This is a genomic window from Paraburkholderia sp. BCC1876, from assembly GCF_902833695.1.
GTDB lineage: Bacteria > Pseudomonadota > Gammaproteobacteria > Burkholderiales > Burkholderiaceae > Paraburkholderia.
The window spans coordinates 743,905-785,957 of record NZ_CADFGI010000004.1; the positions used below are offsets into that span (position 1 = coordinate 743,905).

At 63.0% G+C, this 42,053-nt stretch carries 36 protein-coding genes and 1 pseudogene; 19 read left to right on the forward strand and 18 right to left on the reverse strand.

Translation table 11 applies throughout. The annotated features are described in order from the left end of the window. Nucleotides 1-41: 41 nt before the first annotated feature. The 3 genes from HWY05_RS18750 to uvrA form a co-directional block, all read right to left on the reverse strand. Entirely contained in the window at nucleotides 42-1,277 is a 1,236-nt protein-coding gene (locus HWY05_RS18750) for a PepSY-associated TM helix domain-containing protein (protein ID WP_176059165.1), read from the reverse strand. Between the two features lie 207 nt (nucleotides 1,278-1,484). Beyond that, nucleotides 1,485-2,570 (reverse strand): AI-2E family transporter, encoded by a 1,086-nt coding sequence (locus HWY05_RS18755; RefSeq protein WP_035553533.1) that lies wholly within the window; start codon nucleotides 2,568-2,570, stop codon nucleotides 1,485-1,487. Between the two features lie 34 nt (nucleotides 2,571-2,604). Beyond that, entirely contained in the window at nucleotides 2,605-5,478 is a 2,874-nt protein-coding gene (uvrA, locus tag HWY05_RS18760) for an excinuclease ABC subunit UvrA (RefSeq protein ID WP_035553528.1), read from the reverse strand. Nucleotides 5,479-5,799: 321 nt separating this feature from the next. Between uvrA and HWY05_RS18765 the strand changes: the two genes are divergently transcribed. From HWY05_RS18765 to HWY05_RS18780, 4 genes are all read left to right on the forward strand, one after another. Next, a complete protein-coding gene (locus HWY05_RS18765) occupies nucleotides 5,800-6,987 on the forward strand; it encodes an MFS transporter (protein WP_176059166.1) in 1,188 nt (395 codons plus the stop codon). 122 nt (nucleotides 6,988-7,109) lie between these two features. Next, entirely contained in the window at nucleotides 7,110-7,658 is a 549-nt protein-coding gene (locus HWY05_RS18770; protein WP_035553525.1) for a single-stranded DNA-binding protein, read from the forward strand. Between the two features lie 445 nt (nucleotides 7,659-8,103). Then, nucleotides 8,104-8,460 carry a DUF4148 domain-containing protein gene (locus tag HWY05_RS18775; protein ID WP_035553524.1) on the forward strand — a complete coding sequence of 119 codons (357 nt, stop codon included), beginning with the start codon at nucleotides 8,104-8,106 and terminating at the stop codon, nucleotides 8,458-8,460. 171 nt (nucleotides 8,461-8,631) lie between these two features. After that, nucleotides 8,632-9,426 carry an alpha/beta hydrolase gene (locus HWY05_RS18780; protein ID WP_244146641.1) on the forward strand — a complete coding sequence of 265 codons (795 nt, stop codon included), beginning with the start codon at nucleotides 8,632-8,634 and terminating at the stop codon, nucleotides 9,424-9,426. A gap of 88 nt (nucleotides 9,427-9,514) precedes the next feature. Here the strand turns inward: HWY05_RS18780 and HWY05_RS18785 are convergent, their stop codons facing one another. After that, nucleotides 9,515-9,973 carry an Lrp/AsnC family transcriptional regulator gene (locus HWY05_RS18785; RefSeq protein WP_035553518.1) on the reverse strand — a complete coding sequence of 153 codons (459 nt, stop codon included), beginning with the start codon at nucleotides 9,971-9,973 and terminating at the stop codon, nucleotides 9,515-9,517. Between the two features lie 276 nt (nucleotides 9,974-10,249). On the opposite strand from HWY05_RS18785, the gene HWY05_RS18790 reads away from it, so the two are divergent. Then, on the forward strand, nucleotides 10,250-11,323 hold the full coding sequence (locus tag HWY05_RS18790) for a Glu/Leu/Phe/Val dehydrogenase (RefSeq protein WP_176059168.1): 1,074 nt from the start codon (nucleotides 10,250-10,252) through the stop codon (nucleotides 11,321-11,323). A 152-nt stretch (nucleotides 11,324-11,475) separates the two neighbouring features. Here HWY05_RS18790 and HWY05_RS18795 read toward each other — a convergent pair whose 3' ends face one another. Further along, nucleotides 11,476-12,276 (reverse strand): hypothetical protein, encoded by an 801-nt coding sequence (locus HWY05_RS18795; RefSeq protein WP_176059169.1) that lies wholly within the window; start codon nucleotides 12,274-12,276, stop codon nucleotides 11,476-11,478. 303 nt (nucleotides 12,277-12,579) lie between these two features. Here HWY05_RS18795 and HWY05_RS18800 point away from each other — a divergent pair, with 303 nt between their 5' ends. Then, entirely contained in the window at nucleotides 12,580-14,229 is a 1,650-nt protein-coding gene (locus HWY05_RS18800; protein ID WP_176059170.1) for a methyl-accepting chemotaxis protein, read from the forward strand. 7 nt (nucleotides 14,230-14,236) lie between these two features. On the opposite strand, the gene HWY05_RS18805 is transcribed toward HWY05_RS18800, so the two are convergent. From HWY05_RS18805 to HWY05_RS18840, 8 genes are all read right to left on the reverse strand, one after another. Next, complete coding sequence (locus HWY05_RS18805) at nucleotides 14,237-15,046, reverse strand: c-type cytochrome (RefSeq protein ID WP_176059171.1); 810 nt, start codon at nucleotides 15,044-15,046, stop codon at nucleotides 14,237-14,239. Then, nucleotides 15,043-16,668, reverse strand: coding sequence for a b(o/a)3-type cytochrome-c oxidase subunit 1 (locus HWY05_RS18810; RefSeq protein ID WP_035553508.1), 1,626 nt, complete (start codon nucleotides 16,666-16,668; stop codon nucleotides 15,043-15,045). The genes HWY05_RS18805 and HWY05_RS18810 overlap by 4 nt, the downstream gene beginning before the upstream one ends. After that, complete coding sequence (locus HWY05_RS18815; protein ID WP_035553507.1) at nucleotides 16,655-17,227, reverse strand: cytochrome c oxidase subunit II; 573 nt, start codon at nucleotides 17,225-17,227, stop codon at nucleotides 16,655-16,657. Before HWY05_RS18815 ends, HWY05_RS18810 begins: the two co-directional genes overlap by 14 nt. A gap of 2 nt (nucleotides 17,228-17,229) precedes the next feature. Continuing rightward, the gene (locus HWY05_RS18820; protein WP_176059172.1) at nucleotides 17,230-17,406 is read right to left on the reverse strand and encodes a hypothetical protein; all 177 of its coding nucleotides are present in this window, start codon (nucleotides 17,404-17,406) and stop codon (nucleotides 17,230-17,232) included. Between the two features lie 42 nt (nucleotides 17,407-17,448). Continuing rightward, a complete protein-coding gene (locus HWY05_RS18825; RefSeq protein WP_176059173.1) occupies nucleotides 17,449-18,801 on the reverse strand; it encodes a cytochrome c in 1,353 nt (450 codons plus the stop codon). Beyond that, nucleotides 18,798-19,514, reverse strand: coding sequence for a c-type cytochrome (locus tag HWY05_RS18830; protein WP_176059174.1), 717 nt, complete (start codon nucleotides 19,512-19,514; stop codon nucleotides 18,798-18,800). The genes HWY05_RS18825 and HWY05_RS18830 overlap by 4 nt, the downstream gene beginning before the upstream one ends. 199 nt (nucleotides 19,515-19,713) lie before the next feature. Beyond that, on the reverse strand, nucleotides 19,714-19,947 hold the full coding sequence (locus HWY05_RS18835; RefSeq protein WP_176059175.1) for a hypothetical protein: 234 nt from the start codon (nucleotides 19,945-19,947) through the stop codon (nucleotides 19,714-19,716). 45 nt (nucleotides 19,948-19,992) lie between these two features. Continuing rightward, nucleotides 19,993-20,880, reverse strand: coding sequence for a LysR family transcriptional regulator (locus HWY05_RS18840; protein WP_176059176.1), 888 nt, complete (start codon nucleotides 20,878-20,880; stop codon nucleotides 19,993-19,995). 99 nt (nucleotides 20,881-20,979) lie between these two features. Here HWY05_RS18840 and HWY05_RS18845 point away from each other — a divergent pair, with 99 nt between their 5' ends. From HWY05_RS18845 to HWY05_RS18880, 8 genes are all read left to right on the forward strand, one after another. After that, complete coding sequence (locus tag HWY05_RS18845) at nucleotides 20,980-22,326, forward strand: MFS transporter (protein ID WP_176059177.1); 1,347 nt, start codon at nucleotides 20,980-20,982, stop codon at nucleotides 22,324-22,326. 306 nt (nucleotides 22,327-22,632) lie between these two features. Next, nucleotides 22,633-23,298: a response regulator transcription factor gene (locus tag HWY05_RS18850; protein WP_081935989.1), complete on the forward strand. Its 666-nt coding sequence runs from the start codon at nucleotides 22,633-22,635 to the stop codon at nucleotides 23,296-23,298. A gap of 145 nt (nucleotides 23,299-23,443) precedes the next feature. After that, nucleotides 23,444-24,133, forward strand: a complete 690-nt coding sequence (locus HWY05_RS18855; RefSeq protein WP_176059178.1) for a response regulator transcription factor — start codon at nucleotides 23,444-23,446, stop codon at nucleotides 24,131-24,133. A gap of 111 nt (nucleotides 24,134-24,244) precedes the next feature. Continuing rightward, on the forward strand, nucleotides 24,245-24,889 hold the full coding sequence (locus HWY05_RS18860) for a response regulator transcription factor (protein WP_176059179.1): 645 nt from the start codon (nucleotides 24,245-24,247) through the stop codon (nucleotides 24,887-24,889). A gap of 247 nt (nucleotides 24,890-25,136) precedes the next feature. Continuing rightward, on the forward strand, nucleotides 25,137-25,883 hold the full coding sequence (gene aqpZ / locus HWY05_RS18865; RefSeq protein ID WP_035553499.1) for an aquaporin Z: 747 nt from the start codon (nucleotides 25,137-25,139) through the stop codon (nucleotides 25,881-25,883). Between the two features lie 20 nt (nucleotides 25,884-25,903). After that, a complete protein-coding gene (locus HWY05_RS18870; RefSeq protein ID WP_176059214.1) occupies nucleotides 25,904-30,367 on the forward strand; it encodes a transporter substrate-binding domain-containing protein in 4,464 nt (1,487 codons plus the stop codon). Nucleotides 30,368-30,980: 613 nt separating this feature from the next. Continuing rightward, nucleotides 30,981-31,415 (forward strand): CHRD domain-containing protein, encoded by a 435-nt coding sequence (locus HWY05_RS18875; protein WP_035553494.1) that lies wholly within the window; start codon nucleotides 30,981-30,983, stop codon nucleotides 31,413-31,415. 122 nt (nucleotides 31,416-31,537) lie between these two features. Continuing rightward, the gene (locus tag HWY05_RS18880; protein ID WP_176059180.1) at nucleotides 31,538-32,503 is read left to right on the forward strand and encodes an alpha/beta hydrolase; all 966 of its coding nucleotides are present in this window, start codon (nucleotides 31,538-31,540) and stop codon (nucleotides 32,501-32,503) included. Here the strand turns inward: HWY05_RS18880 and HWY05_RS18885 are convergent. Continuing rightward, a complete protein-coding gene (locus HWY05_RS18885) occupies nucleotides 32,473-33,312 on the reverse strand; it encodes an EcsC family protein (RefSeq protein ID WP_035553491.1) in 840 nt (279 codons plus the stop codon). The genes HWY05_RS18880 and HWY05_RS18885 overlap by 31 nt on opposite strands. 139 nt (nucleotides 33,313-33,451) lie before the next feature. Here HWY05_RS18885 and HWY05_RS18890 point away from each other — a divergent pair, with 139 nt between their 5' ends. Together HWY05_RS18890 and HWY05_RS18895 are read left to right on the forward strand one after the other, a co-directional pair. Continuing rightward, nucleotides 33,452-35,047, forward strand: a complete 1,596-nt coding sequence (locus HWY05_RS18890) for an MDR family MFS transporter (protein WP_035553488.1) — start codon at nucleotides 33,452-33,454, stop codon at nucleotides 35,045-35,047. 30 nt (nucleotides 35,048-35,077) lie between these two features. Continuing rightward, on the forward strand, nucleotides 35,078-35,590 hold the full coding sequence (locus tag HWY05_RS18895) for a MarR family winged helix-turn-helix transcriptional regulator (RefSeq protein ID WP_035553487.1): 513 nt from the start codon (nucleotides 35,078-35,080) through the stop codon (nucleotides 35,588-35,590). Nucleotides 35,591-35,643: 53 nt separating this feature from the next. On the opposite strand, the gene HWY05_RS18900 is transcribed toward HWY05_RS18895, so the two are convergent. After that, nucleotides 35,644-36,921: an amino acid deaminase gene (locus tag HWY05_RS18900; RefSeq protein WP_035553484.1), complete on the reverse strand. Its 1,278-nt coding sequence runs from the start codon at nucleotides 36,919-36,921 to the stop codon at nucleotides 35,644-35,646. A 158-nt stretch (nucleotides 36,922-37,079) separates the two neighbouring features. Between HWY05_RS18900 and HWY05_RS18905 the strand changes: the two genes are divergently transcribed. From HWY05_RS18905 to HWY05_RS18915, 3 genes are all read left to right on the forward strand, one after another. Continuing rightward, nucleotides 37,080-37,970, forward strand: coding sequence for a MurR/RpiR family transcriptional regulator (locus tag HWY05_RS18905; RefSeq protein WP_176059181.1), 891 nt, complete (start codon nucleotides 37,080-37,082; stop codon nucleotides 37,968-37,970). 3 nt (nucleotides 37,971-37,973) lie between these two features. Beyond that, on the forward strand, nucleotides 37,974-39,455 hold the full coding sequence (locus HWY05_RS18910; RefSeq protein ID WP_035553479.1) for a D-aminoacylase: 1,482 nt from the start codon (nucleotides 37,974-37,976) through the stop codon (nucleotides 39,453-39,455). A gap of 101 nt (nucleotides 39,456-39,556) precedes the next feature. Then, complete coding sequence (locus HWY05_RS18915; protein ID WP_035562439.1) at nucleotides 39,557-39,943, forward strand: RidA family protein; 387 nt, start codon at nucleotides 39,557-39,559, stop codon at nucleotides 39,941-39,943. Between the two features lie 180 nt (nucleotides 39,944-40,123). Here the strand turns inward: HWY05_RS18915 and queF are convergent, their stop codons facing one another. From queF to HWY05_RS18930, 3 genes and pseudogenes are all read right to left on the reverse strand, one after another. Then, complete coding sequence (gene queF / locus HWY05_RS18920; protein ID WP_035553478.1) at nucleotides 40,124-40,948, reverse strand: NADPH-dependent 7-cyano-7-deazaguanine reductase QueF; 825 nt, start codon at nucleotides 40,946-40,948, stop codon at nucleotides 40,124-40,126. Continuing rightward, complete coding sequence (locus HWY05_RS18925; RefSeq protein ID WP_176059182.1) at nucleotides 40,945-41,847, reverse strand: 5'-nucleotidase; 903 nt, start codon at nucleotides 41,845-41,847, stop codon at nucleotides 40,945-40,947. The genes queF and HWY05_RS18925 overlap by 4 nt, the downstream gene beginning before the upstream one ends. Nucleotides 41,848-41,870: 23 nt before the next feature. Beyond that, nucleotides 41,871-42,053 (reverse strand): annotated as a pseudogene (locus tag HWY05_RS18930) (threonine ammonia-lyase, biosynthetic); the annotation flags it as partial.

Below are 42,053 nucleotides of genomic sequence, written 5' to 3' on the forward strand. Positions count from 1 at the left end.
GCAAACAAAATGCGCCGGATGATTCCGGCGCATTTTTTGTTTCAGGACTGCGCGGCCGAGCGGCCCGTATCCCGCGCGACATCCGCGTTCCGTGTGTTCTGCGACGAACGCCGCCGCGCATTCAGCTTCTTCAGCCAGATCAGCAGTCCCGTCGCGCTCAGCACGGCGACGGCGATACCGACCGCGCTAATCAGAATCCGTCCACCCAGGCCGAGAATGCGTCCGGAATGTAGCGGGAATTGCACCTGCGTGAAGATATCGCCGGCCGTGCCCTTGCCTGGAATCAGCTTGCCGAGCGGCTTGCCGGTGGCGGCGTCCCAATACATCCACGGGTTGCCCAGGCCGATATCGCCGTGGTCGTTACCCGGCGTATAAAAGCCCACGCCGTATGCGTGCAGGAATTCCGCGTAGTACACGCCGCCCGGCGGCGCCTTCAGGTTCTGCGCTTTGCCGGCCTCTTCAGCCAGTTGCACGATGCGCTCGCGGCTCAACACCGGGTCGCCGGGTTGCGGCGGGCGCAGAATTTCCGGGTTGTCGATCGGATTCGGTGTGAGCTTCGAGAACATCGACACCACCGGCCGCACCACCGGCCCGGACAGATTCATCGACACCGAGGTCAGCGCGACGATCACCAGCAGCCCCCAGATCCAGACGCCGCCGGAGCGGTGCAGGTCGAAGGTGAGCGCATAGCCGCCGCGCTTCAGGCGAAACGCGAACGACTTGCGCCATGCCTTGAAACTCGGAAACGACAGCCACAGCGCAATCACGCTATCGAACAGCCAGATGATGCCGACGATGCCCATCAGCCACGTACCGGTGTCGACGCTGCCGGTGAACGGCAGTTGCAGCGTGTAGTGGAATTTGTAGATGAACGGGATCAGGTTGATCCGCGCGAGCGAGACGACGCCCCATTCGCGGCGGCCCTGGATTTCGCCGGTGGCGGGGTCGACGGCGATCTGGGTGAAGTCGAGCGGGTAGGGCTGTTTAGTCGCGGGATCGATGCGCGGCAGCACCATCATTTGCAGCGTATGGCCGGGCTCGGCGACGAGCGGCAGATACGTGACCTGCAAACGCGGGTCCGCGGCTTCCACACGCCGCGCCAGTTCCAGTCCCGACAGCGCCGGCGCGTCGGTATGAGCCTTGAAGAACGATGGATTCAGCGCCGCATCGAGTTCATGGTCCCACGCGATGATCGCGCCGGTGAGGCCGGCCAGGAATAGAAACAATGCGGTGGCAACGCCGAACCAGCGATGAAGGCGAACGAACTGGCGTCTCATGCGCAAGCCGGCAGGGCGAGGAGAAACGGCGGGCGGAATATCACGACGAAGACTGGGCGTAAATAGGAATTGTTCGCATCTTACGGGAAACTTGCAATGGGCAGCAAGGTTCCCGTCGATACTTCGCCCAAAAAAAGCGGCACCGAAGTGCCGCTCTCTCCTGCATCCTGCGTCTCGCAAGGCGGCCCAGCTGCCCGCGAGCTGGCATCAAACCAGCCGCAAGTAAATCAGTTCCCGCTTGATATACGCGTAGAAAATCGGTGCGGCGACCACGCCGGGAATCCCGAACGCGGCTTCCATCACCAGCATCGCGATCAGCAGTTCCCACGCGCGCGCCTCGATCTGGCCGCCGACAATCCGCGCGTTCAGGAAGTACTCGAGCTTGTGAATCAGGATCAGGAACACGAGCGACATGACCGCCGCCGGAAAGCTCACCGAGAGCGCCACCGCGACGATGATCGTATTCGAGATCAGATTGCCGATCACCGGCAGCAAGCCGACGATGAACGTGACCAGCACCAGCGTTTTCGACAGCGGCAACGTGTCGTGGAAGATCGGCAGGATCACCAGCAGGAAGATGCCGGTGAAGGTCGCATTGATTGCGGAGATCTTCACCTGTGCGAACACGATGCGGCGGAACGCGTCGGCGAACCGCGTGACGCGCGTGACGAACGCCGTGGACAACGGCAGCCGGTTCATATGCTTCTGCGCGCCGACCGCGATGATCGCGCCGATGATCATGCCGATCAGAATATGCGTGAACGCGCGCGCCGCCGTCTTGCCGCTTTGAGACAGCATGTTGGCGTGCGTGGTCATCAGTTCGGTGGCCCGGCTCTTCATCTGCTCGGTGTCGACCGGCAGATAGTTGGCGATGAACTGCGGAATGCGGCCGCGCGCCTCGTCGACGAGCTGCATGGCCTGGTCGAGCAGGTTCTGCACGCTCGGCACGTCGTTCTCGAAATGCGCGATGATGCCGAGCGTGAGCCCGGTCAACGCGCCCACGATCACCACCGACAAAAACACCACCGCGAGCCAGCGTGCCCGCTTGCTCGACATGTGACGCTCGATGCGCGGCGCGATGGTATGCACGAGCTGGAACACCAGCAGCCCGGCGAGCAGCGCGCCGAGCAGCCTGAGTTCGATCACCGCCCACATGCCGAACAGCATCAGCGCATAACTGCCGATTTCGACCGCCGAAAGTTTCGGCAGACTCATGTCGCTAGTCAGCCTGACCGGGCGTGGGCGTAGGTCCTGCACTTGCCCGTCGTCGCGCGCCTGATTTCGCTTGGCCATGGCTTATTCCGTCTCCAACCCGTGAAGTGCAGCGTTACTTTTTGCTGGCAGCCCGTTTCAGCAAGGGCGCCAGATACTTTCCGGTAAAACTTGCTTTCGACTTCGCCACCTGCTCCGGCGTGCCTTGGGCAATGATCTGACCGCCACCCGCACCGCCTTCCGGACCGAGGTCGATGACCCAGTCGGCGGTTTTTATTACATCGAGATTATGCTCGATGATCACGACAGTATTACCCTGGTCGCTTAACCGATGGATCACTTCCAGCAGCAGCGCGATATCGTGAAAGTGCAGGCCGGTGGTCGGCTCGTCGAGAATGTATAGAGTGCGACCCGTGTCGCGCTTGCTCAGTTCCAACGATAGTTTCACCCGCTGCGCCTCGCCGCCCGACAGCGTGGTCGCCGACTGGCCCAGGCGGATATAGCCCAGACCCACGTCCAGCAAGGTTTTCAGCTTGCGCGCGACGACCGGCACCGGCTTGAAGAACTCGTACGCGTTCTCCACCGTCATATCGAGCACTTCGCTGATGTTCTTGCCTTTGTATTGCACGTCCAGCGTTTCGCGGTTGTAGCGCTTGCCGTGGCAGACGTCGCAAGGCACGTACACGTCCGGCAAAAAGTGCATCTCGACCTTCAGCACGCCGTCGCCCTGGCAGGATTCGCAGCGGCCGCCCTTGACGTTGAACGAGAAACGGCCCGGATCGTAGCCGCGTTCTTTTGCCGCAGGCACGCCCGAGAACAGTTCGCGGATCGGTGTGAAGAGGCCCGTGTAGGTGGCCGGGTTCGAGCGCGGCGTGCGGCCGATCGGCGACTGGTCGACATTGATGACCTTGTCGAAGTGCTCGAGGCCCTCGATCGACTCATACGGCGCCGGTTCCGTGGACGACCCGTACAGGTGATGTGAGACCGCGTGATACAGCGTGTCGTTGATCAGCGTCGACTTGCCCGAGCCGGACACGCCGGTCACGCAGGTGAGCAGGCCGACCGGCAGATCGAGCGACACGTGCTTCAGATTGTTGCCGTATGCCTCGACGATGCGCAGACGCCGTTCGTCCGGCGCCTTGCGTTCGTCCGGATACTCGATGTTGAGCGCGCCGGACATGTACTGCCCGGTCATCGACGCCGGGTTCGCCTGCACCTGTTTCGGCGTGCCTTCGGCGATCACCATGCCGCCGTGTTCGCCCGCGCCCGGTCCCATGTCGACCACGTAATCGGCCATGCGGATCATGTCTTCGTCATGCTCGACGACGATCACCGAGTTGCCCAGATCGCGCAGATGCTTGAGCGTGGCGATCAGCCGGTCGTTGTCGCGCTGATGCAGGCCGATGGACGGCTCGTCCAGCACGTACATCACGCCGGTCAGGCCCGAGCCGATCTGCGAGGCGAGGCGAATGCGCTGCGCCTCGCCGCCCGACAGCGTTTCCGCGCTGCGTTCGAGCGACAGGTAATCGAGCCCGACGTTATTCAGGAACATCAGCCGCGCGACGATTTCCTTGACCACCTTGTCGGCGATCTCGCGCTTCGAGCCTTCGAGACGCAGCGTCTGGAAATAGCCGAGCGCGTCGCGCAACGGCCAACCGCTGATTTCGAAGATGCCGCGCGCGTCGCTGTCCGAGCCGATCCGCACGAAGCGCGCTTCGCGGCGCAGCCGCGTGCCGGCGCAAGCGGGGCAGGACTGGTTGTTCTGATACTTGGCGAGTTCTTCACGCACCGCGACCGAATCGGTCTCGCGGTAACGCCGTTCCAGATTCGGAATGATCCCTTCGAACACGTGCTCGCGCACCGACGTGCGCCCGCGTTCGTTGATATACGAGAACGGAATCTCCTGCTTGCCCGAACCGAACAGCAGAATCTTGCGGACCTTCTCCGGCAGATCTTCGACCGCCATGTCGATATCGAACTCGTAGAACGCCGCGAGACTCTGCAGCATCTGGAAGTAGAACTGGTTGCGCCGGTCCCAACCCTTCACCGCGCCGGCCGCGAGCGACAGCGACGGATGCGCGACCACCCGCTTCGGATCGAAGAAGGTGATCTGGCCCAAGCCGTCGCATTCCGGGCACGCGCCCATCGGATTGTTGAACGAGAAAAGCCGCGGTTCCAGTTCCTGCAGCGAATACGAGCAGATCGGGCAGGCGAACTTCGAACTGAACAGCTTCTCTTTGTCGGTGTCCATTTCGAGCGCGATCGCGCGGCCGTCGGCGAGGCGCAGTGCCGTTTCGAACGATTCGGCGAGGCGCTGCTTCATATCCGGCCGCACCTTCAGACGGTCGACCACGACGTCGATAGTGTGCTTGTCGTTCTTTTTCAGTTTCGGCAGCGCGTCGACTTCATAGATCTTCGCGACGCCTTCATTCGCGGTGCCGCCGCCCGAGCGCACGCGGAAACGGATAAAGCCCTGCGCCTGCATTTCCTCGAACAGTTCGACGTGCTCGCCCTTGCGGTCGGCCACGACCGGCGCGAGGATCATCAGCTTCGTTTCTTCCGGCAAGGCGAGTGCCGCGTCGACCATCTGCGAGACGCTTTGCGCCTCCAGCGGGATTTCGTGGTCCGGACAATACGGCGTGCCGACCCGGGCGAACAATAGCCGCAGATAGTCGTGAATTTCGGTCACGGTGCCAACCGTGGAGCGCGGATTGTGCGAGGTCGCTTTCTGCTCGATCGAGATTGCCGGCGAGAGGCCTTCGATCAGATCGACGTCCGGTTTTTCCATCAACTGCAGGAACTGGCGCGCATAGGCCGAAAGACTTTCGACGTAGCGCCGCTGTCCTTCCGCATAAAGCGTGTCGAACGCCAGCGACGATTTGCCCGAGCCCGAAAGGCCCGTGATGACGACGAGCTTGTGACGTGGAAGATCGAGGTTGACGTTCTTCAGGTTGTGGGTGCGAGCCCCACGAATGCGGATTTGTTCCACGGATTTATTCCATGAACTGGCGGAAAGAGGAAGGGGCTAAACCTGCTACTATAACGACTTTTCAAGACCGCCGTTACGGCTTCCTGACAGGCTGAAGAAGCACTGAGGCAAGCTGTAAGGCAGCGGTTCAGCGCCGCGGGGAAGAGGTCTAACTGGGGCCGTTCCTCGTGAGTACAAGGCACCGCGAGGCGTCAGTGGGAGTACTGCAAGGCCGTCGGCTCGAACGCCGCGCCGCATGCTTCCCGCCGTCCGACGGCAAGCCGCCCGCTGGTGGCCGCTCTTCGGCGGTGTGCCGCCCCGCTCATTCAAAGAACGCTCCCGATGTCCAATCCGTCCGCAACATCCTCACGCATGAGCGCGCCTGAACTGCGCGCGACCGTGTCGCTGGCCGCCATCTTCGCGCTGCGCATGCTCGGTCTGTTCATGATCATGCCGGTGTTCTCGATCTACGCGAAGACCATTCCGGGCGGCGACAACGTGCTGCTGGTGGGCATCGCGCTTGGCGCGTACGGCGTCACGCAGTCCATGCTCTACATCTTTTACGGCTGGGTTTCCGACAAGATCGGCCGCAAGCCGGTGATCGCGATCGGCCTGCTGATCTTCGCGCTCGGCAGCTTCGTCGCGGCGGGCGCGCACGACATGACGTGGATCATTGTCGGCCGCGTGATTCAGGGGATGGGCGCGGTGTCGTCGGCGGTGATCGCGTTTATCGCCGACCTCACGTCCGAAGAGCACCGCACCAAGGCGATGGCGATGGTCGGCGCCAGTATCGGCGTGTCGTTCGCGGTGGCGATTATCGGTGCGCCGATCGTGTTCCAGTGGGTGGGCATGAGCGGGTTGTTCACGCTGGTCGGCATCTTCTCGATTCTGGCGATCGGCCTCGTGTTGTGGGTCGTGCCCGACGCGCCGAAGCCGGTGCATGTGCGCGCGCCGTTCGCCGAAGTGCTGCATAACGTCGAACTGCTGCGTTTGAACTTCGGCGTGCTCGTGCTGCACGCCACGCAAACGGCGCTGTTCCTCGTCGTGCCGCGCATTCTCGAAGCCGGCGGCTTGCCGGTCGCGTCGCACTGGAAAGTTTATTTGCCCGTCATGGGGCTGTCGTTCGTGATGATGGTGCCGGCGATCATCGCCGCCGAAAAGCGCGGGAAAATGAAAATCGTGCTGCTGTCGGCGATCGGTCTTATCCTGATCGGACAGTTGTTATTGGGCGTCGCTCCGCATACGATTCTGAGTGTGGCAGGGATCCTTTTTGTGTACTTTCTCGGCTTCAATATCCTTGAGGCGTCACAGCCTTCGCTGGTGTCGAAACTGGCGCCGGGCACCCGCAAGGGCGCGGCGGCCGGCGTGTATAACACCACGCAGTCGATCGGCCTCGCGCTGGGCGGGGTGGTCGGCGGCTGGCTGCTCAAGGTGGATGGGGCGAGCGCAGTATTCTTTACCTGCTCGGGGCTCGTGTTTTGCTGGCTTATAATCGCCGCCAATATGAAACAGCCGCCGCGCAAGGCGTAACTCAACACCCAGAACTCACCCGGCGGCGGGCAGAGGCGCAGTTCTGGTCTCGGGCCTGCCGGCCATGAGACGCGAACCGTGTCGTACCGCGCCGCCCGCAACGGAATCAACAGGAGAAACTCATGGCATCCGTGAACAAGGTCATTCTCGTCGGCAATCTCGGAGCCGATCCGGAAGTCCGTTATCTTCCGAGCGGCGACGCAGTGGCGAACATCCGCCTTGCAACGACGGATCGGTACAAGGACAAGGCGTCCGGCGAAATGAAGGAAGCGACCGAATGGCACCGCGTGTCGTTCTTCGGCCGCCTCGCGGAAATCGTGTCCGAATATCTGAAGAAGGGCTCGTCGGTGTACCTGGAAGGGCGCATCCGGACCCGTAAGTGGCAAGCGCAAGACGGCACCGACCGTTATTCGACGGAAATCGTCGCCGAGCAGATGCAAATGCTGGGCGGCCGCGGCGGCTCAATGGGCGGCGGTGACGAAGGCGGTGGCGGTGGTTATAGCCGTGGCGAGCCGTCGGAACGCAGCGGCGGCGGCGGTGGTGGCGGCCGCGCTGTGTCGGGTGGCGGCGCTTCGCGTGGCGGCAGCGGTGGCGGCGGTGGTGGTGCTAGCCGTCCGAGCGCGCCGGCAGGTGGTGGTTTTGATGAGATGGACGACGATATTCCGTTCTAAACGCAGCCGGCTCACCGGCTGTTGAATACAGGCCGGATAAGCCTTACGTAATCGATCGATTAGGTGAGGCTTATCCGGCCTTTTTCTTTTGTGCCGTCGGCAACGCCGCCGTGCGTTGGGCTCGGTGATCTAACTTGATCACGCCCGTGCAACTTGTCACCGCCGTGCGCAGCGACTCCGCCTCGCGTACCGCGAACTCCCTCTCCCAGCCTTCCCCACCGCTCAACACCAGCGCATTCCGCGCCATCCCTGCTGCATTTCGCGACGCATGGCGTCAACCGGTCGCAAGTGGCTGGAGGCAAACCGTCGATACACCGACTATTCGTCTGTCGCACGAATTGATGTGAGGCGCAGGCCGAAAGGCAAGTCGCGGAAAAGAGGCCTACCCACCTCGCGATCGCCAGAAGCCATCAAGCTATTTTCAATTAATAAAGGAATCTTAATCATGTCCAAGATGCTCGTAGGTATCGCTCTCGCCGTCGCCACCCTGGGTGCACCGGTTCTCAGCTTCGCTCAATCGAATGCGCCGCTCACCCGTGCGGAAGTCCGTGCCGATCTGGTTCGTGTCGAACAGGCTGGCTACAGCCCGAACCGCGGCAACGATCTCGACTACCCGGCCGACATTCAGGCAGCCGAAGCAAAGATCGCATCGCAAGGCGATCGGCAACTGGCCATGCAGGCTGTGGGCGGTGTCGCGCAAAACGGCAGCACGGCTTCAGGATCGATGTCCCACACGTCGATGACGATGCACTCGAATTGCGTCGGCCCGGTCAGCTTCTGCAACGTGTTCTTCGGTAGTTAAGTGGCGTGGTGCGCCGATCCTGCGCCCGCTGTCATGCGCAGGATCGCCAGCACGATGCACAGAAGAAGGTGGCTTGATAGACCAGCGCGTCGCAAGACTTCGCGTGGTGACGAATCAAGTCAGCTTCTTTTCAAATCCAGTTTGTACCCATTCTTTTCAATGGAGTTCGCCGTGAAGATTTTGCCTTTCGCCGCTTCGATTCTGTCTTTGTCCGCCTGCCTGTTCGCTTCGTCGGCCGCTATGGCGCAAGATGCCAAACCGGCCGCCGCGCCGATCAAAAACATCGTCCTCGTGCATGGCGCGTGGGTGGATGGCTCGGGTTGGAAGCCGGTCTATGACATTCTCACCAAAGACGGCTACCACGTCACGATGGTGCAGGAACCGCTGACCTCGCTCGACGACGACGTCGCCGCGACCAAACGCGTCATCGACCTGCAGGACGGCCCGACCATTCTCGTGGCGCACAGCTACGGCGGCTCGATCATCACCGAGGCCGGCGTCGATCCGAAGGTGACCGGGCTGGTGTATGTCGCCGCCCATGCGCCGGCGGTCGGCGAGGACGAATCGGATCTGGGCAAGCAATACCCGAGCTATACGTCGAAGCAGCCGGGCGCCATCAAGAAGACGGACGACGGCTACACGTACCTGAATCCGGCCGACTTCCCGAAGGATTTCGCCGCCGATCTGCCGCTGAAACAAGCTCAATTCGAAGCGCAATCGCAGATCCTGACGGCAGCCAAAGTCTTCTCGCAGCCGATGAGCGTCGCCGCCTGGACCACCAAGCCGAGCTGGGGCATCGTCGCGGCCGACGACAAGATCATCAACCCGGACCTCGAACGTTTCTATTACCAGCGTGCGCATAGCCACACCACGGTGCTGGCCGGCGCGAGCCACTCCGTCTACGAATCGCGTCCGAAGGAAGTCGCGGCAGTGATCGAAGACGCAGCGAAGCACGCCCAGCAGTGATGCACCGAGCGGGCAGCGGGACAAGAGGTGATATCGAAAGACACCTCTGTCTCGCTGCCCGTGACTTGCAGCAATTTACCCGACCGCCTCAAACCTCCACCGACACCCCTCGCTTCAAACACCGCAGCGCGAAAATGGACCGGCTGTTCTGAAACCCCGGCAAGCGGTACAGCTTGCGCCGCAAAAACGCCTCATAGCCTTCCGTACCCGCCACCGCGACCTTGATCAGATAGTCGTACTCGCCGGACACCAGAAACGCTTCGACCACTTCCGGCAGATCGATGAGCGCGTCGCCGAAACGCTCCAGCGTGCGCTCGTCGTGTTTGTCGAGCGTCACTTCGATGATCACCGTATCCGGCATGCCGAGCGCCTTCTGATTCAGCAAGGCCGCATACCCTTCGATCACGCCCGCTTCTTCGAGTGCGCGCACGCGGTTCCAGCAGGGCGTCGCCGACAGGCCGACCCGCTCCGCGAGTTTCGCGTTGGACAGGCGCCCGTCCTGGCGCAGTTCGCGCAGGATGCGCTGGTCGATGGCGTCGAGTGGCATGGAGATCCTGGTGGTTGGCGCATTGCAGCATGTGCCGCTAGACGAACCGTCTGCGAAATAAACAAAAAATAGGCAATCATTCTGCCACGGCCGCCAGATCGCCAGATAAACAAAACGAAACCCTCAAATTGTCCGCCTAAACTCTTGCGACCGAGGCGCTTCTCCCGCGCCTCGCGTTGACTCCGTATGCGGCCGCGATCCGGCCGGCATACGGCATCGCGTGCAGCCACCGCTGCGCGCTCCGTTCAAATTACCTGCCCACAAGGAAGGACCCAGATGGACCGACTGACGACCACTGCCGCCGGCACGCTTTTCGGCATTCACGGCGAACCCGCGCACGAACGCATCGTGCTCGCGACCGACGCCCCCACCGGCCTGCAAGCCGTGATCGCCGTGTACAGCACCGCGCGCGGCCCCGCGTTCGGCGGTTGCCGCTACTGGCAGTACGCGTCGGACCACGAGGCGTATAACGACGCGCTGCGTCTGTCGCAAGGCATGGCGTTCAAGAACGCGCTGGCCGATCTGCCGTTCGGCGGCGGCAAGGCCGTGATTCTGCGCAAGCCCGAGGCGCTCGACCGCACCGCGATGTTCAAGGCCTTTGGCCGTCTCGTGCAATCGCTCGACGGCATCTACCTGACCGCCGAAGACGTCGGCACCACTGCCGACGACATGCGCGCGGTCCAAAGCGAAACCCGCTACGTGAGCGGTATTCCGCGTTCGGGCGACGTGTACGGCGGCAATCCGTCGCCGCGCACCGCGTACGGCGTGTTCATCGGCTTGCAGGCGGCGGTCGATTCGGCACTGGGCCGCAAGTCGCTCGACGGGGTCTCGGTCGCGGTGCAAGGGCTCGGCTCGGTGGGCTGGGATCTGTGCGAGCGTCTGCACCAGGCGGGCGCGCAGTTGATCGTGTCGGACATCGACGCCACCCGGACCGCGCGCGCCGCGCAGTCGTTCGGCGCACGCGTGGTGGAGATCGCGCAGATCGCCGGCGTGGAAGCGGATGTGTTCGCACCGTGCGCGCTCGGCGGCTCGATCACCGCCGAGGTCGCCGCGCATTGCCGCTTCAAGGTGATCGCGGGCGGCGCGAATAATCAGTTGATGTCGCTCGCGGAAGGCGACGTGCTGCATCAACGCGGCATTTTCTACGCACCGGACTTTCTCGTGAACGCGGGCGGCATTATCAGTTGCGTGCGCGAATATCTGGGCGACGCGGAAGAAGCGTCGGTACTCGCCGAAGTCGCGCAGATCGGCCCGCGCGTGTTCGAACTCGCCGGCCGTGTCAGCGCGACGGGCGTTGCGCCAGCGCGCGCGGCGGTCGCATGGGCGCGTGAAAAGATGGTTGCCGCCTGAGGCTGCGTCAAAGTTAGCGCTAGCAACCAGCGTTTACGTCAAATGAAGTAACGCGGCCTTGCGTTCAGCCAGCCGGCGAGAACGCAAGACCGCCACTCCGCCACTTCGCCGCTCCCCGGCCGCGAAATCTTCGCCAGCAAACTCTGCGCCGTTCACTGACTCAGATGCCCCAGCGCATCGCGCATCGGTTGACTCGACACCACGATCGGCCCGGTGAACGGCGTATCCAGATCCACAATCACATACACCGCCGACGCAATCGACACCGCTCCCAGGCAAATCGTGACGAGCGCCAGCGCATTGCGCGGCGCGATCAGGCCGAAGCTCAGAAAAATCACGCCGAGCCAGAATGTCAGCGTGGTGAAAAACGGCTGCGAAATCGAACTGTGCGCTTCTTCGATGATTTTCCAGCGCGCGTCGACGACCCGCCTGTATTGCAACAAACCATCTTCAAGCGTGCGCTGCTGCAGCGGATCGTGCGCGCGCAGTTGCCGCAATTCCCGTCCCACCGCGGTCAGCATGTCGCCGAGCCGCACGTTCTCCAGTTTTTGCGAGTTGTCCTGCGTGCCGACGTCCTTCGGATAGTCGCCGCTCGGCGCCGGCTCGCCGGGCCAGGTCGACGCGATGGCCGCCGCCGTGTACTGGCGCAACAGATCCCGGGCGCGGCTGGTGTCGGCGCCGTATTCGCGCAGGGTCGTGTCGAACTCGATCAGATCGGCCGCATAGGTGCGCAGATCGTTCGACGTGGTATCGAAGCTCGCCTTCGCGGACGCCGTCATCAAGCCGAGTACCAGCGCGGCGAACGTCACCAGCATGCCGATCACCAACTGGATCAGTTGCACGGTTTCGTGCGCTTTATGTTCCTCGGGCAGCAGCGGGCGCACCCACACACCGATACCGGTCGTGCCGAGCAATAAAAGAAAGACCAGTAAAGCCGAGCTTATTTCCGACATGGTCATGCTCCGAAGACACGCGCCTCGTCACTGTCCGTCAACTCCGCTGCGGCGGCTAGCCGGGTAGTCCCGCAAACGCCTTGCGCGAATAGCGCTCCGCTGCCGCCAATAGGTTGATGCATCGCAAACGCTTGCGCTATTCACCATAAAGTTTTTTGTAAACCGGCCGTTGTCCCTTTGTGTGGCATTCGCTTAAATTTAGATAAATAGTTGCGGACCTGGCCGGACGGGCTTGGGCGCAGCACGCGTGGCCGAGGCGATTTACTGAACATTCGGTCAGGCAGCCCAATGGAGACTAGCCCGATGCTGAAAAATCTGTCGATTCGTACCTGCCTTACCCTGATGATCCTGTTTTTCGGCGTGCTGTTGCTGGCCGGCGCCGCCGCCGGTCTGCTGTCGCTGCGTTCGAGCAACGCATCGCTGCAGCAGATGTACACCGTGGACACGCCCGCCGTCGCCGATCTCGAAGGCAGCGCCGGACAACTGCTGCGTCTGCGTCTCGCATTGGCGACTTACGCGTCGCTTAACGACCTCAACGACCAGGACGGCGCGAACGCCGTGCTCAAGCGTTTCGATCAGTACCAGAAAGCATCCAACGACCGTCTTGCCCACTATGTGAGCCGCGCGAGCACGGATGCCGACGAACAGCGCCTGATCAAAGACATGATGGACAAGCGCGACACCTTCCTGCGCGAAGGCGTCGAGCCGGCGCTCGCCGCGCTCAAGTCGGGCGACAAGACCGCGTTCCAGCAATTGCAGGCGCACAAACTGCCGTCGCTCTATAGCGCGTTCGAAAAGTCGATGCTGACGCTCGAACAACTGCAACTCGATCACGGCGCGCAGCGCTATCAGGACGCGCAGGACCTGTTCTACGCGATCTCGATCGCGGTGGCGGTCGGCATGGTGTTGTCGCTGCTGGGTTCGTTGATTGGCCGCGCGGTGCTGGTGCGCGCGATCGTCAGTCCGGTCGACGCCACCATCGCGCAGTTTCAGCGCATTGCCGACGGCGATCTGACGAGCCGGATCGACGTCAGCAGCAACAACGAAATGGGCCGCCTCGCGGCCGCGTTGCGCAAGATGCAGGACTCGCTGATCGCGACCGTGAACACGGTGCGCCAGGGCACGGAATCGATTGACACCGGTGTGAGCGAAATCGCCTCGGGCAACACCGATCTGTCGCAACGCACCGAGGAACAGGCGGCGTCGCTGGAAGAAACGGCGGCGAGTATCGAGCAGCTCACTTCCACCGTCAAGCAAACCGCGGATAACGCGAAGCAGGCGAGCTCGCTCGCGCAGGGCGCGTCGAGCCTGGCCGCGCAGGGTGGCGATCTCACCGAGCAGGTGGTGGGCACGATGCACGGCATCGTCGACGACTCGCGGCGGATTGCCGACATTGTCGGCGTGATCGAAGGGATCGCTTTCCAGACCAATATTCTGGCGCTGAACGCGGCGGTCGAAGCGGCGCGTGCGGGTGAGCAGGGCCGTGGTTTCGCCGTGGTGGCGAGCGAAGTGCGCTCGCTAGCGCAGCGCAGCGCGGCGGCGGCCAAGGAGATCAAGGGCTTGATCGATGCGTCGACGGCGCGGGTACAGGCCGGCTCGCAACTGGTCGAACGCTCGGGTTCGACGATGACCGAAATCGTCAACGCGATTTCCCGCGTGAGTTCGATCATGAGTGAGATCGCATCGGCTGCGCTCGAACAGAGCACCGGAATCGATCAGGTCAATCTCGCGGTCGCGCAGATGGACGAGGTGACCCAGCAGAACGCCGCGCTGGTCGAGCAGGCGGCTGCGGCGGCGAGTTCGCTGGAGGATCAGGCGCGGCGATTGACGTCGGCGGTGGCGGTGTTTCAGACCGGCAGCGGCTCGACGTCGTCGCGGTCTGGTTCTGCGGTGCGGCGTGGCGGTTCGGCCGCTGCGGGAGCCGCTGACAAGCGCTCGTTCGCAACGGCTTGATGCCTGGTTACGGCATCGTGGCGTAGTACTTCGCCACGCTGTCGATCTCCGCGGGTGTCATCTGCCGCGCGACATTACGCATCTGCTCGTTGATGTCGTTGTGTCGCGCGCCGGCAGCAAAGCCATGCAACTGCGCCGCGAGATATACGGACGACTGTCCACCTAGCCACGGCGCGGCGCCTTTGCGATCCAGTTGCCCATGGCATGCCGCGCACGGTGCGATATTGCGCTGCGGATCGCCCTGCATGGCCAGCTTCACCGCGTTAGCATCCGGTTCCGCACCGGACGACGGATTCTCCGCCGCGGGCCCTCTCGAAAGCGACGCATAGTAGACCGCCAGATCGTGCAGATCCTGATCGCTGCGCGTGGCGATAATCGCCTGCATCACGGCGTTCTGGCGCATGCCGCTCTGAAAGTCGCGCAACTCTTTGTAGACCACATCGGCGTACTGGCCGGCTAACGCGGGCGCGGTCACCGGCGGCGTGCCCTGCACGCCGTGGCACATCGAGCAATTCTGCGTGGCGATGGTCGCGCCCCGGCCGATCGACGTCGCGTCGGCGTTCGCGCGCCGCAACGGCGGCAACACCACCACGTCGCTCGGCGCCGGGCCGATGAGATTCGCGCCGCCGTACCAGGTGGACGGCGCGCCCGCGGCGCTGCAGATCGTTGCCCATAAGCTGCGGTCGCCGAATGCATTGTTCGCCGACGGCAGCCAGATAAAGCCGATCAGTATGCCCACGACCGCGATCGCGATCGTGCCGCCCACGCTCAGCGTGAACCACGGGTTGCGCAAGCTGAAGACGCGTTCCTGATTCATCGCTGCGCTCCGACGATCACTGCCGGCACGGACGTCTGCGGCAATCTGAGCAACTGTACGATCGGCACGCTGTAGTTGACGACCGTGAGGCCGATCATCAACGCTACCCACAGGCCGAAGCTATTGAGCGCGGCCGGCACGCGTTCCACCGGCTGCACCGCGCTCGCGAAGCGGAACGTCTGCTGCGGTACGACGGGGCCGAATTGCGACTTCGCGAGGATGTAGATGAACATCACGCCCGACACCACCAGGACCAATCCGCCGACCGCCGACATACCGACCCAGAACGCCTGCTGCTGCATGCCCGGCGCGTTGTAGTCGTAATAGGCCATGCGGCGCGGCGCGCCGAGCAGGCCGACGTAATGCCACGGCAGCGTCACCACCATCATGCCGATGAACCACAGCCACAGTTGCGTGCGCACCAGTTTCGCCGACGCGATCGCGCGGCCGGTCAGTTGCGGCCACAACTCGTACGCGATCGCGAAGTACATGATGACGATCGCGCCGCCGAAGATCAGGTGGAAGTGCCCGGTGACCCACTGCGTGTTATGCACCGTCGAGTTCAACTGGTAGCTCATGTTGATCAGCCCGCCTGCGCCGCCCAGCCCCAGCATCACGAACGAAAACGCGATCACCAGCATCATCGGGTTTTGCCACGGCAGCGCGGTGAGCCAGCCGAACGCGCCCTTGCCGCCGCGCAACCGGCCGGCGATTTCCACCGACGCGCAAATCGTGAACACGGTCAGCAGCGTCGGCACGGACACCATGCCGGTGAACACCGCGTGCAGGAACTTGAAGCCGGAGCCGACCTGCGGATCGGCGAACAGATGGTGAATACCGATCGGCATCGCGAACACGAGGAACATGATGAACGACACGCGCGCCATCGAATCGCTGTAGAGCCGTCCGCCGATCGCGCGCGGCACCAGCGTGTAGTACGCGATATACGCCGGAATCAGCCAGAAGTAGACGATTGCGTGCAGCGTCCATGAGAACAGGATGCGCGACAGGCCGGCGTCGATCGTATTGGTGAGGCCGAAGGCGACCGGCAGAATCTGGAACAGGATTTCGAGCGCCGCGCCGATCGCGGTCCACGCCCACAGATACGCGCCGGCCACGTTGGCGAACATGGCAAGCGGGATCGGCTTGCCGGGATTCGCGCGCTTCCAGATGCGCAGATTGACGTGCATCAGCGCGACCCAGATCCACGAGCCGACCACCACCAGCACCACGCCGAGATAGTAGAAGGGACTGCCGATCATCGGCGGATAGAAGGTGTAGAGCACCGACGCCTGGCCGAGTGCGACCGGCACCACGGCCATGACCGCGCCGACCGCCAGCAGGATGAGCGCGGCCCATGCCCACTTGAGGCCGGCAAGGCGCTGGCCGAGCGCGAGTTCGACGATCGCGTAGCCGAAGCCCATCGACACCAGCGTGGGCAGCACGTAGGCCATTACCGTGCCGTGCGCGGTCACCGAGCGATAGTAGAGCTCCGGGTCGCCGACCCATGGCATGAACGGACTGCGCGCCAGCATCTGCCACGCGCCGAGAAACAGCGCGATCAGAAACGCAATGAAGGCGAGCCAGAAATGGGCGAGTACGAGTCGCTTAGCGTGAAACACAGCTCAGCCTCCGGGATTGTCGGGCTTGCGCGAAGAAGGTGGCTTTGTCGACCACTTTGACGTGCGCCCACATGGTTTGATGGCCGAAGCCGCAGAATTCGTGACACGGCATGGTGTGATCGCCTGGCGTGTCGAAACGTGTGTTCATCGTCGAGACGTAGCCGGGCACGACCATCGTGTTGATGTTGGTGTCGGTCACCAGCAGGCCATGCACGACGTCGGCGCTGGTGGTGCGGATCGTGATCGGCGTGTCGGTGGGCACCAGCAGGCACTGCGGCGTGAACGAGTACTGCTGCGCAATGAAGCGCACCACCACCGAGCCGTCCGGTTCGACCGCGCTGCCGAGGTTGTCCTCGACGAATTCGCCCGAGAGTTGCAGGCGCGACGGGTCGATCGTTTCGACACGCGACGGCGGCATCATCGCCCAATGCAGCCCCGAGTAGACGATGACGGCGAGCATCAGCACGATCAGCGCGACCGCGAAAATTGCCCAGCGCCGTTCGGCGCGCAGCGCGACGGCGTGACCGCCGCCGGATGAATGATTGGTATCGGTCGACATGATCAATGCACAACGCCACGCGGCAGAAAGACGAAAAAGTAAAAGGCGAACCAGATCGCCATGACGATCAGCGTGGCGACTCCGGCTACCGCGATCGCGCCGTGCGGGCCGGCCGCGACGACGCGTTCCACTTCGTCATCCGTCGGCGGGGCGCCGCTGCGGGTATCGTTCGCTTCCATCAAAAGATTCTCCAGTGCGGCTGTTCAGCGCAGCGGTGCGGTTCAGTGCAGCGGTGCCTTGCGCAACTCGTTGACTTCGCGGGACGTCACCGGCTGGCCGTGATTGCCCCACGCGGTGCGGATATACGTGACGACGGCGGCGGCGTCGGTGTCGTTCAGTTCCTGGCCGAACGGCGGCATGCCGTACGGCTCCGGATTGCGCATGGTGCCCGGCGGGAAACCGCCGTTCAGCACGATCCGGATCGGATTGACGGCCGAGTCCATTTCGATCGACTGGTTGCCGGCCAGCGGCGGGTAATGCTGCAACTGGCCTTCGCCCTTGGCGCCGTGGCACAGCGCGCATTTGTCCGCGTAGATCTTCGCGCCGAGCTGGAACACGTTGGTGCTGGTCGGCGCGGACGGGCCCGATTTGCGGCCGCTTTTGTCGGGCAGGGTCTTCAGATAGACGGCCATTGCCTTGACGTCGTCTTCGGTCATGTATTGCAGGCTGTGATAGGTGACTTCGGCCATCGGGCCGTACACGGCGCCGCGATCGGAAATGCCCGCCTGCAGCAGATCGACGATGTCCTTGATGCTCCAGTCGCCAAGGCCGCCGTCTTTGTCGGAGGTCAGCGACGGCGCGTACCAGTTCTGCACCGGAATCAGCCCGCCCGCGAACTGCTCGCTTTGCGACGAGCCGCCGAGCATGTTGATCTTGCTGTGGCACATCGTGCAGTGCCCGAGCCCTTCGACCAGATACGCGCCGCGATTCCACTCGACCGATTTGGTCGGATCGGCCTGGTACTCGCCTTCACGGAAATACAGCGTGCGCCAGCCGTACAGCAACTTGCGCTGATTGAACGGGAAGCGCAGCGTATGCGGATGATTCGCTTCGCGCACCGGCGCAACGGTCTTCAGATACGCGAAGATCGCGTTCGAGTCGTCGCGCGTGACCTTGGTGTATTGGGCGATCGGCATGGCCGGGTAGATCAGCGTGCCATCCGGCGTGCGGCCGGTGCGCATCATCTTGAAGAACGCTTCCTGGCTCCAGGTGCCGATGCCGTATTGCGCGTCCGGTGTGATGTTCGGCGAGTACAGCGTGCCGAACGGCGTTTCCATCGCGAGGCCGCCGGCGAACAGCTTGCCGCGCGGCGCCGTGTGGCAGGCAACGCAGTCGCCGGCGCGCGCCAGGTATTCGCCGCGTTTGACGAGGTCGGTCTGGGCGGCGGTCTGGTCGGTTGCGGTGGCTGCCGTGGGCGTGGGCGTGGCGGTCGTGGGTGCGGGTGGCGTCGGGCTGGCGGCGCGTGCTTCCGCGATCAAGAGCGTCTGCGGTACGTTGAGCAGCACGGCGCCGCTGGCGAGGATCAGGCCCGTCATCAGCGTGAGGGATAAACGCGCGCGAAGTGTCGGCTTCATTGCGGTTGGCTCCCACAGGCGAGCGGCAGCCGCGCGGTCGTTGCCGGCGCGGGCCGTGGATCGGCCGGACGCGGCTGACGCGCGAGCCAACTGGATACCGCGGTGATGTCCTTGTCGCTCAGCTTCACGGCGATCGAGTGCATGCAGTCCGGCGCGAGCGCGTGACGCGTGCCCGAGCGCCACGTGCCCATCTGTCCGGCGATATAGCTCGCGTGCAGACCGAGCAGGCCGGGAATGCCCGGCTGCGTGCCGGTCATGCTCGCGCCATGGCAGGCAATGCAGGCGGGAATCTTGCGTGTGGGGTCGCCCTGCATGACGAGCCGCTGTCCGGCGGCGAGCACCGCCGGCGAGACGGCGCTGTGATCCGCGTCGGGATAGGGCGGTTGCAGATCGGCGAAGTACTGGCTGATTTTGCGCAGATAGTCGTCGGGTAAAAACGCGAGCAGGTAGCCCATCGGCGGATAGGTCCGGCCGCCGTCACGGAACGCGGTCAATTGATTGAACAGATAGTCGGCCGGTTTGCCGGCAATGCGTGGGAAGTAGTCGTTGTTCAGCCCCTGGCCTTGCACGCCATGACACGAGGTGCAAGCGCGCACGCGCTCGTCCATGGCCGAAGGCATGACGCCGGGTGCGTCAGTCGCGGCGAGCGCCGCGCCGCTCCACATGACGTAAAACACGAACAGGACGGAAGATCCGAAAGTTCTGCGATGCACGCCAGGCCTCGTTGGGGAAACGTTCTTTTTTTCTGGATGGTTTTCTCGCGCATTCACCCCTGCATTGGCTTAATGAGCGAATGGGCGATGCGTGACAGCTCTGCCGGTCTTTTTATATCGACGGCATCAATGGCGAATCGTAACGGACTTATTCTGGACGGCAATACGTCGACAAGCTACGGCGAAGCAATTGCTTGACTTAACTCAATGAGTCGCGTGAATGCACCGCTGGGTCGCGGTTTTCGGGCTGCTGGACATAACGCTGAAACATTCCGCGGTGGATCGCGGAATGCGGAATTCGATCCAGTGCATCAATGGCGGAAAAGCGCATTCGACTGGGTACCAGATCATCATAGGCGGCGAGTAGCGTGCTTTCAATATTTCTATTGAAGGGCGTCTCGCGCGAATGCGACTGTTCGATGATGGCTTTCAACCAGGTCGCGTGCGCGGGTGTCGCATGAGCGGCCTGTCATGTGGTTCAACTGAACAGTCGCATCAATGCCGTACGCGCGTTACTGACGCGTTCGCTTTCGCCGACTCGTCCCGGCAGCAGATGAAACTCGACTGCCGGCAAGGCGGGCAGGTTCACGCCAGGCGGGCAGGGCACCACACCGCCACCCGTCGACGATTCGTTCAGGCAGGAAATGCCGAGCCCCGCTTTCAGCGCCAACTGCAGGCCGGCCACGCCGGACGCCGAGTGCGACACCAGATACGGCACCTTGTGCTCGTCGAGCAACTTGACGACGAAGCGCTGCAACTGGCAACTCGACGGCAGCAGCACCAGCGAATACGGCGTGGCCGGTCGCGGACCGGCATCGGCCGCGCAGACCCACAGCAGTTTTTCGCGCCGCACCACGGTGCTCGGTACGGCGGTGCGGCGACCGGCGGCGCGCGCCGTGTCCGTGACGAGCCGCAACGACACGCCGATGTCGAACGACGCATCGTTACCGGCGCTGCTGTCGATCACCGCGCTCGGCTGCACGTTCACATGCAGCTTCAGACGCGGATGCTGCTCCGAGAAGGTCTTGAGAATGCGCGCGATGTCGTGCGGACGGTAATAGTCCGTGATCGCGATGCGCAGTTCGCCGTCGAGCGAGCGGCCTTGCAGATCCTCGAACGCCGCTTCGCTCATCGCGATGATGCGGCGCGCGTGGTCGAGCAGGCGGCTGCCGGCCGGCGTGGCGGTCACGCCCTGCTTGCTGCGCACGAAAAGCGGCAGGCCGGCGCGCTCCTCGAGTTTCTTCAACTGCTCGCTCACCGACGACTGCGACAGGAATACGCGCTCGGCGCCGGCCGACACGCTGCCCGATTCCGCGACGGCGACGAAGGTTCGCAACTGCGTCAGGTCGAATCCACGTTGGCTCATGATTCGGTTTATCCGATGGATGTAATCTGAATTTCCGGCTTTTCCGATGGAAGGCCCCGCCGTAGGATACCTCCAGATTTCTACTTTGCGGAGGGTGTGATGAAAAACGGAACAGTGGCAGCGGCGCTCGATTCGGGCGGACGCACGGCGAGTCATCGGTGGAAGGTGCTGGGCGTCGGCTTTGCCGCGAACGCGAGTTTTTCGGCGGCGTTTTCGGGGATTCCGACGACCGCGGTCTTTCTACGCTCGGACTATCACCTCGGCAACGTCGGCCTCGGGCTGGTGCTCGGCATGCTTGGTCTCGGGATCGCCGTCAGCGAGTTGCCGTGGGGCCTGTTGACCGACCGCTGGGGCGACCGGCGCGTGCTGCTGCTCGGCCTGTTGTCGACCGCGGCGGCGCTGGCGGGTATGGCGGTGTTCGTGGCGCCGACGGGTGCGCATGTACCGAGCGCGACGATGCTCGCGCTCGGCCTGCTGCTGGTTGGTTTGCTGGGCGGCAGCGTCAACGGATCGAGCGGGCGCGCGGTGATGGCCTGGTTCCGCGAAGGCGAGCGCGGACTCGCCATGAGCATTCGCCAGACCGCGGTGCCTGCGGGCGGCGGTCTCGGCGCGCTGGTGCTGCCGGTGCTTGCTTCGCACTTTGGTTTCGCTAGCGCCTATGCCGTGCTGGCGGTGGCCTGCGCAATCACGGCCGGATTTACCTGGCACTGGCTGCACGAACCGTCGCATGTCGACACGGACGGCGCGCGCACGGCTCATGGCGCGGCGGGCGCGGCGGGCGGGGCGGGTGCCGCAGGTGCGACAGGTGTGACTCCGGCTAAAGGCTCGCCGTTGCGCAATGTCAGCATCTGGCGCGTGGCGCTCGGCGCGGCGGCATTGTGCGTGCCGCAACTCGCGGTCATCACGTTCGGGACGGTGTTCCTCCACGACTTCAGCCGTGCCGGCGTGCTGGCGATCAGCGTGACGATGGCCGCGGTGCAAACCGGCGCGGCGATCGCGCGGGTCTGGAGCGGCGGCTGGACCGACCGGCGCGGCAATCGCCGGGCGTACATGCGCGCCTGCAGTTTGCTCACAGCGGTACTGTTCGCGTCGCTCGCTCTGCTGACGGGGCTCGCCGGCCTGCATCACGCGGCACTTTCCAGCGTGTTCGCGGTAATGATCGTGCTGGGCGGTGTGAGCGCCTCGGCGTGGCACGGCGTCGCGTTCACGGAACTGGCCACGCAGGCGGGCACGAGTCGCGCGGGCACGGCGTTGGCGATCGGCAATACCTGCGTCTTTCTTACGCTATTCCTGACGCCGCTCGCCATTCCGTTATTGCTGTCGATGGGTTCGTGGCCGATGGTCTGGGCCGTGGCCAGTGTCTGCGCGCTGATTGCGTGGCCGGTCTTTCCGCGCGCGGTGCGCAGCGGCAAGATAAGCGCGGTGCCTGTGTGCGACCCGACCTGAGGCGAGCGCGTCGCGAAGCGCTTCAAATTGAACGCAGCGATTCAGTGGGCCATTGGCTATAAAAATGCCGCAAATATCCATTCCGGGTATTTGCGGCATTTTGCCTTTTGGATAGACCCGCATTGAACTATCAGTTTTTTACAGGATTCGGAAAGCTCCGATTTTCGCAGCGTGGTAGCGGTGATTTTATGGCCGCCTTGGCGTACTTATAGGCGTCGCCGGGTTGCCGTTAAAGCATGCGCAGAGTACGTCGGTTTATTCCTGCGCATTAGCCAATTATCCCTACAACAAACACGAGAAATCCTGGTGAACCTTAGAATCATTCTGGCGGACGATCATCCATTCGTTCTGCTTGGCATTCGGGCCGCGCTGGAAATGCGAGCCAGCGTCACCATCGCCGGCGAAGCGGCAACGCCGACTTTACTAGTCGACCTGTTGCAGAGCACGCCGTGCGATGTGCTCGTCACCGATCTCTCGATGCAGGAACCTCGCGGCGGCGCCGAAGACGGGCTCGGCTTGATCCGCCGCATCCGCCGCGATTGGCCTCAAGTGCGCATTGTCGTCATGACGACGCTGATGAACACGGCGATCCTGCGCGCCATTGTCGCGGACGGCACGGTTAGCGCGCTCGGCAAAACGGAGTCGATGGACGAACTCTGGCGGGCCATCCACGCGAGCGCGGGCGGCGACGTCTACGTCGGTCGCTCCATCGTCGACGCACTCGCGCATCCGCACGACAGTGAGTCTCAGCGGCCGCCCGCGCCGCGTTTGTCGTGGCGGCAAGCGGAAGTCGTCAAGCGCTTCGCCGGCGGACAGTCGATCGCCGACATCGCCGCCGCGCTCGGTTGCCATCGTCGTACGGTGAGCCGCCAAAAGCGCGAAGCGATGGCCAAGCTGGGCGTGACCAACGATCCTGGCCTCTTCTCTTACTTGCGTGCACACGGGATTATTAATTTTGAATCGCATATCTAAGCAATTGGGCGAAGAAACTGGCTTTGATTGGGGGTGTTTCGGAGCGATCTTATGGTTATTTTCGGGAGAACGTTTAATGATCGAAGCTCGGCCGGTTGCGCCGAACACAACGGCGAGCAGTCAAGATAGAAAGGGGAATTAATCAATGAACGACGTCGCTGAAACAGGCACATCCGTTAGAGCCATCATTGCGGACGATCATCCGCTGGTTTTACTGGCGATCGAAAATCTGATCGGGGGCTATCCGAATATGCAAGTCGTCGGTCGCGCGGCCGACGCCACCGAGCTTTTCATGGAGGTCGAGCGCAATCCATGCGACCTGGTGCTGATGGACCTTTATATGCCGGGCGGTTTCGACGGCAACGGGCTCGAGGTCGTCAGGCAGTTCAAGCTGCGCTATCCCGGCGTGCGGCTCGTCATACTCACCATGGAAACCGAGGCGAACGCGCTGCAGAAGGTGATCTCGCTCGGTGTCGACGGACTGGTCAGCAAGCGCGACCGGATCGATCTGATTCACGTGGCGGTCGTCACCGCGCTCGCACGGGAATGCTACGTCGGGCCGGCGGTGCGCGCGCTGATCGCCGACGCCACGGTCACACAGCGGCTCGATTTCGTGCGCACCATGTTGTCGCGCCGCGAACTCGAGGTGTTCACCCAATACGCGTCCGGGCTCGGCGTCACCGAGATCGCCGCGCGCCTCGGCCGCAGCGTCAAGACGATCAGCGCGCAGAAATGCACGGCCATGCGCAAGCTGGCCTTGCAGAGCGACGCGGAATTGTTCCGCTTCGCCGTCGAGCATGGCGTGGTGGCGGAGGAGCGTGCGCAGAGCCGGTAACGGGCCGGCAAGGTGTCGTGCCGCGACCGGTGCGACTGTCATAAGAGACATTGGCACGACCTGGGGAAGCGCAACGCGTGCAGGGCGAGCCAGTCGATAACACAACAAGAAATGACAAGAAAAATCCGCGTCATCGTGGCCGACGATCACGACTGTGTTCGCGTCGGCGTCCGGCGGCTGTTGTCGGCCGCGTCACATATCGAAATCGTCGGCGAAGCAGCCGACACCTATGGCCTGGCCGAACTACTCGACTCCTGCGCGTGCGACGTGGTCGTGTCGGACATCAGCATGCCCGGCATCGACGGCGGCAGTAATGCGGTTTCGTTTCTGCGCCGCGTGTTGCGAGGCCGGCCTCATCCTTGCATCGTCGTGCTGACGATGATTTGCCATGCGCACATGCTGTCCGGGCTGTTGCATATCGGGGTGGGCGCAATCGTCGACAAGCGCGACGTCGCCACTGCGTTGATCGACGCGATCGAAGCCGGCATGGCCGGCCGCGTCTATCTGTCGGAGCAGGCGCGCACCGCAATGGAGGTAGCGGATACACCCGTGCAGCTTCGCGCCGGCATTTTGAGCGCACGCGAGTGGGAGGTTTTTCAATTGTATGTGCAGGGCCTCGCCGTTCACGAAATCGCGGTCCGTTTGCAGCGCAGCGGCAAGACCATCAGCACGCAGAAGCGCAGCGCGATGCGCAAGCTAGGCCTTGAGACGGAATCCGACCTGATCGATTACGCGCGACAGATTGGCTTGACCTGAGGTCCGGCCGAGATTCTGAGGCCGGTCCTCTGACGGTTATCACGGTGTCCAAATTTAGGACTCTGCTGATTGGATTGACGGCGTTGCCATTTCATAGTTCTGAGTTCACTGCGGGGCTGTTTTCCATTCACGTGACGAACGTAATTATTTCGTCATGCTGAATGGAAGTGTCGCGAAGAATTCAGGCCGACGTCTTACTGTAATCGTGTATTGCCGTCTGCCTTGTCCGGAAGAATTGGGAGACGGCATGGTCGCGCTAGGTAAGCGGTTGTTTGTAGAGGGCGTCGGGACGGCATGGCTGGTGTTCATCGGCTGCGGTAGCGTTGTGTTGAGCACTGGCGCGGTTCAGCAAGGGTATGGCGTGCTCGAGGTGTCGTCGGCATTTGGACTCGCGCTCGCTACAGCCGGCTACCTATTCGGCGGCATATCCGGCGCGCATTTCAATCCGGCTGTCACCGTGGGCTTCACGGCCGCGCAGCGTTTTCCGGTCAGGGACCTGGTGCCCTATATCGCTGCCCAGCTTCTGGGGGCGACCGCGGCGGCGGCGCTGCTTGTTTACGTCGCGAGTGGTCGCCCCGGTTTCGCGCTGGGCGCTAGCGAGTTCGCCGCCAACGGTTTTGGCGAACATTCCCCCGCCGACTATCCATTGCACTCGGCGCTGGTCGTCGAGTTCGTGCTCTCGTTCGCCTTTGTCATGTCGAGCCTCATGGTCGCGGCTCGCCACCACTTGGTGTCAATCGCGCCGCTGGTTGTGGGCGCGTGCCTGATGCTCGTTTATCTGGTGTCGATTCCGGTCACCAACGGTTCGGTCAATCCCGCCCGTTCTACCGCCCAGGCGTTGTTCGTTGGCGATTGGGCGCTGGATCAGCTCTGGTTGTTCTGGGCCGCGCCTATGTCCGGCGGCGTTGTGGCCGGCATCCTGTTTTCATTTCTGCACCGCAAATCAGACCCGCCGGCTGACGCGCTCGCCGGTCGCCAGAGCGAATCCGCGTGAGCGGCAACCTCGATTCGCGGGTGGCGTTGCTCGTCCGTGTTCGGCAAGGTAGTGCGTTGAGGCGTGGATTCCGGCGCCTGGGGTTGGCCCTGCTAGTCCTTTTCTTCTGCGGCATCGCGCACGCTGCGGCTGTCGCCCAGCCGTCCGGCGAGGCATCACGCCCTCAAGCCGCAAACCCCACTCCCACCAGACTGACCGTCGGTGTGCTTGCCAGCAACTGGCGACCGTTCGAGGCGCTAGAAGGAGGCCGGCTCACTGGCATGAGCGTCGACTATTTGCGTGCGCTGCTCGGGCCGGACGTCGTGATCGAAGCCAAGGCTTTTCCCGACATGCCGCAACTGCTCGCCGCTGCATGCGCGGGCCAGGTCGATCTGTTGATGAGCCTTGCGCGCACGCCTGAACGCGAGCGTTGCCTGCGATTTACCGTGCCGTATTTCCGCTCCTCCATATCAGCCGTGGTTCGCCGGGACGGTGAGGGCTACGGGACCGCATCGCAGCTTGGCGCGGCGCGCATCGCCATCGAGAAAGGTTTTGCACTGGAGCGTTCAGTGCGCGAGCGCTTTCCGCGTGCTGAGATCAACGCGTTTGCAACCACTCACGCCGCACTTGCCGCGATTGTTCGGGGCGATGCCGACGCTTACCTTGGTTTTACCCCGGCCGTGCAATACGCATTGGCCACTCACGAGTTCCGTAGCCTGAGCATCGCGTTCGAGGAGGGCAGCAAAATTGCGGATCTGCGCTTCGGCGTTCCGCGCGGTCGGACTGCGCTGCGCGATCAACTCGATCGGGCGCTTGCATCGCTCGACCCGGCTGACGACGCGGCGCTGCGCGTGCGCTGGCTACCCGGCAACTTCGACGCCGGGCCGGTGACCGGTGCGCCGCGTCTGGTGCTCACCTCGCAGGAGCAAGCGTGGCTTCGGTCATTGCCGCCGCTGCCGGTGGGTTTCGATAGCACCTGGCCACCCTTCAGCTATGTCGACGACGCCGGGCATCCGGCCGGCGTCGCTGCAGACCATCTGGCGTATCTGAGCCGCACGCTCGGCGTGACGTTCAGCCGCGCTTCCACCGCGGATTGGCCTGCCATTATCGCCGCCTTTCAACGCGGCGAGCTGGCCATGCTGGCCACCGCTTCCAGCAATGATCCGCGCCTCAAAAGCGCGCAGCACACCCGCGCGTACGAGAGCTATCCGCTGGTCATTGTCGGGCGCGAAGACGAGCCGGCCGCGCGTGCGCTCGGCGACTTTGCGTCGCGCCGCATTGTCGTTTCGTCGCATGTCGCCGGGTCGGTGCCGCATGCGCTCGACCACATTCCCCCGAACCATATCGCGATCGCGCCCAGTCTCGACGACGCGCTGGCCATGGTCGCGGCAGGCGAGGCGGACGTCCTGGTAGGCAACGTGGCCGCCGTCGACGTCGTGCTGAAGCGCCGCTATGTCGGCGTACTCAAGATTCTCGGCACGGTCGGTGAGTCCGACGCGCTGAACTTTGCTGTGCGCGCGGACCTGAGTCCGCTTGCCGGGCTGATCGATCGCGCGTTGCAGGCCATGCCGCCGGCGGAAAAGCAGCGCATCAGGCAGAAATGGGTCACCGGTAGTGCCACGGGCGCAGGCATGTGGACCGTGACCGCGCTGCGTCTGCTGCCGTTGCTGATCGGCATCGGCATTGTTTTGCTTGTCACGCTGCGTGCCTGTCTATTGTTGCAGCGGGAGGTCAGGCTGCGCAAGAAAACGGAGCGCGACCTTGCGCTGCAACTGAGCTTCCAGGAAACCATGATGAAGATGGTGCCCTATCCGCTGGTTGCGAAGGACCTCGACGGCCGGTATATCGCCGTCAATCAGGCCTATGAGGAAGCCTGCGGCATGCGCCGCGAAGCGGTGGTTGGCCGCACCACGAAGGACGTGCAGAGTTGGGGCGAGGCCAACAGCCACATCCTCGACGAGATGACTCGCGAGATGCTCAACGGTCGCGAAACGGCGCAGGCGGAGCTGCAGTTCGTGCGTAGCGCCGGCGACGTGCGGCACGGCCTGTTCTGGACCAGCACCTGCCGCGGCAGCGACGGTAAACCGGTTTGCGTCCTCGGCACCATGGTCGACATCACCGATATCCGGCGGGCCGAAATGCTCGCTCGCGAAACCGAGCGCCGTCTTTTCGATGTAACGCGCTCGTTGCCGGCCGTGGTGTTTCAACTGCGCCGTACGGCCGACGGCGTGTACTCGTTTCCATATATCGGCGGCGACACGCGGTTGCTGCTGGGCGGTAGCGCCGTGATCAAACGCGATCAGGTCGATTTCAAGCGCGTTTGCGAGCAGGACCGGCCGCTCGTGATCGCCCAGCTGGAGCACTCGGCGCGCTGCGAAACGCCGGTGCATATGGAGTTTCGCTTCAAAAGCGAAGGCGATCTCAAGTGGGTACGCGCCGAGTTGGTCCCGCGACGGGAAGGTGCCGGCAGCGTTGTGTGGAGCGGGTACTGGGTGGACGCCAGCGTGGAGCACGCGCGCTCCGACGAACTGGCGCGGGCACGCGACGTCGCCGAAGCGGCTTCGCGCGCCAAAGACGACTTCTTCGCGATGATGAGCCACGAAATCCGCACACCGATGAACGGCGTGCTCGGTCTCGTCGAGGTGCTGGAACGCACGCCGCTCAACGCCGATCAAGGCGAGATGCTGAGCATGATTCACGAGTCGGCGGGCGCGCTGCTGCAGATTCTCGACGACCTGCTCGATTACTCGAAAATCGAAGCGGGTCGACTGACGATCGAAGCCGAGCCCATCGACATACGTGAACTGGTCGACAACGCGGTTGGTCTGTTGGCGGGTCGCGCGCACGAAAAAGGTTTGAAGGTACGAGTCGATATCGCCGCGGAAGTCGCCGCGACCTTGCGGGGCGACAGCGTGCGCTTCCGGCAGATTCTGTTCAACCTGCTCGGCAACGCGATCAAGTTCACGCCGTCCGGCGAGGTCGACGTGGGGGTGTCGGTTGTCGAGCAAACCGGCGGCGCCCAAACGCTCGAGGTGACGGTCGAGGACACCGGCATCGGCATTGCGCCTGAGGTCCAGGCGCGGCTCTTCGAACCTTTCGTGCAAGCCGAATCGTCGACCACGCGCCGCTTTGGCGGCACGGGCCTCGGTTTGACGATCTGCCGCAAGTTGATCGATCTGATGGGCGGCTCGCTCGCACTGCACAGCGAGCCCGGCCGCGGCACGCGGATGACCGTGCGGCTCAGCATGCCGGTCGAGGCACAGCGTTATTCGGTCAGCGCGTTGCGCGGCAAGCGCGGTGTCGTCGCCACCAGCGACGCGCGGGTCGGTCAGGCCTTGATGCATTTCGGCGAGGCGCTGGGACTCGAACTGCGTCGCTTTGCTCCGGATGCGCCGGAACTGCGCGACCGCGCGGCGCTGGCCGGCGTGGATCTGCTGTTCGCGAGCGAGGACGTGACGTTTCCCGAAGACGTCATGCCGCGTTCCCGCATCGTCAGTCTGACTGAGAAGCCGAAGCCGACGGGCTATCGCATCATCGACAACAACGTGCGCGTCAGCATCAATCCCATTTCGTGGCGCGGGCTGGGCGCCGCATGTGCTGCAGCGGTGACCGGGTTGCCGTCGGTGGCGCCGCGTTTGGGCGGTATGCCGCGTACGCCTGAGGGCGGCGCGGCGATTCCCGATCGCGAACGCGCCATCGCGAGTGGCCGGCTGATCCTGGTCGCTGAAGACCATCCCGTCAACCAGGAGTTGATCCGCCATCAGCTGGCTCTGCTCGGTTTCGCCTGCGACGTCGCGAACGACGGCGCTGAGGCCCTGGCCGCGCTTGAGCACACGACCTACGGCTGCCTGATCACCGATTGCCACATGCCGAACCTGTCCGGCTATGAACTCACGCGGCGCGTTCGTGAGCAGGAGGCGGGCGGTGCTTATCGATTGCCGATTCTGGGTATCACGGCAAACACCGCGCCTGAAGACCTGAATTTGTGTCGCGAAGCCGGGATGGACGACAGCCTGGTAAAGCCGACCCGGCTCGCCACACTGCGCGATTATCTGAGCCGCTGGTTCGGCACGGACAGTACGCGACAAGCTGCGCCCGCAGAGGCGGTCGGCACGGCGGCCGCCGCCGGCGTCGGTGTTGTCACGGCGCGCGCCGCCGAGCCGTTTATCCCAGTCGATCTGAGTTACATGACGCAACTCTGGGGAAGCGAGTCGACCGTCAAGGCACTGCTTGATTCGTTCGTTTCCTCGGTGCGCGAAGATATGGCGTCGTTGTCGCCGCTGCTCGAACGCGTCGAAACTGAGCGTGTGCGCGAATGGGTGCACCGGGTGGCGGGGGCGGCAAGCGTGCTGCAATACCCGCCGTTGCTGAATGCACTCGACGCGTACCGTCTCGTTATTGGCGTTGAATCAGCCGAGCGAGTGCGTCTCCATGGACTCACGCTGATCGACAAATGCAGTGCCATGCTCGACGGTATCGAGCAGCAGGCGGCGTTGCTCGCTTGAGATTTGCCGCTCGGTGCAGCGGCGATCGCCTCGTCGGCCGATGCAATTGCCCGCGCGAATCCAGCAGAATCCGGAAACGAGCGGAAAAAATAGACGAAAAAAAACGCGGCCGAAGCCGCGTTAAAGATTTGGAGACATCCCTCGATGAAGGAGTCACTTCTCGCAACCGGAAGCATAGCCGGGATGACGCGATTCATTCACTACAAAAAGCGCAATTAACTGTTTGAAGAAATCGAAGAAAGCGTTGATAGCTGTTCTGTCGGCGGCGGGTTCGGCGAATGAATCGGCGTAGTCGACGCGTCAATTGCGGCCGTTGGTCGCTCAATCAGACATGTCGCCGGAGCATATCAGTCAGGCTCCAGATCGAAATTCACTTCACAAAAAAGTCGGCGTGCAGCGATAGCTACGCACAACTACGAAGTCCACACCGCGCGCCAGGTTGAAGCGGGCAGCGCGAACCGCATGGCTGTATCGACCGCATGCAACAGAAAGCGGTCTACCGCGAGTACACGCCGTCTAACGCAAACGCCTGCAGGGAAATTGCACTAGTATGTGGTGGCTCCGCACGCAGCCGAACCGTCGGTGCGGCGGTGCATCAAGTCCGGAGAAGACCATGATTACGCTGCGAAAATTGAATCTGGCTGTGGTGTTGTGGGCATTGGCGTCGGGCGCTGCCTTCGCCGATACGGTAGCGCTGAAGGCGGATCTCGAGCCTTCAAGCGAAGTGCCTCCGCGTGTGAGTCACGGACACGGCATGCTGAACGCCACGTTCGACACGTCGACCAAATCCCTGCAGTGGACAGTCACCTACGAAGGCCTGAGTGGCCCGGCTACCGCCGCGCATTTCCACGGCCCCGCGCCGGTCGGACAGAACGCCAAGGTGCAGGTGCCGATCGACAAAGACGCGCTCGCGAGCCCGATCAAAGGATCGGCGGCGCTGAGCGAGCAACAGGTGACGGATCTGATGGCGGGGCAGTGGTACTTCAATGTTCATACCGCGCAGAACCCGACGGGCGAGATTCGCGGGCAGGTTTTACCGGCGAATTAAATTAGTCGGAAAGCTTGGCCGGTGGGTGGATCGCGCGTTTTTGGGATTAGAAGGCCTCGTCCACCGGCGCCGTATCGAACGCACGTACCATGGCGGGACGCAAAAGAAGGAGTGTGTCCCCCATGAGCTGGCAAAGTGCACTCGCAACCTGGTACCTGCGCAGGCAGTTTCGTCCGGAAACCCTCAAACCGGGCATCAATGTCGAAAGAGCGCGTGCGCTGACCGCGAAGCGGGCCTGGTCGCCGCGCGTGCCGCGCGGCTGGCATCTGCGTGAGTTGTACGGGGCGGACGACACGCCCTTGCGCGGCGAATGGCTCGAGCCCGCCGGCGAGCCGCACGCAGCCCACATCAGCCCCACCGTGCTCTTCTGCCATGGCGGCGGTTACTACTTCTGTTCACCGAAAACACATCGCTCGATCGTATTCGGCCTCGCGACGCGGGCCAACGCGGCGGTGTTTTCGCTCGACTATCGACTCGCTCCCGAACATCGCTTTCCCGCCGCACTCGACGACGCCACCGCGGCCTATCGTCAATTGCTCGCGGATGGCATCGCGCCCGAGTCGATCGTGATTGCCGGCGACTCAGCCGGCGGCGGCCTCGCGCTGGCCACGCTGGTGGCGTTACGCGACGCCGGCGATCCGATGCCGGCAGGTGGCCTGTTGTTCTCGCCATGGACCGATCTGGCCGCGACCGGCGCCAGCATTCGCAGCAACGACGGCCTCGACCCGATGTTCAGCGGCCAGGCGATCGCGCCGGCCGCGCAACTCTATCTCGGCGAGACACACGCTACCCACCCGCATGCGTCGCCGGTCTATGCCGACCTGCACGGCTTGCCGCCTCTCTTCATGATGGCCGGCAGCACCGAGGTGTTGCTCGACGATTCGCAGCGCGTAACCGATAACGCGCGCGCGGCGGGCGTCGACTGTGAATTCGAGGTGTGGAACAAGATGCCGCACGTCTGGCCGATCTTCGCGCCGTTCATTCCCGAAGCCAATCGTGCGCTCGACCGTTCGGCCGCTTTCGTGCGGCGCGTGACGAGTCGCGCCGCAGGTGCGAATCAGCCGTCGAGTGCGATGTCGATGGTTTGATAAGCGGCTTCGATGGTTTCCTGACCGTACTGCCGCTCCAGCCGCCGCACGGTGAAGTGCCCGTGCGCGACCTGCTGGAAATGGTCGATGAACACCGTATTGACCATGGCGCCGAGCACCGCGCCGATCGCGGGAATCGATTTCGCGGCGATCTGTTCGCTGACCTGCACCGAAAAGCGCGCGGCAATCGTATTGAGCAGGCGCAGCAAGGCCGCCGAGCCGTGCGCGGTGAATCCCTTGGTGGCGATTTCCGACGACGCCTTCGACACCGCCTGCGCCAGCGCGCCGCGCATGATGAAGTAGCCGAAGTCGGCGTCGTCGTCGGCGGTGGACGTGCCACCCATGCCGAGCACAGTCAGGCACTGCAACTGCGTGTCGATCGAGCTTAGATCCTCGCCCTCGCTACGCGCGATGTCGCAGATCGAGCGGAACATCAGCGTGGTCGTGACCGGCAACTCGACCGGCAGCGCGAACAACCCGAACGCGCCGCCGGCCGCGCCGGTGGTCGCCACGGCGAACTTGTGCAGCAGGTTGCTCGGCCGGTCGGGCACGATCAGCGGCGTCGCGTCCCGCCGCCCGAGCGTGCGCAACGCGATCGACAGGCATTTGCGCAACGCCAGCTCCGTTGCATCGGTGACCTTTTCGTTGGCGAAGGCCGGCATGCGCGACATCAGCTTTTCGAGCGGCGAGCCGACGATGCTGGCCAGTTTCATCGCCAGCGCGGGGCTCTCCAGCTCGTGTTTCGCGCGCCGCAGCGCGTTCAGATCTTCATCCGATAAGGATTGTGCTGCGAGCGAACTCGGCTCCATGTGCCTCCCTGGCGTCATGTTGGATTCATTCTTCAGTCGATTGTCGCTACGGTAAACCGTGGCGACACGTCCCATTTAGAGCATGAGCTCGTGGTATGATTCCCAATCATTTGACGAGTCAACTGTTGCTCTATCAAAAATGGCTGTCCATACCGCGGCCCACCACTCGAGTGGGCAAGTTTTACCGTTCCGTGAATCGCTTCTGGCGATGCTCGGCATCTCCTTCGTCACGATGCTCGTGGCGCTCGATCAGACCGTGGTCGGCACCGCGCTGCCCACCATCGTCTCGGAACTCAAAGGGTTCGAACTCTACGCGTGGGTCGCCACGTCGTATTTGCTGACCTCGGTGATTACCGTGCCGATCTTCGGCCGTCTCGGCGATTATTACGGACGCAAGCCGTTCGTGATCGCCTCGATCGTGGTGTTCACGGGCGCGTCCGTACTGTGTGGTGCCGCCAACAGCATGATGTTCCTCGTGCTTGCGCGTGGGCTACAGGGCATTGGCGGCGGCATGCTGGTCGGCACCGCTTTCGCATGCATTCCCGATCTGTTTCCCGATTCCGTGGTGCGTTTGCGCTGGCAGGTGCTGATGAGCTCGGCATTCGGTATCGCTAACGCGGTGGGGCCGTCGCTCGGCGGCTTCCTCACGCAGTACTACGGCTGGCGTTCGGTCTTCTACGTCAATCTGCCCGTCGGGCTGCTGTCGCTGTTTTTCGTCTGGCGCTTTCTGCCGCACCTCCGGCACGTCGAGCATAAAGGCAAGATGCGGCTCGATTGGCCCGGCGCCGTGCTGATCGCGGTGGCGCTCGGTTCGCTGCAATTGTTCGTCGAGTTACTGCCAAAGCATGGCGTCACGTTGAGCGCGCTGGCGCTGCTCGCGTTGAGCGTCGCTTCGGCCTACGCGCTGTGGCAGTGGGAAAAGCGCTGCCCGACAGCGATCCTGCCCGTCGACATGTTCCGCAACCGCAGTCTGGCCGCGCTCTTCACGCTTGCCGTGCTGGGCGGTTTCTCGATGTTCTCGCTGCTGTTCTACGCGCCGTTGCTGTTCCAGGGCGGTTTCGGCATGTCGCCGAAAGAAGCGGGGCTCGTCATCACGCCGCTGGTGGTGTTCATCACGATCGGCAGTATCGCGAACGGGCGCATCGTGTCGCGCGTGCGCAATCCGAATCTGATGCTGTACATCGGTTTTGCGCTTCTCGCGCTCGCCTGTCTCGGCGTGGTTGTCGCGACGCGCGCCATGCCGCAATGGCTGCTGATGACGTTCATGGTGATCGGCGGGCTGGGTCTCGGTTTCGTGATGCCGAACCTGACGATCTTCGCGCAGCAGACGGCCGGCCGCGAACACCTCGGTATCGCCACCGCGCTGCTGCAGTCTCTGCGGATGATCGGCGGCATGCTCGGCACGGCGCTCACCGGCACGCTGGTCAGCCATATGTACGCGAGCGGCGTGCGCAGCGCGCTGGAAAACGATCACGCGTCGCAATGGTTCAGCGATCTTGGCGATCCGCAGATTCTGATCAATCGCGACGCGCAAACCACCTTGCTCAGCCAGTTGACGCACGCGGGCCACAACGGCGCCATGCTGCTGGAAAGCGCGCGTGAGGCGCTGGTCGCCGCGATTCATCTGGGGCTCGCGATGGCGGCGATCATCGCCGTGGTGTCGGTGTGGCAAAGCCGCCGTGTGCCGCCGGTCAAGCTTCAGCGCAAGCTGGAGCCGGTGATTCACGCGGATTGATTTTTTTAGACTTACCGGTTTACTGAAGATATGGAAGAACAGGATCACGTCGCCGTCATGCAGCAATTCGGCCGCACCTATCGGGCGTTCATGTCGGCGTTCGAGGCGCAGGTCGGTCATCCGCTGCCGCGCTGGCGCATTCTGCTTGCGCTGCATGACCAGGCCGGCGAATCGTCGCAGAAGCGGCTGGTGGAGCGCTTGCGGGTGGATCCGGGCGCGTTGACGCGGCAGTTGAAAACGCTCGAAGCGTTGGGCTGGATCGCGCGCAGCATGGACACGCGCGACAACCGCGTGACCAACGTGCGCCTGACCGAAGCGGGGCAGGCGGCGACGGAAGCCAGTTTGCCGCGCCGCAAGGCCTTCGTGCACGACACGATGGCGGCGCTGCCGGACGACGTTTTGGGCGCGCTGTCTGGCGCGTTGAAGATGCTCGAGGCGAGGATCGGGGAAGTCGTCGCAACAGGTAACGCTAACGCCGCTAACGCCGTTGACGCGAGCGCTACGCAATCAGCAGAAGCGGCGAACAGCGCAGCGTCGCGTTAGGACATTACCGGCGCGCTTCACATGCCTCGCAAAGCGCGCCGTTCAGAACACAATCAGAAGAACGTCTCGATCACTTCAGTCACGCGATACGCCGGATCGACCACCAGCACCTGACGCCACTTGTCGAACGTCAGGCACGGATGCGAAATGTCGAACGCGATCATGTCGCCCACTTTCAGATCGGCGCCGGCGGGAATCCGCAGATACGCGTGCTGATCCATCAAACCGAAAATCTCCCAGCCTTCGCTCGCCGCGACATCGCGCGGGGCTTCGTTGCCCGGACGGTAGTGGCGCGCCGGTTCCGGCATGCCCGCGTCGAACGCGGAGTCGCGCTTGCCGAGACCGATGATGGCGCGATCCGGCTCGGGAATCGACTGCACATACGCCCACAATTGCAGCGCAGGCAGCAAGCCTTCGCCCATTTTTTTGGCGACCGGATTACGCGCGAAGATGTCGGTCTGCGCTTTGCGATAAACGCCGACGTCATGCGTGAGGTAACAGCCGGGACGCAACACGACCTCGACCTTGCCGTCTTCCGACGCCTTCACGAATTCTTCCGCGACCACGTCGTACCACGCTGATCCTGCGCCCGACAACACCGCCGGTGTACGCGCGAAGCGGCCTTCGTCGACCAGCGTGCGCGTAACGGCCACGGCGCTTTGCAGGAACTCGCGCACTTCCTGTTCTTCCTTCAGTACGCCCTCATACAACTCGACGCCGGCGAGCTTCAGCACGTCCGGATAACGCGCGATCGCGTCAAGCACCGCGTTGCGCTGCGCTTCGTCGCGCACGCCGGTGCGGCCGCCCGGCACGCCGAGTTCGAGCAGCACCTGCAACTGCTTATGCACCGACGTGAAGAACTCGCCCAACTGCTCGACGCCTTCGACCGAATCGACGAGGCAGAAGAATTCGAAATCCGGATCGCTCAGCAACTCCGCGACCATCATCATGTTGCGGCGGCCCACCAGTTGATTGGCCATCAGAATGCGCGACACGCCGCCGTGATACGCCGCGCGCACCTGGTGTGCGGTGGCGAGCGTGATGCCCCACGCGCCGGTGTCGAGCTGACGTCGAAACAGTTGCGGCGCCATGGTGGTCTTGCCGTGCGGCGCGAGCTTGACGCCATATTCCGCGACGAACGCCTGCATCCATTTCAGATTGTGTTCCACGCGATCCGCATACAGCACGGCAGCCGGCAGGCTCACGTCTTCATTCAACAGATTCCACTCGAGGCGTGCCGTGTCCGTGAGTTGGATGCTGGCGCCCGGAACCATGCCCAAGCCCTTGCTATAAGGATCAATCGTCGCGCCCTGATAGTTTGTAACTTTCATGTCTCCCTGCTCCATCGTCCAGTTAAATTGAATCAAAGTTGACTTTAGCATGTTACCGAAAGTACGATGATCGAAGAAATGTTATTTAGTACCACGGTTCGCCTCACAATCCGACGAAGGCTTTTTGTCAGCCTTCGGGCGTCATCCCACAGTCTGCAATGAACTCAACCGCCGAGCCGTTGACCTTCGATATCGTTGCGCGCATCGCCGAATGCGCGCCGGAACTGCGTTCGGCCGAGCGCAAGGTCGCCGCGCTGATTCTCGACGATCTGACGGGCGCGTCGCGCGCCAGCATCGGTGCGCTTGCGCAGCAGGCCGAGGTGAGCGTCGCGACCGTCACGCGCTTTGCCAAGGCAGTGGGCTGCCGCGACGTGCGGGAACTGAAACTGCGGCTCGCGCAGGCGGCCGCCGTCGGACAGCGCTTCCTGCAGCCTGGCGGCGCGAGCGACGCGCCCGAGCCGATCGCCACCCGCATCTTCGACGAATTGCAGAACGCGCTCGCGCATAACCATCAATTGTTGCGGCAGGCGCCGTTTAGCGACGCGGCCGCCGCGTTGCGTGCCGCACGGATGATCTACGTGTTCGGCATGGGCGGCGGTTCGACCGCGCTCGCCGACGAAATGCGCTTTCGTCTCGTGCGGCTCGGCCGGCCCGTTGCGACCTATCAGGACGGCTTGTTGCAGCGCATGGTCGCGAGCACGGTGTCGCGCGAGTGCGTGGTGATTGCGCTGTCCACCACCGGGCGTGTGCCCGAGATGGTCGAGAACTGCAAAATCGCGCGCAGCTACGGCGCGAGCATGATCGCGTTGACCGCGCCGGCCTCGCCGCTCGCCAGACTCGCCGACTGGGTGATCCCGATCGTCGCTTTTGAAACCGATTTCATTTACAAGCCGTCGTCGTCGCGCTACGCGATGATGATGGCGCTCGATGTGCTCGTTACCGAACTCGCCGTCAGTCAGGGCGACGAGAGCCGCGAATTGCTGCGCCGCATGAAGCACGCGCTCGACGCGCATCGCGGCGGCGGCGATCGACAACCGTTAGGAGACTGATCCATGCACTCGCATCCCGAAGCCGCGGACACGCTGATCGTCGGCGCGCAACTGTATGACGGCACCGGCGCGCCGCCGGTGGAGCGCGATGTCGCGGTTCGCGACGGGCGCATCGTCGCGATCGGCAATCTGTCCAACTGGCTGGCCGAAGACGTGGTCGAGGCGAACGGGCGCGCGCTGGCGCCGGGTTTCATCGACGTTCACACGCACGACGACACACACGTGATCCGCTCGCCGCAAATGCTGCCGAAGATCACGCAGGGCGTGACGACGGTGATCGTCGGCAATTGCGGGATCAGCGCGTCGCCGGTGGCGTTGAAGGGCGACCCGCCGGATCCGATGAATCTGCTCGGCGAGCGCGACGCGTTCCAGTATCCGACGTTCGCCGCTTACGTCGACGCTGTGAACGCGGCGCGCCCGGCGGTGAATGTCGGCGCGTTGATCGGGCACACGGCGTTGCGCAGCAATCAGATGGACCGGCTCGATCGCGCGGCGACGGCCGGGGAAATCGACGGCATGCGCGCGCAGCTCGAAGAGGCGTTGGCGAATGGCGCGCTGGGTCTGAGTTCAGGGCTCGCATATGGCTCGGCGTTTTCGGCGCCGACCGAAGAGGTGATGGCGTTGGCCGAACCGCTCGCCGCCGCTGGCGCGCTCTACACGACACACATGCGCACCGAGTTCGACGCGATTCTCGACGCGATGGACGAAGCGTACCGGGTGGGTCGTCACGCGCATGTGCCGGTGGTGATTTCGCATTTGAAGTGCGCGGGGCCGTCGAACTGGGGGCGCAGCGAGGAAGTGCTGAAGTCGCTCGAAGGCGCGCGGCGTTTGCAGCCGATCGGTTGCGATTGTTATCCGTACAACCGCAGTTCGTCGACGCTGGATGTGAAGCAGGTGACGGGCGATATCGACATCACGATTACGTGGTCGGAACCGCATCCGGAGATGGCGGGCAAGCTCGTCAAGGAAATCGCGGCGGAGTGGGGCGTCACGCAGCAGGAGGCGGGCAAGCGCTTGCAGCCGGCGGGTGCGGTGTATCACAACATGTCCGAGGACGACGTGCGGCGCATTCTCTCGCATCCCGCGACGATGGTCGGCTCGGACGGATTGCCGAACGATCCGCTGCCGCATCCGCGCTTGTGGGGAGCGTTTCCGCGTGTGCTCGGGCATTACGCGCGCGACGCCGGTTTGCTGCCGCTTGAAGAGGCGGTGCGCAAGATGACGGGTCTGTCCGCGCGCCGGTTTGGGTTGGCGGAGCGGGGCGAGGTGCATATCGGCTATCACGCGGATCTGGTGTTGTTCGATCCCGCGAAGGTGCGCGACGCGGCGACGTTTGAAAAGCCGCAGCAGGCGGCGGACGGGATCGACGCGGTTTGGGTGAATGGCGTGCTGACGTATCGCGATGGCGAAGTGACGGGGGAACGGGCGGGTCATTTCGTGGCGCGCGGCGCGGCGTCGAAGGGCGATGCGCAGGGCGCGTTTTGAGCGGTTTGTTTTTTCCGATTTTTTGGTTTTTCTGATTTTCTGATTGATGTGGCAGGTGGCGGTGTTTGCGCTGCGTGCCGGACTTTTTAAGGAGTGTGATGATGAAGCGTTATGGCGTTGAAGGCGGGAAGGGAACGGGTGGTCAACACATGCCGTTTGCTCGCGCGGTTGAAGCGGATGGCTGGTTGTTCGTTTCCGGACAGACTCCGATGGAGAATGGCGAAGTGATCAACGGCGGGATCGTCGAGCAATCGCACAAGGCGATTCAGAATGTGTTCGCGATTTTGAAGGAAGCCGGGTATGGGGCGGAGGATGTGGTCCGCTGTGGCGTTTGGCTGGATGATCCGCGGGATTTTGCTTCGTTTAATAAGGTTTTTCGCGAGTATTTTGGGGATAATCCGCCGGCGCGGGCTTGTGTGGTTTCTTCGATGGTGATTGATTGTCGGGTTGAAGTGGATTGCGTGGCTTATAAGAAGCCTGCGGCTTGATTGGGTTTGGTTTCGCTGTGTTTTGGTTTGGGTTGTTGGCCTTTCCTTGCATTCTTGGTGGTCTATTAGCATTGTCCCGTACAGGGGCAACGCGAATAGACCACTACCAAATCAAGGAAAGGCCAACAACCAAAAAACCACACCCAAACCACAGAACAGACAAAACAAAAAATCAGAATTTTATTGCCGCGCCAACCGCATATTATCCGGCATCGGCAAATTATAGTTGGTGCGAAACGGATTAATATCCAGCCCACCGCGCCGCGTGTAGCGCGCATACACCGCGAGCTTGACCGGCTTGCAAGCCTTCAGCACATCAATAAAAATCCGCTCAACACACTGCTCATGAAACCCAGTGTGATTCCGATAAGAAATGATGTACCGCAACAACCCCGCATGATCGATCTGCGGCCCGACATAATGGATCTGCACCGTGCCCCAATCCGGTTGCCCAGTCACCGGACAATTCGACTTCAGCAGATTGGAAAACACCGTCTCCTCAACCGGCGCTTCATCGAGCGCGGCACTCAGTAACGAAGCATCCGGTTGATAAATATCGGTATCCAGATCCAACCGATCCAGCGACAACCCCTCAAACTCCTCCATCTGCAACTTGCCGAACTCATACGGCGCCGTCAGATGCACCGACACAGTCGCCCCGCACGAAGCAGACACGTCCCGCTTGATCGTGTCGCGCACCACCTCCATCGACTCAAACGCCGTCTGCGCAAATGAGCCGAGATACAGCTTGAACGACTTCGACTCGACGATATTCGGCGAATCCGCCGGCACGAAGAACGTCGCCACCGCGATCTGCGGCTTGCCGCGCGCATTCAGCCACGACAACTCATACGCGTTCCAGATGTCCGTGCCGAAAAACGGCAACTGCGCGCCAATGCCGATCGCCTCGCGCGCATTCTTGCGCGCAATCGGAAACAGCAACGAAGCGTCGTACTGTTCGGTGTAAGTGGAAGCCTTGCCCAGCGGTGATTGTTCGGGTGTCATGATGCGTTCACGATGCCACTCAGCACGTGCCCCGTCGCCGTCACGACGCGGGCCGATTCGCAATGGCCAATTTGGTCGTCGAAGAAAAAGTCCGGCTCGAATTCGCGCAAAAATGCGCTCTTGTCGAGGCCGCCGAGAAACATCGCTTCGTCGATTTCGATGTTCCACGCCATTAAAGTGCGGATCGCGCGCTCATGCGCAGGCGCCGAGCGCGCCGTCACCAATGCCGTACGAATATGCATCGGTGCAGCTTCATCCGCGAGTTTTTGCAGCCGGTGCAGTGCTTCGAGCAACGGCTTCAACGGACCGTCCGCGAGCGGCAGATCCTTGTTGTGAATCTCATGACCGAGGAATGCCTTCAGGCCGTCTTTCTGGAACACGCGCTCGGCTTCATCGGAAAACAGCACCGCGTCGCCGTCGAAGGCAATGCGGATTTCGTCCGGATACTTGCTCGCCATTTTCGCCGATTCGGGCAACACGCGCGCGGCGGGGAATCCGGCGGCCAGCGCGTCACGCACGTCGTCCCGATTCGCGGACAGAAACAGCGACGCGTTCAACGGCTTCAGATAGCCGAACGGCGCCCGCCCGCGAGTAAAAACGCCGCGCTCGATCGCAAGGCCATGTTCGCGGCACGAGTGAAACGCACGCAATCCGCTGATCGGATCGCTGCGCGACAAAATCACTACTTCCACGCGATGCCCGCCCGCGTTCAATGCCAGCAGCTTGCGAATCAGCGGAAACGCCACGCCGGGTTTGGCGGGCACGGTCAGCCGGTCGCGCTGCAGGGCTTCATATTGCTGAAGGTTGCCGTCCTCGTACACGCGGTTCTCTTCCTCGAAGTCGAACAGCGCGCGCGACGAAATGGCCACTACCAGTTTGTCGACAAGCGTAAGAGCCATCTGCGTGTTTCGGTCCTAAAAGGTCAGGCGAGGAATAAGCGGTACACCGGGTTGTGCGTCTCTTCCCAGTTCGGATAACCGAGCGTGGCGAGAAACTGGTCGAACGTGGGGTTCTCGCTGTCGGGCACCTGGATGCCGACCAGGATCGAGCTGTAGTCCGCGCCCTGATTGCGGTAATGGAACAGGCTGATATTCCAGTTCGGCGC

Excerpts from the sequence above, each read along its gene's own strand:
- HWY05_RS18775 (WP_035553524.1), top strand. The coding sequence starts at position 8,104 with ATGTCCAAGATGCTCGTAGGTATCGCTCTCGCCGTCGCCACCCTGGGT.
- HWY05_RS18880 (WP_176059180.1), top strand. The coding sequence starts at position 31,538 with ATGAGCTGGCAAAGTGCACTCGCAACCTGGTACCTGCGCAGGCAGTTT.
- queF (WP_035553478.1), bottom strand. The coding sequence starts at position 40,948 with ATGACACCCGAACAATCACCGCTGGGCAAGGCTTCCACTTACACCGAA.
- HWY05_RS18855 (WP_176059178.1), top strand. The coding sequence starts at position 23,444 with ATGAACGACGTCGCTGAAACAGGCACATCCGTTAGAGCCATCATTGCG.
- HWY05_RS18885 (WP_035553491.1), bottom strand. The coding sequence starts at position 33,312 with ATGGAGCCGAGTTCGCTCGCAGCACAATCCTTATCGGATGAAGATCTG.
- HWY05_RS18785 (WP_035553518.1), bottom strand. The coding sequence starts at position 9,973 with ATGCCACTCGACGCCATCGACCAGCGCATCCTGCGCGAACTGCGCCAG.
- HWY05_RS18820 (WP_176059172.1), bottom strand. The coding sequence starts at position 17,406 with ATGGAAGCGAACGATACCCGCAGCGGCGCCCCGCCGACGGATGACGAA.
- HWY05_RS18845 (WP_176059177.1), top strand. The coding sequence starts at position 20,980 with ATGAAAAACGGAACAGTGGCAGCGGCGCTCGATTCGGGCGGACGCACG.
- HWY05_RS18815 (WP_035553507.1), bottom strand. The coding sequence starts at position 17,227 with ATGTCGACCGATACCAATCATTCATCCGGCGGCGGTCACGCCGTCGCG.
- HWY05_RS18765 (WP_176059166.1), top strand. The coding sequence starts at position 5,800 with ATGTCCAATCCGTCCGCAACATCCTCACGCATGAGCGCGCCTGAACTG.
- HWY05_RS18910 (WP_035553479.1), top strand. The coding sequence starts at position 37,974 with ATGCACTCGCATCCCGAAGCCGCGGACACGCTGATCGTCGGCGCGCAA.
- HWY05_RS18895 (WP_035553487.1), top strand. The coding sequence starts at position 35,078 with ATGGAAGAACAGGATCACGTCGCCGTCATGCAGCAATTCGGCCGCACC.
- HWY05_RS18825 (WP_176059173.1), bottom strand. The coding sequence starts at position 18,801 with ATGAAGCCGACACTTCGCGCGCGTTTATCCCTCACGCTGATGACGGGC.
- aqpZ (WP_035553499.1), top strand. The coding sequence starts at position 25,137 with ATGGTCGCGCTAGGTAAGCGGTTGTTTGTAGAGGGCGTCGGGACGGCA.
- HWY05_RS18890 (WP_035553488.1), top strand. The coding sequence starts at position 33,452 with ATGGCTGTCCATACCGCGGCCCACCACTCGAGTGGGCAAGTTTTACCG.
- HWY05_RS18875 (WP_035553494.1), top strand. The coding sequence starts at position 30,981 with ATGATTACGCTGCGAAAATTGAATCTGGCTGTGGTGTTGTGGGCATTG.
- HWY05_RS18770 (WP_035553525.1), top strand. The coding sequence starts at position 7,110 with ATGGCATCCGTGAACAAGGTCATTCTCGTCGGCAATCTCGGAGCCGAT.
- HWY05_RS18840 (WP_176059176.1), bottom strand. The coding sequence starts at position 20,880 with ATGAGCCAACGTGGATTCGACCTGACGCAGTTGCGAACCTTCGTCGCC.
- HWY05_RS18750 (WP_176059165.1), bottom strand. The coding sequence starts at position 1,277 with ATGAGACGCCAGTTCGTTCGCCTTCATCGCTGGTTCGGCGTTGCCACC.
- HWY05_RS18900 (WP_035553484.1), bottom strand. The coding sequence starts at position 36,921 with ATGAAAGTTACAAACTATCAGGGCGCGACGATTGATCCTTATAGCAAG.
- HWY05_RS18805 (WP_176059171.1), bottom strand. The coding sequence starts at position 15,046 with ATGAATCAGGAACGCGTCTTCAGCTTGCGCAACCCGTGGTTCACGCTG.
- HWY05_RS18915 (WP_035562439.1), top strand. The coding sequence starts at position 39,557 with ATGAAGCGTTATGGCGTTGAAGGCGGGAAGGGAACGGGTGGTCAACAC.
- HWY05_RS18905 (WP_176059181.1), top strand. The coding sequence starts at position 37,080 with ATGAACTCAACCGCCGAGCCGTTGACCTTCGATATCGTTGCGCGCATC.
- HWY05_RS18755 (WP_035553533.1), bottom strand. The coding sequence starts at position 2,570 with ATGGCCAAGCGAAATCAGGCGCGCGACGACGGGCAAGTGCAGGACCTA.
- HWY05_RS18800 (WP_176059170.1), top strand. The coding sequence starts at position 12,580 with ATGCTGAAAAATCTGTCGATTCGTACCTGCCTTACCCTGATGATCCTG.
- HWY05_RS18925 (WP_176059182.1), bottom strand. The coding sequence starts at position 41,847 with ATGGCTCTTACGCTTGTCGACAAACTGGTAGTGGCCATTTCGTCGCGC.
- HWY05_RS18860 (WP_176059179.1), top strand. The coding sequence starts at position 24,245 with ATGACAAGAAAAATCCGCGTCATCGTGGCCGACGATCACGACTGTGTT.
- HWY05_RS18790 (WP_176059168.1), top strand. The coding sequence starts at position 10,250 with ATGGACCGACTGACGACCACTGCCGCCGGCACGCTTTTCGGCATTCAC.
- HWY05_RS18795 (WP_176059169.1), bottom strand. The coding sequence starts at position 12,276 with ATGTCGGAAATAAGCTCGGCTTTACTGGTCTTTCTTTTATTGCTCGGC.